We start from the raw sequence: 56,214 nt of genomic DNA on the forward strand, positions 1-56,214 counted from the left end.
CAGCGCCATCGGAGAGCACAAAGCCATCGCGATCTTTGTCCCATGGACGGCTGGCCCTGGCCGGCTCGTCATTGCGGGTCGACAGCGCACGAGCAGCACCGAAGCCGCCCATACCCAGACCGCAGGCCGCCATTTCGGCGCCGCCTGCAACCATTACATCGGCCTCGCCAAACATGATGTTGCGTGCCGCCATGCCAATGCAGTGCGTGCCTGTGGTGCAGGCCGTGGCGATGGCGTAGTTAGGCCCCTGCAACCCCAGATGGATCGACAGGAAGCCGGAAATCATATTGATGATCGAGCCTGGCACGAAGAACGGCGAAATGCGCCGCGGCCCTTGCTCGTGTAACGATCTGCAGTTGTTCTCGATATTGGTCAGGCCACCGATACCGGAGCCCATGGCCACGCCGATGCGCTCACGGTTGGCATCGGTGACTTCCAGGCCGGAGTTGCGCACTGCCTGAAAACTGGCAGCGAGGCCGTACTGGATAAACAGATCGAGCTTGCGCGCCTCTTTGGCGGACAAGTACTCCTCAACGTTGAAGCCCTTTACCGCACCACCAAAACGAGTGGAAAAAGCGGAAAGATCCATATGCTCAAGCAGGCCAATGCCACTGCGGCCAGCCAAAATGCCCTGCCAGCTACTCGGCACATCGTTACCCAATGGCGACAGCATGCCCATACCGGTAACCACGACGCGTCTACGCGACACAGCAATCTCCTTTTCTAGTTATCAACGCCTGGAAAGCGCTTAAAGAAAAGCCGCACACCTGATGAAGGGAGTGCGGCTTTTCCGAGTCGGGATCCGACGATTACGTTTTACGCGTGAGCGGTAACGTAGTCGATCGCTTCCTGAACGGTGGTGATCTTCTCGGCTTGTTCGTCCGGGATCTCGGTCTCGAACTCTTCTTCGAGAGCCATCACCAGCTCAACGGTGTCAAGCGAGTCGGCACCCAGGTCTTCAACGAAGGAAGCGCTGTTGGTTACTTCCTCTTCTTTGACGCCCAGTTGCTCGGCAACGATTTTCTTGACGCGCTCTTCGATGGTGCTCATACGTTGTTCTCACTCCTAATGGGACAAATCTTGGCCGCTATTCTGCGACCAAGTGTATAGAAAGGGTTTTTAGCATTTCAAGCTGAATGCCGGGGTGCCCCACAAACACTTCAACGACCTGCCTACAAACCTGTTGCAGCTTTATAACGGATTTTAGACAGCATCTATGACAGTTTTCTGAAGCCATCCGTCACATTCAGCTCATGTACATCCCGCCGTTCACAGGGATAGTAGCGCCTGTGACGTAAGCCGCGCCATCAGAAGCGAGGAAAGCGACCACTTTTGCGATCTCTTCGGCCTGCCCTAAACGGCCCAACGGAATTTGTGTCAGCAGCGCATCGCGCTGCGCTTCTGGCAATTCACGGGTCATATCAGTGTCGATAAAACCCGGTGCCACGGCGTTCACGGTAATCGCACGCGAACCTACTTCACGCGCCAACGCACGACCAAAACCTTCAAGACCGGCCTTGGCTGCTGCATAGTTGACCTGCCCACCGTTGCCCATGGCGCCCACCACCGAACCGATGTTGATGATGCGCCCGTAGCGTGCCTTGGTCATACCGCGCAGCACAGCCTTGGTCAGCCGGTACAGGCTGCTCAGGTTGGTGTTGATGACATCAAACCACTCGTCATCTTTCATGCGCAGCATCAGGTTATCGCGGGTGATGCCGGCGTTATTGACCAGAATCAACGGCTGACCAAGATGTTGCTGGATATGTTCGAGGGTGCTGGCGACCGATTCGCTGTCGCTGACATCGAGGACCAAACCGGCGCCTTCAATGCCATTGGCTTTCAGGATTTCAGCAATACGCTCGGCACCCGAAGCGGTGGTGGCGGTACCGATAACCACGGCACCCTGACGCCCTAACTCCAGGGCAATCGCCTGGCCAATACCGCGGCTTGCGCCGGTGACCAATGCAACCTTACCTTGCAGGCTCATAACGTTTCTCCTTAATCAGACCAGGGCCGCGTTCGCAGCAGCGAAGGCGTCCGGGGTGTCCAGGTTATGGGTATTGATGCCTTTGACGCAGCGTTTGTTCAAACCAGACAACACCCTGCCCGGACCGCACTCAACCAGATCCGTCACACCTTGCCCAGACAGGCAGACGATCGACTCGACCCAACGCACTGGACTGTAAAGCTGAGCCAGCAGGTCGCGCTTGAGCCCTTCCAGATCAGTCACTGCCGCAGCGCTGACGTTCTGTACCAAAGCGATTTGCGGAGCCTGCCAGTCAATTGCCGCTACTGCTTCGGCAAAGCGCTCAGCCGCAGGGCGCATCAACGCGCAGTGCGACGGCACGCTAACCGGCAACGGCATCGCGCGCTTGGCCCCACGCGCCTTGCACGCCTCAATAGCGCGCTCGACGGCAGCAGCGCCGCCGGCGATCACCACCTGACCCGGGGCATTGAAATTCACCGCGCTGACCACTTCACCCTGCGCAGCCTCGGCGCAAGCCGCCAATACATCAGCATCTTCCAGACCGAGAATCGCTGCCATGCCACCCTGCCCGGCTGGAACAGCCTGCTGCATCAGCTGGCCGCGATGTTCAACCAGCTTGACCGCCGCGGCCAAGGACAAGCTGCCAGCGGCAACCAGCGCCGAGTACTCACCCAGGCTGTGCCCGGCGACAAACGCCGGACGCGCGGCGCTCTCAGCAAACCAGGCACGCCACAGCGCAACAGAAGCGGTGAGGATCGCCGGCTGAGTCTTGTCGGTTTGATTGAGCTGTTCTTCAGGACCTTGCTGAGTCAACGCCCAGAGGTCATAACCAAGGGCTTCGGAAGCCTCGGCGAAGGTTTCGAGGATCAGCGGTCGTTGCGCACCATGCTCGGCGAGCATGCTCAGCGACTGGGAACCCTGACCTGGAAAGACGAATGCGAGAGATGCAGACATGGAAACCTGTTCCTAATGATCGTGATCGTCGGTAATACGCGCCCAGCCTAGCCAAGCGCAAGAAACTGACAGTTGGATGACAGGCTGCCCGCCGCGGTCACATTCTAAAGCAGGTGCTCGCCCAGGCGACCATGCAAACGCTGCGGCAAATCCTCTTCAATCTCCCGCAAAGCTCGACGAATAGCGCTTTTAAAGTCTTCAGGCCCGGCCGCACCATGGCTTTTCACCACAATACCCTGCAGCCCGACAAAACTTGCACCATTGTGCTGCGCTGGGGCCAACTCACCCTGCAAACGCCGCAACAGCGGCAACGCTAAAGCCCCCACCATGCGCGCAGCCAGGCTGGACTTGAACAGCGCCTCAATCCGCCCGGCAATCATTGCAGCCAGGCCTTCGCTGGACTTGAGCAGGATATTGCCGACAAAACCGTCGCACACCACGACATCGGCCTCACCGCGATACAACCCATCGCCCTCGACAAAACCGATGTAGTTCAGACCTTCCGCTTGCTGCAGCAGACTGGCTGCCAGCTTGACCTGCTGGTTACCCTTGATGTCTTCAGTGCCGACGTTCAGCAGCGCCACCCGCGGACGCACCGTACCCAACGCTTCAGCGGTAACCGAGCCCATCACGGCAAATTGGTAGAGGTGCTCGGCGCTGCAATCGACATTGGCGCCCAGGTCGAGCAGATGACAGAAGCCCGCCTGCGTAGGAATGGCGGTGACCATGGCCGGACGATCAATGCCGGGCAAGGTTTTAAGCACATAGCGCGACAACGCCATCAGCGCCCCGGTATTACCGGCACTGACGCAGGCCTGCGCCGCACCACTGCGCAGTAACTCAAGACTGATACGCATCGACGAATCCGGCTTGCCGCGCAGCGCCTGGGCCGGACGCTCGTCCATGGCGATAATCTCAGCAGCATGCTCAACGCGCAGACGTGCACGATCGACGCTGGGATAGCGGGCAATCAGGGATTCAAGAAGCGAAGATTGGCCAACGAGGACCAGGTGCAACGAAGAGTATTCAGCCAGGCAAGAGATGCAGGCTGGAACAATGCAGTGGGGACCGAAGTCCCCACCCATTGCATCAATCGCGATGATCGGAGCGGACAAGATTTACTCGTCAGCGCCCTTGTCGATCACTTTACGACCACGGTAAACGCCTTCTGGCGATACGTGGTGACGCAGGTGGATTTCACCGGTGCTTTTCTCGACCGACAGAGTGCTGGCCTCGAGAGCATCGTGCGAACGACGCATGTCACGGGCGGAACGGGATTTTTTGTTCTGCTGAACAGCCATAACTAATTAACTCCTAAACGTTTGGGTCACGCTTTAACTGCGCCAATACACTGAACGGGTTGGACCGCGTTACCTCGTCCTCGCTCGACTCGGGCTCTTCGAGGCCGGTCGGCTGCTGGCAATCTTTAGGGTCATGAGCCGGGACAATGGGCAAGGCAAGCAGAAGCTCCTCCTCAACCAGCGCCAGCAGATCCAATGGGTCTTCACCCAACTCAATCACGTCATAGCCTTGCGGCACTGACTGGGTATTCGCACCCTCTTTCACCACAGCGTAATCACATGCACTGTGGATCGGCAAAGTGACCAGCTCCAGACAACGCTGGCAAACCATCTTGACTTCAACCTCAAGCTCGCTGTGAAAAACTACAGCATTGCGCTCGTCGCGCTCGAAGAAGAACTTCGTACGCACCATGCCTTGGTTATCGGCAAGCGGGCCGCAGAGTCGCTGCAAATCTGACAGTTGCAGCTCACCTTCGAGGGTGGCGCTGCGATCGGCTAGTTTGCGCGGATCAACGTGAGGTGGAATCGGGCCATTTGACATAGGCGGCGCATTTTAGGGATGCAACCCGCCGCTGTCAAAGGAAATTCGGCCTGTCCAGCATATGGGCCGACAGCTAGAATCGCCCACCATCTGTAAACAACTATATAGAAGGAAATCGCCGTGCTGCCTCTGGTGCTCGCCTCCAGCTCACCCTACCGACGTGAACTGCTCACCCGCCTGCGCTTGCCCTTCACCTGGGGCGCTCCGCAAATCGACGAATCACGGCGACCTGATGAAGACGCAGAAGCCCTGGTGCGCCGTCTATCGCTGGAAAAAGCCCAAGCACTGAACGCTAGCCACCCGCAGCACCTGATCATCGGCTCAGATCAAGTCGCGGTACTCGGCTCACAAATCATCGGCAAACCGCACACCCTGGAGCGCGCTCGCGAACAACTAATGGCCGCCAGCGGCAATAGCGTGACCTTTCTGACTGGCCTCACCCTGCTTAACAGCGCCACCGGCCAGCAGCAAACCGACTGCGTACCCTTCACGGTGCATTTCCGCCGACTCAGCGAAGCGCAAATCATGCGCTACCTGACCGCCGAACAACCCTTCGACTGCGCGGGCAGCTTCAAGGCCGAAGGCCTGGGCATCAGCCTGTTTCGCAGCACCGAAGGCAGCGACAGCAACAGCCTGATCGGCCTCCCCCTGATCCGCCTGGTGGACATGCTGCAAGCCAGCGGTATCGATATCCCCTAAAAACAACAAGCCCGATCAATGACCGGGCTTGTTTGCAACACCTACAGACCTTAGCGCAACGCCGGCCCCTGGAACCCCATCCAAAGGGCAATGCGCTCAGCCATGCTGGCACCTAAAGTTTTGGCAAACTTATCGAAAGGTGATTCTTGCACCGTGAAGTCGACGATTTCCTTCTCGCCAATCACCTCCCGCGCCACGTAGCTGGTATTGCCCAAGGCATCGACCAACCCAAGCTTTAAAGCCTGCTCGCCAGACCAGACCAAGCCCGAGAACAGCTCTGGGTGCTCGGCATCCTTCAAGCGCTCACCACGCCCCTGCTTTACGCTGGCAATAAACTGACGATGGGTAGTTTCCAAAACACCCTGCCAGAACTTGGTTTCTTCGGCCTTTTGTGGCTGGAACGGGTCGAGAAACGCTTTGTGCTCACCGGAGGTATACACGCGGCGATCCACACCCAGCTTCTCCATCACCCCCACAAAACCAAAGGTTGCCGCAGTCACACCAATGGAGCCAACCAGGCTGGCTTTGTCGGCATAGATCTCATCAGCCGCACTGGCGATGTAATAGGCACCCGACGCACCCAAATCGGTGATCACTGCATACAGTTTGATCGCCGGGTACTCGGCGCGCAGGCGGCGAATCTCGTCATAGATGTAGCCCGACTGCACCGGACTGCCACCCGGGCTATTGATGCGCAGGATCACGCCCTTGGTGTTGGCATCCTCAAAGGCCGCACGCAGGCTGCTGACAATATTGTCGGCACTGGCCGATTCCTGATCGGCAATCATCCCTCGAACCTCGATCACCGCAGTATGACTGCCGGTAGTCGCGCCTTTTTTCATCGCCAGCATGGGCGAGAACAACGCCAGCGCACCGAAGATATAAATGAAGGTCAGCAGCTTGAAGAAAACCCCCCAGCGCCGCGCGCGGCGCTGTTCCTGCACACCGGCCAGCAGAGTCTTCTCCAGTAGCTGCCAGCTTTTACCGTCGCCATCAGCAGGAGCCGACGCCTTCCATTCATCTGCCATGCAAAACCACCTCAACTGACTGATTAGACGCACGCTGACCTAGCCAGACGCGCAACTCGGTGAAACATTCTATTGCCAGCGTTGGCTGACACTCACGCAACGCCTGCAACGGCTGTGCGCCATAACCCACCGCTACACAATCCATACCAGCGCGCTGCGCCATCAACAGATCGAAGGATGAGTCACCCACCATCAGCGCCTGACTAGCAGCAACACCGCTTTGCGCAAGAATCTCGTGCAACATCAGAGGGTCCGGCTTGCTCGCCGTTTCGTCGGCGCATCGGCTGTAGTCGAAATAATCCAGCCAGCCACGATCAGCCAGCACGCGCTGCAAGCCATGCCGCCCTTTGCCAGTCGCTACCGCCAGGCGATAACCGTCGGCACGAAACGCCTCTAAACCCTCAGCCACGCCATGGAACAGCGGCGAAGGCTCGAACTCAAGAGCCAGGTAGTTTTCGCTGTAGCTTTGCCGCAAGCGCTGCGCAAGAAGCGCATCATGCATATCCGGATAAAGACAACGAATCGCCTCAGGCAAACCCAAGCCGATAATGCCGCGCACCTGCTCATCCGTGCAACGCGGCAACTCACAGGCATCGGCAGCCATATGCATCGCAGTGACAATCCGACCAATGGAATCAACCAACGTGCCATCCCAATCGAAAATCAGCAGCTGGTAACCACGCTCCTGACAATCACTCACTGAGACGCACCATAGTCCGCGCCCACACTTCATCGACTGGAGCTTCAAGCTTGAGTTGACCACCCTCAGGCAGCGGCACAACCAACTCATAGGCATGCAGAAACAGGCGTTTACCGCCTAGATCGCGAATTTCCTTGGTGAAATCGTCATCGCCGTACTTGCTGTCACCGGCAATGCAGTGCCCGGCATACTGTGTATGCACACGAATCTGATGGGTACGTCCAGTGACCGGCTTGGCCTCAACCAAGGTGGCAAACTCGCCGAAGCGGCGCAGCACACGAAAAACGGTCAACGCTTCCTTACCTTCAGGATTGACCTCGACCATGCGCTCGCCGGAACGCAAATTACTCTTCAGCAGCGGCGCATTAACCTGTTTCTTGGCCGTTGCCCAGTGGCCGCGCACCAGCGCCATATAGCGTTTGTCCACACCATCGCCCCGCAGGGCTTCGTGCAGGTGACGCAACATGCTGCGCTTCTTGGCAATCATCAACAGACCGGACGTATCACGATCCAGACGATGCACCAGTTCCAGATCCTTGGCATCCGGACGTAACTGACGAAAGGCTTCGATAACTCCGTAATTCAGTCCACTGCCGCCATGCACAGCGATACCCGCCGGCTTATTCAGCACGATAAGCGCCTTGTCTTCATAGACAATCGCCGCCTCGAGGCGCTGCAAAAGCCCCTGCGCCAACGGCTCGGGCTCATCGCGTTCAGCCAAGCGCAGCGGCGGTACACGAATAATGTCGCCAGCCTGCAGCTTGTATTCAGGCTTGATCCGCCCCTTGTTCACACGCACTTCGCCTTTACGCAAAATCCGGTAAATCAAAGTCTTGGGCACGCCCTTAAGCTGGGTGCGAAGAAAGTTATCAATGCGTTGGCCGGCAAGTTCCGGCGCAACCTCGAGCAGCTGGACGCCGGAGGTTGGAGGGGAAGGATTTGTCATCGCGCAATCATAACAATTTTTTATGGAATTGAAGCACTTAATCATTGCTGCTATAGTCGGGAACGCCGCCAAAAGCGGCTTGGTTTGCGGATGATCGCCAAAACTGCCATCCCCCAACCAACGCAACCCATTTGGGACGTGAGGCCGTCCGACGGGTTATTCAACGAAAGAAAAGCCTCCAAGGCTGTGAATAACTCGGAAATAAAGCCTATAAGCCATGATGCGCAACCAGTCCCTTTGGACGGTTGCGGTAATAGTTAACCCGCTGCGGATGTTCGCGAGCGGCACCCGAGTTTCAGCGATACGTGTAGGGTGGAGATGTACAACTGTTGGTCCGCGTAGCAGCTCGCTTTACCAAGACGCTTCATCTCGTCCGCTACCAACAGCTGATTCCTCCTCCTGACTTAGTGCTTTCTGTTATCACAGCGAGCAGGAGACGTCCGTCGCGGCCCAGCACAATTGGCTGACCGCCGCTAGACACTGGAACGCTTTACGACCGTTCCTGACGCACCTGACACCGACCCCTGAAGTCGTGTGTGCCGAACGCCGCTTCCGCCAGCACCGGAAACCGACGGTACTACATGAAAAGAATGCTGATTAACGCAACTCAGCCCGAAGAGTTGCGTGTTGCCCTAGTAGATGGGCAGAAACTCTACGACCTGGACATCGAGTCCGGCGCCCGTGAGCAGAAAAAATCCAACATCTATAAGGGTAAAATCACCCGTGTAGAGCCCAGCCTCGAAGCTGCCTTCGTCGACTTCGGCTCTGAGCGCCACGGTTTTCTTCCGCTCAAAGAAATCTCCCGCGAATATTTCAGCAAGGCCCCAGAAGGTCGCGTCAACATTAAAGACGTGCTCCGGGAAGGCCAGGAAGTCATTGTTCAAGTCGAGAAAGAAGAGCGTGGCAACAAGGGCGCAGCCCTAACCACCTTTATCAGCCTCGCCGGTCGTTACCTGGTGCTGATGCCGAACAACCCACGTGCTGGTGGTATCTCGCGCCGCATCGAAGGCGAAGAGCGTAATGAACTGCGTGAAGCACTGAATGGCCTGGTCGCCCCAAGCGACATGGGCTTGATCGTGCGTACCGCAGGCCTCGGCCGCTCCAGCGAAGAAATGCAGTGGGACCTCGATTACCTGCTGCAACTCTGGACCGCCATCAAAGAAGCCTCACTGGACCGCGCTGCCCCCTTCCTGATCTATCAGGAAAGCAACGTGATCATCCGCGCCATCCGCGACTACCTGCGCCAGGACATCGGCGAAGTACTGGTCGACAGCATCGAAGCGCAGCAGGAAGCCCTGAGTTTCATCAACCAGGTGATGCCGCAGTACGCCAGCAAGATCAAGCTGTATGAAGACAGCGTGCCGCTGTTCAATCGCTTCCAGATCGAAAGCCAGATCGAAACCGCTTTCCAGCGCGAAGTGAAACTGCCGTCCGGTGGCTCCATCGTGATCGACCCGACCGAAGCCCTGGTGTCCATCGACATCAACTCGGCGCGCGCGACCAAAGGCAGCGACATCGAAGAAACGGCCCTGCAGACCAACTTGGAAGCGGCTGAAGAAATCGCCCGCCAACTGCGTCTGCGTGACATCGGCGGCCTGATCGTCATCGACTTTATCGACATGACCCCGGCGAAGAACCAACGCGCCGTGGAAGAAAAAGTCCGTGAAAGCCTGGAAGCCGACCGTGCCCGCGTACAAGTGGGCCGTATCTCGCGTTTTGGCCTGCTGGAAATGTCGCGCCAGCGCCTGCGTCCATCCCTGGGCGAAAGCAGCGGTATCGTCTGCCCACGCTGCAACGGTCAAGGCATCATCCGCGACGTAGAATCGCTGTCGCTGGCCATTCTGCGCCTGATCGAAGAAGAAGCCCTGAAAGACCGCACTGCTGAAGTCCGCGCACAAGTGCCAATTCCAGTTGCCGCCTTCCTGCTCAACGAAAAACGCAACTCGATCACCAAGACTGAGCTGCGCACGCGTGCACGCATCGTGATCATTCCGAATGACCACTTGGAAACACCGCACTTCGAAGTTACGCGCATCCGTGACGACAGCCCTGAAGCGCAATCCACTCAGTCCAGCTATGAAATGGCGACTATTGAAGTGGAAGAAGAGAAGCAGGCCGCCGCAACGCGCACCCTGGTTCGCCAGGAAGCAGCGATCAAAACCGCGCCGCAGCGCACTGCACCAACTCCGGTTGAAGCAGTAGCCGCACAGCCTGTTGCTGCCGCTGAGCCAAGCCTGTTCAAAGGCCTGGTCAAGTCGCTGGTAAGCCTGTTCGCTGGTAAGGAAGAAGAAAAGCCTGCCGTCGTCGAGAAGAAAACCAGCGAACGCCCTCAGCGCAGCGATGAGCGTCGTAACGGTCGCCAACAGAACCGCAACCGCGGTGGTCGCAGCAGCGAAGAGCGTAAACCACGTGAAGACCGCGGCCCTCGTGAAGAGCGCGCACCGCGCGAAGAACGTCAGCCACGCGTTGCTCGTGAAGAACGCGCACCGCGCGAGGAACGTGCGCCACGTGAAGAACGCAGCCCACGCGACGTTGTAGAAGTTCGTCAGCCGCAGGAAGTGCGCCAATCGCGCCCACCGCGCGAAGAGCGTCAGCCGCGCGACCGCAAGCCACGTGAAGAGCGCCAACCGCGCGAACTGCGTGAGCCACTGGATGCCGCACCGGGTGATAGCGCAACGGTCAGCGAAGAAGTCCGTGCCGAACGCCCACAACGCGAACCGCGCCAGCCGCGCGCAACGCGTGAAGAGCGCCAGCCGCGAGCTGAACAGGCCGCAGTAGCAGCTGATGAAGAAGTTCTGAACGCTGAAGAAGCGCTGCAGGACGATGAGCAGGAAGGCAACGAAGCTGGCGATCGCCCACGTCGCCGCTCCCGTGGCCAGCGTCGTCGCAGCAATCGTCGCGAGCGCCAGAACGATGCCAACGGCAACCCGATCGAAGGCAGCGAGGAAGGCGCAGAAGCACCAGCTGATGCCGACAACGCAGTAGTTGCAGCAGCAGTAACCGCCGCTGTTATCACTGGCGCGGACGAAGCAGCCCAGGCAACCGCCGAAGCAGCACCGGTAGTTGTCGAGCAGGAGCAGCCACGCGAAATCGCTGCCGCTGAAGCGCCACAAGCCGCTGTTGAGGCAGTAGCTGTAGAAGCAGTAAGCAGCCCGGTTGTCGAATCCAGCGGAGCACCTGTATATGCCACCGAAGTCAGCGAAGCTGCACCAGCACCTGCTGTTGTAGAGGCGCCAGCCCCGGTTGCAGAGGTTGTTGAAGCGCCTGCCGTGGTTACCGCACCCGAGCCGGTTGCCGAAGCCGTAGTAGCTGAAGTTGCAGCAGCCGAAGCTGCGCCAGTGGTTGCCGCCAGCAGCACCGGTCGCGCACCTAACGATCCGCGCGAAGTGCGTCGTCGTCAGCGTGAAGCCGAGCGTCTCGCCCGCGAAGCCGCCGAAGCACCAGCTGCTGCCGTACAGGTTGAAGCTGCTGCACCGGTAGCTGAAGAGCCGGCTGCAGAAGTGGTTGCCGAAGCCGTAGTTGAAACTGCAGCCGAAGCACCTGCAAGCATCGAAGCCGTCGAGCCCAAGGCCGAAACCGCCGCGCAAGTAGAAGCAGAAGTAAGCCAGGAGCCGCAAAGCTCACTGTTTACTGAAGTAGAAGCTTACGAGCAGGATAAAGAAGCGGTCAAACCGCAGGTCTGATCCGCTAGGCAATAAAAAAGGGGATGCTTCGGCATCCCCTTTTGCGTTCTGGCTTTTATTACAGCGCTATCAATACGCTGGTCGCAGCCTGCCGCCAAACGCCTTACAGCACGTTTGGCTCGATCTCCAACTCCACCGCAAAACGCTGGGCGATATCCGCCTGGATACGCTGCGCCAGTGCCAACAACTGCGCCCCGGTGGCTGCACCGTAATTCACCAGCACCAGCGTCTGCAAACGATGCACACCTGCATCACCGTCACGAAAGCCCTTCCAGCCCGCCCGCTCGATCAACCAGCCGGCGGCCAGCTTGACCTGTCCGTCTGCCTGAGCATAAGCCACCAGATCGGCATGCTCAGCGCGCAAGCGTTGCGCCAGCTCACCCGATACCAGCGGGTTCTTGAAGAAGCTGCCAGCATTGCCTAGCTCAGCCGGGTCAGGCAGTTTTTCGCTGCGAATGACGCAGATGGCCTGACTGACATCCAGCGCCGTCGGGACACCAATGCCCTGCTCCGCCAGACGCTGACGAACCGGACCGTAATCCAGATGCAGCGCAGCCGCGCGGCTCAAGGCAAAGCGCACCCGCAGGATGACCCAGCGCCCGCTTTCGCGCTTGAACAAGCTATCGCGGTAGGCAAAGGCGCAGTCCTGCAAAGAAAACTCACGCAGCTCGCCACTGTGCCTATCCAAAGCAGTCAAACCGGCAAACAGATCCTTCAGTTCAACGCCGTACGCACCGATATTCTGTACCGGCGCCGCACCCACGGTGCCAGGAATCAGGCTGAGGTTTTCCAAACCGGCAAAACCTTGCGCCAGCGTCCACTGCACAAATGGATGCCAGGACTCCCCCGCTTCCGCCTCAATCAGCACACGCTCGCCGTCATCGCTGAGTACGCGAATACCGCGACTGGCCATGCGCAAAACCAGCGCCTCAACGTCAGCGGTGAGCAGCAGATTGCTGCCGCCACCGAGCAACAACAGCGGCAACTGCTGCGTTTGCGCATAGCTCAGCGCTTCGCGCACCTGCTGATCATTCTCAGCCTCGGCAAAATGGCTGGCCTGGGCCTGGACGGCAAAGCTGTTATAGGGCTTCAGCGATACCTGGGTGCGCACCTGCAAGCTCATAAGCGCCCCTTGAGTTCGATAACCAGGGCATCACAGGCCTGCTCGATCAAATCCAGCACCTGGGCAAAACCGGCTTCACCACCGTAATAGGGGTCCGGCACTTCATCCAGCTCCAACTGATAACGACGCAGAAATAGGTCCAACTCGGCCGCATCATTGCCCGCACGCAGCTGCTGCAGGTCGTGCAGGTTGCTGTTATCCATCGCCAGAATCAGGTCAAAGGCATGAAAATCCGCCGCTTTGACCTGCCGACCGCGCAGCGCAGACAGGTCATAGCCACGCTGCTGCGCAGCCTGACGCGTGCGCAGATCAGCAGCCTTGCCCACGTGCCAGTCACCAGTGCCGGCCGAATCTACTTCGACGCGCCCTTCCAGCCCGGCTTCACGCAGCTTGTGGCGCAACACGCCTTCGGCCGTGGGTGAGCGGCATATATTGCCCAGGCAGACAAACAGAACGCGCATCAGGCCCCCAGCAGGCGACGAACCCGCTCCAGGTCTTCCGGTGTGTCGACACCCGCAGGCGGCGCTTCAAGGGCATCGGCGACATGGATACGCACGCCATGCCAGAGCGCGCGCAGCTGCTCCAGGCACTCGGTGTCTTCCAGCCAGCACGGGCCCCAGGCGACGAAGTCATGCAGAAACTGCGCACGGTAGGCGTAGATGCCGATGTGGCGACGGTATGGCACGCCTGCTGGAAGCTCGTCACGGCTCTTGGCGAAGGCATCGCGCGCCCAGGCCAGTGGCGCACGGCTAAAGGTCAGGGCCAGGCCAGTCTTGTCGCTGACCACCTTGACCACATTGGGGTTGAACAGCGCCTGCACATCCTCAATCGGCTCGGCCAGGGTGGCGATGGCCGCCTGTGGATTGGCCGCCAGATTGGCCGCCACCTGATCGATGATTGATGGCGGAATCAGCGGCTCATCGCCCTGTACGTTGACCACGATGGCGTCAGCCGCTAGGCCCAAAGCCGTGGCCACTTCAGCCAGGCGGTCGGTGCCTGAATTGTGATCGACGCGGGTCAACACCACCTTCGCACCAAAGCCCTGACACGCCTCAACGATGCGCGCATCGTCAGTGGCAACCACCACCTGCTGCGCGCTGCTTTTGCACGCCTGTTCCCAGACATGCTGAATCATCGGTTTGCCGGCAATATCCTGCAGCGGCTTGCCCGGCAGGCGGCTGGAAGCGAAGCGCGCCGGAATCACAACGGTAAAGGCAGTACTCATTTACTTGTCCAGACGCTCGTCGACGTTGAGGGTGCGGGCTTCGGTTTCCAGCATCACCGGGATGCCATCGCGAACCGGGAAGGCCAATGCGTCGGCCTTGCAGATCAGCTCGCTCTTGTCAGCGGCGAGCTTCAGCGGGCCCTTGCACAGTGGGCAGGCGAGAATGTCGAGTAGTTTCGGGTCCATGGGAGATCCTTGATAGGAAGCAGCTGCTGGGGCGGTGGAGACCGCCGAATGATCAGAACAGTCAAGCGCGCGGCACAAGACGCTGCAATTGCTGATCAAACCAAGCGACAAACGCGGCCGAAGGCTCGGCATCCACCGCCAGGTACCACCAATCGTCAGCCGCAAAGGCACGGCACTTGACCGCATCCTTTTCCGTCATCAGCACCGGCAGCTCCGGGCTGAAATTCAGCAGCTCGGCGCTGTACGGCGCATGGTCGGCAAAGGCATGCGCGACAGGCCGCCAGTGTAGCCCTTCGAGGGTATTGAAGAAACGCTGCGGGTTGCCAATACCGGCGACCGCATGCAGGGCCTGACCGGCCGGGAAGTGACTGAGCGGATGCTGCTCGCCACTGCGCAGGTTGACCAAGGTGCGTGGCTGCAGGGTAAAACCGTAGCCATCCTGCGGATCGCTAGACGCGCCGTTATACAGCAGCGCATCCACACTCTGCAGGCGCTCAACCGGTTCCCGCAGCGGGCCGGCAGGCAGGCAAAGGCGATTGCCCAAGCCGCGCGCAGCATCGATCAGTACCAGCTCGAGATCGCGGGCCAGGCGGTAGTGCTGCAAGCCGTCATCACTGAGGATCAGGTCCAGCGGCTCGGCCGCCAGCAAGGCCGCTACCGCGCTACTGCGATCAGGATCAATCATCAGCGGCACGCCGCTACGCTGCACAATCAGCAGCGGCTCATCGCCGGCCACGCTGGCCGCCTGATCGGCCTGCACACGCCAGGGCAGCTGTGGCGGCTGCGCGCCATAGCCGCGACTGACCACACCGACGCGCAACCCTTGGCGGCGACAATGCTCGATCAGCCAGAGAATCATCGGGGTCTTGCCGGTGCCGCCGACGGTTATATTGCCGACCACCACTACCGGCACGGGAGCACGGTAGATTTCGCCCTCACCGGCCAGAAAACGCGCGCGCTTGCGCTGCACCACCGCGCGATACAGCCACTCCAGCGGCCGCAGCAAGCCCAGCGCCGGATGACCGGCGTACCAGGCAGCAGTGAGGCGTGCGGACAGGCTCATCAGTGGATAACTCTCAAGGCGCGGCTTGCGCCTCGATGGTGGTCATGCGCAGATGGGCAAAACCCAGCTTGCCGGCCGCATCCATAGCGGTAATCACCGCCTGATGCTGCGCCTTGGCATCGGCACTGATGATCAGCGGCAGGCTGTTATCACCTTCCGATTCCTTCTGCAGCGCTGCCATCAGGCTTTCCAGATCGCTTTTCAGCAACTGTTTGGCATTCAGCGAGTAGCTGCCATCGGCGGCAATCAGGATTTCCAGCTGCTTCAGTTCGGTCTGTTCCGGCGGCGTGCCGGTGGCGGCCTCCGGCAGATCGACCTTGAGCTGGGTCTCACGGGTAAAGGTGGTGGTGACCACGAAGAACAGCAGCAGGATAAACACCACGTCGATCAACGAGGCCAGGTTGATCTCTACGTTCTCCCGCGGTTTGCGCCGGAATTTCACGCCTTGTCCTCGCCCATGTCGACGTCACGGTCGCCCTGCACCACTTCCACCAGGCGAATAGCCTCCTGCTCCATGCCGACCACCAGCTCATCGACGCGGCGTTGCAGGTAACGATGGAAGAACAGTGCCGGAATGGCCACCATCAGACCCGCCGCCGTCGTGATCAGCGCCTTGGAAATACCGCCGGCGAGCAAGGACGCATTGGCCATGCCCGAGCCCATAAAGGAGCTGAAGATTTCGATCATGCCCAGCACCGTACCGAGCAAACCGAGCAGCGGCGCGATACCGGCAATAGTGCCGAGGGCATTCAGGTAGCGCTCCAGATCATGAATGACCCGCCCTGCAGCTTCTTGGATGCACTCTTTCATGATCTCGCGACCATGTTTGGAGTTGGCCAGCCCGGCGGCAAGAATCTGCCCCAACGGCGAGTTGGCGCGCAGCTCCTTGAGCTTCTGGTTATTGAGTTTCTTGTCCTTGATCCACTTCCACACCTGACCGAGCAGGTTGGGTGGGGTGATGCGGCTCGGCCGCAGCGTCCACAGGCGCTCGGCAATGATGCCGGCTGCAGCGATAGAACACAGAATGATCGGCAGCATCATCCAGCCGCCAGCTTTAACCAGTTCCCACACGGTGGCAGATCCCCTTCACAAAAGTGGCGCCACTCTAGCATAGGGTCGCGGCCTCGCCGACCGCCGCTGTTCTCATTTTTCCCGCCAAAAACGTGCTCGATAGCGCAAACCCTGCCCAGGCTCGAATGCGCCTAAACGAATCCTTACCGCGCCCTGCTCGACGGTGTCGTACAGCCGCGCCTCCAACATCCGGTAACGCTCAATAACTTCGGCATGCGGATGCCCAAAGGCATTGTGCGCACCACGGGAAACCAGCGCAGCTGTGGGTCTGACCTTTTCCAGAAAAGCCGCCGAAGATGAACTGCGACTGCCATGGTGCGGCGCCAGCAACCACTCTGCCGGCATGACCAGACCGCTGTTGAGCAATGCACGCTCGGCTTGACTATCGATGTCACCGGTCAGCCACAGGCGCTCGCCATTGGCCTCAATGCGCAGCACGCAGGACGCTTGATTGCCATCGCTCGCACCATCCCAGCGCCAGGTACTGAATTGCACGCCATCCCACTGCCAGTGCTGATCACTGGCGCAAGCTTGGGCCTGTAGTGAAGGCGCGAGCTTATCCGCTTCGCCACTGAGCACCTGCCTGACCGGCAGACCGCGCTGGATCGCTGCGGCGCCACCGGCATGATCGCTATCAGCATGGCTGATCAGCAGCAGAGCCAGGGCTCGGACATCCAGCGCCCGCAGAGAAGGCAGTACGACGCGCTCACCGGTATCGAACTCGCCAAAGCGCGGGCCGGCGTCATACAGCAGGTCATGCGACTGGGTGCGCACCAGCACCGCCAGACCCTGACCGACATCCAGCATCCACACCTCGGCTCGCCCGTATTCCGTGCGCTGCTGCGGGCTGAACAACAAGGGCAGCAGCAATAAGGCACCCAAGCTGCGCATTGGAAAAGCGGCTGGCAGCAGCAAAATCAAGGCGCCCAACGCCACCAGCAGCCAGGCCCAGAACGGCAAGGCGCTGGGCAACCAGGCCGGCAGCCACAGGGCCAATTGCGTCAATAACTCGAACAGCAGGTCCAGCACCCAACCGGCTACCCAGAGCAGCGCAGCCCCCACTCCAGGCACGGGCAGCAATAAGGTGCCGAGCAATGCCAGCGGCACCACCAGTAATCCCACCACGGGAACAGCCACCAGATTGGCCAAGGGGCCACTGGCACTCACCGGCAAACCGAGGGCAAGCAGCAGCGGCAACAAGCCGATGGTCATCGCCCATTGCGCGCGCAGGAGGGTGCTCCACCAAGGCCAGGCACCGAGCCGACCGCTGAAGATCAGGATCAGCAGCATGACTGCGCCAAAGGACAACCAGAACCCTGGTTGCATACTGGCCAACGGCTCACCCAGCAACACTGCAAGTAATGCCACCAACACGGGCAACCACACACCCAGATGGCGAAAGCGCCAGCGCCAGAGCAGCACCAGGCCGATCATCACGCAAGCGCGCTGTACTGGCACTTCAAACCCTGCCAATAGGCCGTACGCCAACGCACCAAAAAAAGCCAACAGACAAGCACTAGGCAGCCAGGGCCAACTGCGCGGCCAGAGCCCCAGACGCGCCAAGCTGGCAACCAGGCCATATAACAGCGCCGCCAACAAACCAATATGCTGACCGGAGATCACCATCAGGTGCACCGTGCCGGTGTTCTGCAGTACCTGCCAATCTGCAGTCGACAGCCCCGAGTCATCGCCTAACACCAGAGCCGCCAACGCGCCTTCGCGGCCATGTGCGGGTGTTGCCAAGAGCTGCTGACGCAAGCGGTCGCGCCAGGCCCCTGTTCCACTGGCAGGGGCAATCAGCTCACCACTTTTAACTGTACCGGTGGCGCCGATGCGTTGTGCCAGCAGCCAGGCTTCGTAATCGAATGCCTGAGGGTTGACCAGACCATGAGGGCGCTTGAGGCGTACGGCTAAACGCCAGGTTTCACCGGCGCGCACTGCCGGCCCGCCATACCAGGCCAGACGCAAACGTGCGGGCAATCTGTCACGTCGGGAAACTACCTGCTCCAGCTGGAAGCGCACCACGCCCTCGCCCACTTCGGGCAGACCGACCACCTGCCCTTGAAGCCACAAGGTACGCGAATCCAACTGCTGCGCCAGGCGATCATCCAACGCCCACTGCGCCGATACGCACGCCCAAGTGAAGCCAAATAGAAACAAGGCAATGGGATAGCTGCGAAATGGCAACAGCATCAAACCGGCGACCGGCAGAACAGCCAGCAGCCATAAGGGCGGCAAAGCCGGAAGGAAGCGCAGCACCAGCAGTCCGACCACCAGCGCGAAAATCCCTGTGCGCATAGACTCGCTCCGTGAGTCGAATACAGCATTTAACCTATCGATCAGCTTTTGCTTATTTGCTGTCACAAAGTGTGAAAACAGACTGCCATCAAAGAGTGCATAATGTCTGCGCTTTTACCCGCCAGAGAGCCTTCATGCCGCGTCGTTTATTCAAGCGCTACATGCCCCACCCAGACCGTATCAAGGGCAATAAATCCCTGCGCTTTCTGGGCAGCCTGATCCACGATCCCAACCTCTGGCACCTCAATCGCCATTCTGTTTCACGCGCCATGGCCATCGGTCTATTCTGGGCAATGATCCCCATGCCCATGCAAATGGCCGCCGCCGCCGCCGTGGCGATTCCAGCCCGGGGTAACCTGCCGATTTCGATTGGCCTGGTCTGGCTGACCAACCCGATCACCATGCCGCCGGTTTTCTACTGCAGCTACAAGTTCGGCGCATGGCTGATGAACACGCCTACCCTGCAAATGCCTGATCACATCACCCTCAGCTGGGTCGGTCATGTTCTGCAAACCCACTGGCAGCCGCTCTATCTGGGCTCGTTAGTACTCGGCCTGCTGTTCGCCCTGATCGGCTACTTCGCCACCAACGCTTACTGGCGCTGGTGGGTGCGGCACAACTGGCGCAAACGCCAGGAAAAACGTCGGCAGCAAGACGTACAGCACTGATGCAAAAAAGCCGTTACTGAGTAACGGCTTTTTTGTTTCTGCCAGCGTAGCTTATTCGTAACGCAACGCCTCAGCAGGTTGAATGCGCGATGCTCGCCAAGATGGGTAAACGGTAGCCAGAAAGCTCAGGCTGAACGCTGCACCGCAGATCAACAGCACATCAGACAGCAGCAGCTCCGACGGCAGGTTACTGATGAAATACACATCCGAACTCATCACCTGCTGACCGCTCAAGCGCTCGATCCAGCCCACCAGTTGGCTGACATTCAGCGTCGCGAGAATCCCCAGCACCGCGCCAATCACCGTACCGATCACGCCGATCACCGTACCTTGCACCATAAAGATGCCCATGATCTGAGCCGGTGTCGCGCCCAAGGTGCGCAGAATGGCGATATCCGCGCCCTTGTCCGCCACCACCATGATCAGCGTGGCAATGATATTGAAGGCCGCCACTGCAACGATCAGCAGCAGCAACAGGCCGATCATGGTCTTTTCCATTTTCATCGCACTGAACAGGCTGCCCTGGGTCAGGGTCCAGTCTGCGGAGCTGTAACCCGCGCCCAACTCACCGACAATCTGCGCGGCGACTTGTGGCGCCTGGTACAGGTCTTTCAGCTTCAGGCGCACGCTCTGCACCTGACCCGGCTGCATGCGCTGGATATGCGCTGCATCGGCAACGTGAATCAGCGCCAGCGAGCTGTCCAGCTCAGCACCCACTTTAAAGATGCCGACCACGTTAAGGCGCTGCATACGCGGGCTGATACCGCCCGGCACAGTGCTTAGCTCCGGCACGATCAGCGCCAGCTTGTCGCCCACCCGCAGCTGAAAGCGCCGAGCGGTGATCTCGCCGAGCACCACGCCAAACTCACCCTCACGCAGGTCGCTCAGGCGGCCTTGCTGCATATGCTTGTCGATGATCGACACTTGCGGTTCCAGCGCCGGATCAATGCCATGTAACTGCACCGGCTGCATCGCTCCGCGTACCGAAAGCATGCCTTCGAGCTCGGCAAACGGCACTGCCGCGACTACTTGCGGATTGTTCTTCGCGGCTGCAGCGACCTGCTGCCAGTTATCCAGCGGCTGCGTCCCGGCGATGCTGGCGTGCGGCACCATACCGAGGATGCGTGTGCTCATTTCCTTCTGGAAACCGTTCATCACCGACAGCACCACGATCATGGCCAACACACCCAAGGCCAGGCCAATCATCGAAGTCATCGAGATAAAGGAAATAAAGTGATTGCGCCGCTTGGCCCCGGTATAGCGGATACCGATAAAGATACTCAGCGGACGAAACATCAGGCGGCCACCAGCTTGCCGTCTTCCAGGCGCAGTATGCGGTCCATCTGCTGAGCCAGCGCCATGTCGTGGGTCACCACCAGAAAGGCGGTCTGCGACGAGCTGCTCAGCTCCTTCATCAGGTCCTGAATGCCTTGTGCAGTGTGATGATCGAGGTTGCCGGTGGGCTCATCGAGCAGCACCAGGCCAGGCTGATTGACCAGGGCGCGAGCGATGGCCACACGCTGACGCTCACCGCCGGACAGTTCAGACGGTTTGTGCGCCAGGCGATGGCCGAGGCCAACCCGCTCCAACAGCGCCGTGGCGCGCTGACGCGCTTCACTGATCGGCGTGCGGCCAATCAGCAGCGGCATGCAGACGTTCTCCAGCGCGGTGAATTCCGGCAGCAGGTGGTGAAACTGGTAAACGAAACCCAGGGCACGGTTACGCAGCAGACCGCGCTGTTTTTCATTCAGCGCCGACAATTCCTCGCCCGCCAGCCAGACGCTGCCGGTGCTCGGCGTATCCAGGCCGCCGAGCATATTCAGCAAGGTGCTCTTGCCCGAGCCGGAGCTGCCAACAATCGCCACGCGCTCGCCGGGATGCAATTCCAGCTGCAGGTCCTGCAGCACCACCACCGATTGCGGGCCTTCGTCGTAGCTTTTACCGAGGTTGCGACAACTCAACACTGCACGATCTTGCATAACCGAATCACTCATAACCTGATCATTCATAACGCAGAGCCTCCGCAGGCTGGGTGCGCGCTGCGCGCCAGGCCGGATACAGGGTGGCGAAGAAACTTAGAATCAACGCCGCGCCACAGACCAGCAGCACATCCGCCAGCATCAGCTGCGAGGGCAGGTAGTCGATGAAATACACATCGGCATTGAGGAATTTGATCCCCAACAGCCCTTCCAGCGCGGCAATCGCACTGCTGATATTCAAAGCCGCTAGGCAGCCCAGCACCGCGCCAATCGCCGTGCCGAATACGCCGATCACCGTGCCCTGAACCATAAAGATCGCCATGATCTGCCGTGGCGTCGCGCCCAGGGTACGCAGAATGGCGATATCACCCTTCTTGTCGGTGACCACCATGACCAAGGTGGAAATGATGTTGAACGCGGCGACCGCAACGATCAGCAGTAAAAGCAGGCCAATCATCGCCTTCTCCATGCGGATCGCCTGGTACAGGTTACCGTGGGTACGGGTCCAGTCGCGGGCGTAGTAGTCGCCCTCACCCAAGGTTTGCGCCAATGCCCAAGCGGTGCGGGGCGCTTCAAACAGATCAGCGAACTTCAGACGAATACCCTGCACTTGATCGGCCTGCCAGCGCTGCAAGCGCGCCAGATCCTGCACATGGGTCAGGGCCAGGTGACCGTCGATCTCGCCGGCGCCGACATGGAAAATACCGACCACGGTAAACCGCTTAAGCCGTGGAAACATACCGGCTGGGGTAACGGTCACTTCAGGCGCAACAAAGGTAACCTTGTCGCCCAGACCAACACCGAGCTTGGCCGCGGCCTTGTCGCCCAGCACCATGCCGAATTCACCGGGCTGCAACGCCTCCAGTCGACCCTGCTGAAAGAAGTTGCCGATGATCGAGACCTTGGCCTCTTCCTGCGGATCGACCGCATTGATCAGCACTTTCTGCACCTTGCCGTCGTTGGTCAGCAGGCCCTGCATCTGGCTAAAAGGCGCAACCGCCAGCACTTGCGGGTTGCGCTGCGCCTGATCGGCCAGGCTGCGCCAGTCCTTGATAGGTGTGGCACTCTCGACCGTGGCGTGCGGCACCATGCCCAGCACGCGGGTGCGCATTTCATGGTCGAAGCCGTTCATCACCGACAGCACCAGAATCATCACCAGCACACCAAGTGCCAGCCCGATCATCGAGGTCAGGGAAATAAAGGATACGAAGTGGTTGCGACGCTTGGCCCGCGTGTAGCGCGTGCCGATAAATACGAACAGAGGTCTGAACATGTCGGGGCTGATTCGAGGGAAAAAGAAACGTCCTTGTGGCGGGGCTTGGCGAGCAGCCTTACACTCTGACCACTACTGCTGCCATGGGTTCGCCATGCCGACTCAAGATGAAGATGATCGCCGCGAATACTATCGTATCGACGATACGATCGCACTGGAATTCACCCTGCTCTCGGGCGCCGAAGCCCTGGCCAGTGACGAGCTTCACGACAACTCGCCATTGTTCAACCTGCTCAGCGACCTGCACCTGATGGACTTCGAGTCGCAACACCTGCTGCGGCACATCACCGAGCGCGATCGCACCCTGGCCAACTACCTCAAGGTGATGAACAAGCGCATCGACTTGCTCGGTCAGGCCGTGGCGCAGAGCCTGCTGCGCGACATTGGTTCGCCGCGCAGGGTCAGTCTGTCCGAGGGCGGGGTCAGCTTCAATAATCCTCAACCGGTGGCTGCCGGCGCGCACCTGGCGCTGAAAATGGTGCTGATGCCGCAAGCCTTAGGGCTGCTGTTGCGGGCCAAGGTGGTGCATTGCCAAGCATTGCCCTCACAGCAATTTGAGATCGGTGCAGAATTCGAGGCATTGACCGATGCCCAGCGCCAGCTGCTGGCCCGGCATATTCTGCAGCGCCAGGCCCTGGAGCGTCGCCAGGCCCGCGAGCAACCTTTGCAACCCTGATAGCGAGCCACCATGCACCGTCTGTTTCTGCTTCTCGCCCTGCTCCTGCCTCTCGGCGCTTACGCCGATACCCTGCAAATTCCTATCGGCCTGCAAGGTGGCGGCACACTACAGCTGCCGCAGTTCGGCGAATCACAACGCGCGGTGCTCGAGCGTTTCGGTCTGGCCGATGAAGAGCATCCTAGCGTTGGTAACCCACCGATCACCCGCTGGGATTACCGCGAATTCAGCGTCTACTTCGAGCACAAACACGTGATCAACAGCGTGCGTCATCATCAGCCCGGCGCAACCCTGCCCGACAAGGAGCAACAGTGACAGTCATCTATGGACATCGCGGCGCCAAAGGCGAGGTGCCGGAAAATACCCTGGCCAGCTTCCAGCAATGCCTCAAACACGGCGTGCGCCGCTGCGAGCTGGACCTGCACCTGTCGCGCGATGGCGAGCTGATGGTGATTCACGACCCAACCCTCAAACGCACCACCGGCCACCGCGGCAAGGTCGTTGAGCATGACGTGGCCGAGCTGGTGACTTACGACGCACGCAGAGGCGGCCCTGGCGCCGTTACGCCCTGCCCGATCCCGCGACTGGAAGAGCTGTTCCAGCACTGTGATTTCGAGCACTGGCAACTGGAAGTTAAAAGCGCCTCGAAGGTTCGCTCCGCGCGTATGGTCAAGGCGATTGCCGAATTGGCCGAGCGCTACCAGCTGACGGACAAAGTCACCGTAACCTCCAGCTCCCGCGAAGTGCTCGGCGCCCTGCAACGCCTGACGCCGCACCTGCAACGCGGGCTAGTTGCCGAATACGCCTGGCTCGACCCATTGAAAGTGGCCAAGCACTACGGCTGTCACCTGCTCGCGCTGAACTGGACGCTGTGCACCCCGGAACGCCTGCTCAAAGCGCAGAAAGCCGGCTTGCATGTCTCGGTGTGGACGGTCAACGAACCGGCCCTGATGCGCCGCCTGGCAGACTTCGGCGTGGACAGCATCATCACCGACTTTCCCGGCCTGGCCGTGGCAACCCTGGAATAACCTCCCGGATAGCCCCTGCTACAGAAACGAAAAACCGGCCGCAAGGGCCGGTTTTTCGTTAAGCCTGATCAGAAACTTTCGCGATTAGGCCAACGCCAGTCGCTGGAGTCGCTGAACGGGTTCTCCCCGGCCGGCTCAGGCCACCGGCCGGAGCCGCTCAAAAAAGCCGGTTGAGGCCGTCGAACGCCGCCACCCGGTAGGCTTCCGCCATGGTCGGGTAGTTGAAGGTGGTGTTGACGAAATACTTGATGGTATTGGCCTCACCCTTCTGGTTCATGATCGCCTGGCCGATATGCACGATCTCCGAGGCTTGGTAACCGAAGCAGTGCACACCGAGCACCTCCAGGGTTTCACGGTGGAACAGCAGCTTGAGCATGCCCACCGGCTCATGGGAAATCTGCGCACGGGCCATACCTTTGAAGAACGCCTTACCGACCTCATAAGGGATCTTGGCCTGAGTCAGCTCGCGCTCGTTCTTACCAATCGAACTGATTTCCGGAATGGTGTAGATGCCGGTTGGCACGTCATCAACGAAGCGCCAGCTGCCATTGTCGACGATGCTGCCCGCAGCCGAACGGCCCTGGTCGGCGGCCGCACTGGCCAAACTCGGCCAGCCAATCACGTCGCCCGCCGCGTAGACGTTCGACACCTGAGTGCGGTAATTCTGATCAACCTCGATCTGGCCACGGCTATTGACCTTGATGCCAATATTTTCCAGACCTAGTTGATCGGTGTTGCCGGTACGGCCGTTGCACCAGAGGAAGGCGTCGGCTTTGATCTTCTTACCGGACTTGAGGTGCAGGATGACTCCGTTATCCAGCCCTTCAACACTTTCGTACTCTTCGTTGTGGCGAATCAGCACATTGTTAGTACGTAGGTGATAACTCAGCGCATCGGAGATTTCCGCGTCAAGGAAACTCAGCAGTTGATCGCGGTTGTCGATCAAGTCGACCAACACGCCCAAGCCACTGAAAATCGAGGCGTACTCAGAGCCGATTACACCCGCCCCGTAAATGATGATGCGCCGCGGGGTATGACCCAGGCTGAGAATGGTGTCGCTGTCGTAGATGCGCGAATGATTAAAGTCCACGTCCAGTGGGCGGTATGGACGAGAGCCGGTGGCAATGACGATCTGCTTGGCCACCAGTTTTTCCACCACGCCATTGGCGCACACCACTTCAATGGTGTGCTCATCCGCAAAGCTGCCGGTACCGAAGAACACATCAATACGGTTACGGGCATAGTAACCTGTGCGCGAACTGACCTGTTTGGCGATAACCCGCTCGGCACTTTTCAGCACATCCGGAAAGGAGAACCAGCGCGGTTCACCGATCTGACGGAACATCGGGTTGGTGTTGAACTGCATGATCTGCCGCACCGAATGACGCAGTGCCTTGGACGGGATAGTGCCCAAGTGGGTGCAGTTACCGCCAACTTCGCGACGGCTGTCGACCACGGCGACCTTACGTCCAGCCTTGGCTGCGTTCATTGCCGCGCCTTCACCCGCAGGGCCGGAACCCAGCACCACTACGTCGTAGTTGTAGACCGCCATGTTTACTCCTTCAGATCACACCGGAGCACTTATACCGTGCTCTCGGCAGGGCCAGCACTGCACGCGCAGCCTGACAATCAATACGTTCACTGCAGCCTAGCTTGTTCGCGGGGCACAGGACGTTTAGCGTTTGGTCGCGTCGTAAGCCAGGGCTTCGGTTTTGCCTTGTGGCTCGCTGTTGACCTCTTCGCACTTCTCACGGCTGCCACCACAGATTGAGCACTCTTTCTCAATACCCAAGTTGGCAATACCGCCGCATGAGCCGGCGATGGGCTTACGCCCCATGATCACACCCACTGCCATCATGCCCACTACCAGCACCATGACCAGAAACACCACTAAAAACGTCATTGCTCGTCTCCTGCAGCGAATAGCTGCTCGAAAGCCTGAGTTGTCTGTGTGACGAAAGCGTCACCATCACGGGTCACGAAAAACGCTGCTATCCCCATACGCTCAGCAAATGCCAGGCCACGCTCAGTGCCCATCACCATTAGCACTGTAGACAAGCCATCGGCGCGCAAGGTCGATTTGTCCACCACGGTTACCGCTGCCAGCTTGTGGGTGATCGGCGCACCGGTCAACGGATCGAGTGTGTGCGAGTAGCGCTGCCCCTCTTCCTCGAAGTAATTGCGGTAATCACCTGAGGTGGAAATGCCGTAGCCATCCACCGCTAGCACCCGCTGTGCGACACGCTGGCCGTCCTGCGGGGCCTCCAGGCCAATGCGCCAAGGCTGACCGTCGGGCTTTTTACCCGCGGCCTTAAGCTCACCGGTTACCTCAACCATATAACTGGTCACGCCCAGTTCAGTGAAGCGCTGCACAAGCTTGTCCACCGCATAACCGGCAGCAATGCTGTTGAAGTCGACCTGGACATCAACCTCTTTGCACAGCTGCTGCCCGTCACGACGCAGATGCTGCATGCCCACCCGCGCACGCGCGGCGACCAATTGCTCAGCGGTCGGCACCTTTTCGGCGCGCGCCTTGGGACCGAAACCCCACAGATTGAGCAGCGGCTCCAGGGTCAGGTCGAGTGCACCCTGACTTTGCTCATGCAGCAGGCGCCCAGCGTCGACCAGCTCCAGCACCCCGTCCGGCATGGACTGACAGGTACCCGCTGGGGCCTGGTTGAATTGCTCGATTGCGGAATCATCGCGATAGGTCGACATCTGCACGTCAACCTCAGCCAGGATGGCATCGGTCTCGCGCTTGAGTGACTCAACGCTCGGGGAATCCTTGCTGCGCACGTATTTGACCGTGTAGGTGCTGCCCATGGTCGGGCCGCCAAACTCTTCTACACGCTCTGAAAACCAACAGCCCGTTAGGGCTGTCAGCAAGCTGACAGCGATAACGGGCCGCAGTAGCACATGGCTCATCATTAACCGCCGAAGTCGTCGAGCAGGATGTTCTCCTCCTCCACACCCAGATCGATCAGCATTTTGATCACGGCGGCGTTCATCATGGGCGGGCCGCACATGTAGAACTCGCACTCTTCCGGAGCCGGGTGGTCCTTGAGGTAGTTCTCGTACAGCACGTTGTGGATAAAGCCCTTGAGCCCCGTCCAGTTGTCTTCCGGCAGCGGATCAGACAGCGCCAGATGCCACTTGAAGTTGGGGTTCTCGGCCTGCAGTTGATCGTATTCTTCAACGTAGAAGGCTTCACGCATGGAGCGCGCGCCGTACCAAAAGCTGATCTTGCGGGTCGATTTCAAGCGCTTGAGCTGATCGAAGATGTGCGAACGCATCGGTGCCATACCGGCACCACCACCGATGAAGACCATCTCGGCGTCGGTGTCTTTGGCGAAGAACTCACCAAACGGGCCGTACACATCAATCTTGTCGCCCGGCTTGAGGCTGAATACGTAGGAACTCATCTTGCCCGGTGGCAGATCGTCTTTACCCGGTGGCGGCGACGCAATACGGATATTGAACTTCACCAGACCCACTTCTTCCGGGTAGTTGGCCATGGAGTAGGCACGGATCACGGTCTCTTCGACCTTGGACACATACTTCCACTGGTTAAACTTGTCCCAGTCGCCGCGGTACTCTTCCTGAATATCGAAGTCCTTGTAATGCACTTCGTGCGGCGGACATTCCAGCTGCACATAGCCACCGGCGCGGAAATCGACGCTTTCACCTTCCGGCAATTTCAGCGTCAGCTCCTTGATGAAGGTGGCCACGTTGGGGTTGGACTCAACGGTGCACTCCCACTTCTTCACGCCAAACACTTCTTCCGGCACTTCGATTTTCATGTCCTGCTTGACCGGAGTCTGGCAGGACAAACGCCAGCCAGCCTTGGCTTCGCGACGAGTGAAAGCGGCCTCTTCGGTTGGCAACATTTCACCGCCGCCGTGCTCGACCACACACTTGCACTGGGCGCAGGTACCGCCGCCGCCGCATGCCGAAGACAGGAAAATATTGTTGGCCGCCAGGGTCTGCAGCAACTTGCCACCCGCAGGAACCACAATGGTTTTTTCGCCGTTGATCTCGATGCTCACGTCACCGCTGGAAACCAGCTTGGCGCGCGCCGCGAGAATAACCAGCACCAGCGCCAGCACGATGCCGGTGAACATGCCGATGGCGATAAGGATCTCTAAATTGATCATCTATGCATCCCTTCCTTACAACTGCACGCCGGAGAAGGACATAAAGCCCAGAGACATCAGACCGATGGTAATAAAGGTGATACCCAGGCCCTGCAGGCCGTCTGGCACATCGCTGTATTTGAGCTTTTCGCGAATACCTGCCAGCGCAGCAATCGCCAGCGCCCACGACAGGCCGGAACCAAAGCCATACACGGTACTTTCAGCCAGGTTGTAGTCACGTTCAACCATGAACAGGGTGCCGCCCATGATGGCGCAGTTCACCGTGATCAGCGGCAGGAAAACCCCCAGGGCGTTGTAGAGGCTGGGTACATACTTATCCAGCAACATCTCGAGGATCTGCACGATGGCCGCGATCACCCCGATATAGCTGAGCAGCCCGAGGAAGCTCAGGTCCACTTCTGGCAAACCGGCCCAGGCCAGGGCGCCATCTTTCAGCAGGTAGGTGTAGATCAGGTTGTTCGCTGGCACGGTGATGACCTGCACCACGATGACCGCGATGCCCAGGCCAATCGCGGTCTCGACTTTCTTCGAGATCGCAATAAAGGTGCACATGCCGAGGAAGAAGGCCAATGCCATGTTCTCAACGAACACCGCCTTGGCCAGCAAGCTGAGGTAATGCTCCATTAGTAAGCCTCCTTATTCGAGACCTGCGGAGCCATCTTGAAGCTTGGCTTCTCCAGCTGATCTTTTTTCCAGCTACGCAGCGCCCAGATGAACAAGCCGATCAGGAAGAACGCCGAAGGCGGCAGCAGCAGCATACCGTTAGGCTGGTACCAGCCACCGTCGTTGATCACCGGAATGATCTCGTAGCCCATCAGTTTGCCCGCGCCGAACAGCTCACGAACAATGCCCAGCACGATCAGCATGGCGCTGTAGCCGAGGCCGTTACCGATGCCGTCGAAGAACGACAACACCGGCGGGTTCTGCATGGCAAAGGCTTCAGCACGGCCCATCACGATGCAGTTGGTGATGATCAGACCGACGAATACCGACAGCTGTTTGGAGAGGCTGAAGGCAAAGGCCTTGAGCACCTGATCGACCACGATCACCAGGGAAGCAATGATCACCATCTGCACGATCATACGGATGGAACTGGGAATCTGGCTGCGAATCATCGAGATAAACAGGTTGGAGAACCCAGTTACCAGGGTCAGAGCAATCGACATTACCAGTGCGGTTTTCAGGTTCGAGGTCACCGCCAGAGCGGAACAAATACCCAGAATCTGCAAACCAATCGGGTTGTTGTTGAAAATCGGGTTTAGCAGAACTTCTTTAATAGTCGGCTGCGACATGATCAAGCCTCCCCTTTTTGCAGATTGGCGAGGAACTGGGCGAAGCCGTTCTCTCCCAGCCAGAAGTGCAGCAAGTTATTCACACCATTGCTGGTCAGGGTTGCACCCGCCAGGCCATCAACCTGGTGAGTCGCCTGCGCGCTCTGCGCATCGACGTTACCCTTGATGATCTGAATGGCCAGCTCGCCCTTGTCATCAAACAAGGTTTTGCCCAGCCACAGGCTTTTCCACTTCGGGTTATCCACTTCGCCGCCCAGACCAGGGGTCTCAGCATGCTGGTAGAAACCGAAGCCAGCCACCGTATTCAGATCGCCCTGCAGTGCCATAAAACCGTGAAGCGTTGACCACAGGCCATAGCCGCGCACAGGCAGAATGACCGTTTCCAGCTTGCCATCCTGCTCCACCAGGTAAACCGTGGTGAAACGCTCACGGCGTTTGATCGAAGCGATATCGTCCGAGCCAGACAGCGCGGCTGACAGCTTAGGATCTTTGGACGCTTTCAGAGGGTCGAACGTAGCCGGGTTCTGCGCATCGCTAAAGGTGCCAGTGTCAAGATCGACAATGCGCGCACTGATGCGTTCGGCGAACAACGCCTTGACCTGCGCACTGCTCATGCTGGCATCGCCTAGACCAGCAATCGCCAGAATGCTGCGCTGCTTGTCCAGCTGACGGTTTTCCACTTGCGTCGGTTTCAGCGCAATGGCGGCACCGGCAACAAACACCGAACACACCAGGCAGACCAACAGGGCCACCACCAACGTGCGGACGGTGGATTCTTTTTGACTAGACATTGCGTGCCAGCCTCCGCTTGATATTGGCTTGAACGACAAAGTGGTCGATCAGCGGTGCAAACAGGTTGGCGAACAGGATCGCCAGCATCATGCCTTCCGGGAACGCTGGGTTGACCACACGGATCATCACCACCATCACCCCGATCAGGGCACCGAAGATCCACTTACCGGTATTGGTCATGGAAGCCGACACCGGATCGGTGGCCATAAAGAACATACCGAAAGCAAAACCACCGACTACCAGGTGCCAGTACCACGGCATGGCAAACATCGGGTTGGTGTTCGAACCGAGCACATTGAGCAGCAGGCTGAAGCCGATCATGCCCAGCATTACGCCGGTCACAATGCGCCAGGAGGCAATCTTGGTAATCAGCAGAATGCCGCCACCAATCAGAATCGCCAGGGTGCTGGTCTCACCCATGGAACCGTGAATGGTCCCTAAGAACGCATCCATCCAGGAGATGCCGTTGCTCACCACATTCTCAATGCCGCCAGCAGCCGCAAGGCTCAGCGAGGTTGCGCCAGCGAAACCGTCAACCGCGGTCCAGACTGCATCACCGGACATCTGCGCCGGGTAGGCGAAGAACAGGAAGGCACGGCCAGTCAGCGCCGGGTTCAGGAAGTTCTTGCCGGTACCGCCAAACACTTCCTTGCCGATCACCACACCGAAGCTGATACCCAGAGCGACCTGCCACAGCGGAATGCTCGGCGGCAGAATCAGGGCGAATAGCACGGAGGTGACGAAGAAACCTTCGTTGACTTCATGCTTGCGGATCGACGCGAATAGCACTTCCCAGAAGCCGCCGACGATAAACGCCGTGGCATACACAGGCAGGAAATACGCTGCGCCCTGGATAAAGTTATCCCATAGGCTGTTGGGATCAAACCCAGCCAGTGAACCGATCAGCGCAAAGCGCCAACCTTCCTGGGCTGCCAGCAGTTCAGGGCTGTTCGCGAAAATCAGGTTGGCTTGATAACCGGTGTTCCACATCCCGAAAAACATCATCGGGAAGGTACACAACCACACAGTGATCATCATGCGTTTGAGGTCAATACCGTCACGCACATGGGCAGTGGTTTTTGTCACGCTACCGGGGCGATAAAAGAACGTGTCGATGGCCTCGTAAAGGGCATACCAGTTCTCGTACTTGCCGCCTTTTTCGAAGTTGTGCTCGATTTTATCGAGGAATGCACGGATACCCATGACTTAACCCTCCTTCTCAATACGGGCGAGGTTATCGCGCAGGATCGGGCCGTACTCGTACTTGCCGGCACACACGTAGGTGCACAGCGCCAAGTCTTCTTCGTCGAGTTCCAAGCAACCCAGTTTCTGGGCCATCTCGGTGTCACCGACAATCAGGTAGCGCAGCAGTTGAGTTGGCAGGATATCCAGCGGCATTACGGCTTCGTAATTGCCCACCGGCACCATGGCGCGTGGGCTGCCATTGGTGGTGGTGGAGAACGCGAACTTCTTCGCAGCACTCAGCTTGGAGACAAAGATGTTCAACACCGAATGCTTGTTCACCCCGGCACGCAGGTAATGCATCAGCTCACGCTCATGCCCTTCGGCCAGGCAGGACACTTGCAGGTGATAACGACCAAGGAAGGCAAAAGCACCCTGCGCAGTACGGCCACCCAGCACTGAGCCGGAAATAACCCGGTTGAACCCAGGCTGCAGCTGACCGGCAGTCAGCTCGCTGAGGCTCGCGCCCAGACGGGTACGCAGCAGGCGTGGCTGCTCGACCACGGGACCGGCCAGCGCAACAACGCGCTCGGTCCACAGCTGTCCTGTGGTGAACAGTTTGCCGATGGCAATCACGTCCTGGTAATTGATCGACCAGACACTCTTGGTGGCGTTGACCGGATCGAGGAAGTGAATGTGCGTACCCGGCAAGCCTGCAGGGTGTGGGCCGGCAAAGGCTTCAGTGTGCACATTGCCCAACTGCTCGCCAGGCAGGCTCGCACCCTCGGCCTTGCACAGAAACACCTTGGCCAGGTTACTCAGCACCTGCAAACCATGGGTAAAGTCGGCGGCGTACTCGGCAATCACTACAGCCGGGTCAGCGGCCAGCGGATGAGTATCAATGGCCGTGACGAAAATCGAACTGGGTTTCGCATCAGCAGCCGGCACCTTGCTGAAGGGACGTGCACGCAGCGCAGTCCACAAACCCGATTGCAGCAGCACTTCGCGCACTTTGGCATCGCCAACAGTCGCCAGCTGATCCACTGCTACCTGATCAAAGGTGATGTGCTCATCGCCCTCGACATCAATCACCACGGACTGCAGCACCCGCTTCTCACCGCGATGAATGGCGCTGATCACGCCTGCAGCTGGAGCGGTGTATTGCACGCCTGGCGACTTTTTGTCCGAGAACAGCACCTGGCCAAGCTTGACCCGATCACCGACCTGAACCTCCATCGAAGGCTTCATACCGTGATAATCGAAGCCTATGACGGCGACGCTGCGCACCGGCCTTGCAGCCTCAATGCGCTGCGCCGGCACGCCTGTTATGGGCAAATCAAGCCCATGTTTTATTTTGATCATAGGTTTGCCTAACCACTGATTTATAAGCTTTTTTAGAATACGGACGACACCAACGCAGAAAAATGCGGCGCAACGCCAAATAACGCATTAGGCGCTGGACAGGATGTCGGTCGCGGGAAAAAATCTGGCCGATTATAAGTCGCACCTTCGGCCACTGGCCACCCAAGCGCTTGCTTTTATCCGGTTTAACGTAACAGAAGGCAACAGATGGCAACTTGACGGCCAAGCCGCAGCGCGCGACATAAGACTAATAGACCAACCCGGAGCCTTACCATGCGCCTGCTAATTGCGCTTACCACCCTACTGCTGCTCAGCGGCGATGTATTCGCCAACAACCGCGAACGCCTGCAAGAAGCCAACTTCGCCACCACTCACGAACTCGCGCAAAATTATCTGGAACGCAAAAACCAAAGCGTACTGACCTACCTGTGGGCGGATGTCTACGCTGCAGCCTTCTACGCCCCGACCGAAGCCAGCGCCCGCCAGGCGGTCAGCACGCCGCTCACGCAACGTCTTGAGCTCTATTACTTCCGCAACATCGACAGCCCAGACGTGGTCAAAGCGGCGTGGGTCACCCTTGAGCGCCAACATGACGCCGCCACCTTGCAACGCCTGCGCCCCGAACTGGATGCCTTGCACGCTACATTCAAGGATATTCAGCCCGGTGATCGCTATGCCCTGAACTTCACTGCTGGCAGCGGCCTCACCTTGGAAATTAATGGCAAAGTCGCCTACACCAGCCCAAACCCGGCCCTGGCAAGAGCCTATCTGGGCATATGGCTCTCGCCCGACGGTCTGTCGGATGAGTTGCGCACCAGCTTGCTGGCTGATTAAAGCGCCACACGGCGCGCAATAAAAAACGGGAGCCGAAGCTCCCGTTTTTTTATTCACCCTGCACTTAGCGCGGGAAGGCTGGCGGGTTAACCCCGGCCATATCTTCCATCACGCGGACCACCTGGCAGCTGTAACCGAACTCGTTGTCGTACCACACGTACAACACAACGCGATTGTCATTGCAGATGGTTGCTTCAGCATCGACTACACCAGCGTGGCGCGAGCCAACGAAGTCAGTGGAGACCACTTCCTGCGACTGGACGAAGTCGATCTGCTTTTGCAGGTCGGAGTGCATGGCCATCTGGCGCAGGTACTCATTGACTTCTTCACGGGTGGTGGCCTTCTCAAGGTTGAGATTGAGAATGGCCATCGACACGTTCGGCGTAGGAACGCGAATGGCGTTGCCGGTCAGCTTGCCTTTCAGCACGGGCAGTGCCTTGGCAGCAGCAGTGGCAGCACCGGTTTCGGTGATTACCATGTTCAGCGGTGCGCTGCGGCCACGGCGATCGCCCTTGTGGAAGTTATCGATCAGGTTCTGGTCGTTGGTGTACGAGTGAACGGTTTCGACGTGGCCATTAACGATGCCGTACTGGTCATTGATCGCTTTGAGCACCGGCACGATGGCGTTGGTGGTACAGGAAGCGGCTGAGATGATCTTATCTTCAGGGGTGATTTCACCGTGGTTGATGCCGTGCACGATGTTCTTCAGCGCGCCTTTGCCAGGCGCGGTCAGAACAACGCGATCAACACCCGGGCAGGCCAGGTGCTGACCCAGGCCATCGGCGTCACGCCATACACCAGTGTTGTCCACCAGCAGCGCGTTCTTGATGCCGTATTGGGTGTAATCCACCTCGGCTGGCGATTTGGCGTAGATCACCTGAATCAGGTTGCCGTTGGCCGTGAGGGTGTTGTTCTCTTCGTCGATGGTGATGGTGCCATCGAACTTGCCGTGTACCGAGTCGCGGCGGAGCAGACTGGCGCGCTTGACCAGGTCATTGGTCGCGCCTTTACGCACAACAATGGCGCGCAGACGCAGGCCGTCGCCGCCACCGGTTTTCTCGATCAGGATGCGCGCCAGGAGACGGCCGATACGACCGAAGCCATACAGCACCACGTCAGTGCCTTCACGGGCTTCGCTATTCTGCTTGCCGGCTACTTCCACCAGTTCATCTTTGGCGAACTGCTCGATGCTACGGCCTTGGCCTTCAACCTTGAACTTGCTGACCATCTTGCCCAGGTCAACAGAGGCAGCACCCAGCTTGAGCTCGCTCATGGCCTTGAGCACCTGGAAGGTGTCGTGCACCGACAGCTCACTGTCACCGGTCAGGCGGTGACGGGCGAAGCGATGGGCCTTGAGAATGTCGATCACCGAACGGTTGATCAGACCACGGCCGTAGATCGAGGTGACCACGTTGTTGTTACGGTAGAGTTGGCCAATCATCGGAATCATCGCTTCCGCAAGGGCTTCTCGATCGATCCACTCACCGAGACACTGGTCGGGCTTCTGAGTCACGGGCAGTACCTTCCACATGTAGGGGCTGAAAAAAGGGGCTACATTATGACGGCGCACGCGTGCTTGAGCAATGCACGGCTGTCGTAACTGACACCACACATAAACGCCCGCTACAATCGGCGACCTTGTGTCCTGACCGTGAGCCGCCCGTGCCTGTACTGCGTCTACCGTCCCTGCCGGCCACTGCCGGCAAACAACACTGGGGCAACCTGCCCGGTGCCGCGCTGAGCCTGGCAATTGCCGAAGCCGCCAGCAATGCTAAACGCTTCACCCTGCTGCTGACTGCCGACAGCCAGAGTGCCGAGCGCCTGCAAGAGGAGCTGAGTTTTTTCGCTCCGGAGTTGCCGGTGCTGCATTTCCCCGATTGGGAAACCCTACCCTACGACCTGTTCTCACCGCACCAGGACATCATTTCCCAGCGGATTGCAGCGCTCTATCGCCTGCCGGAGCTCAAGCACGGCGTATTGGTAGTGCCGATCACGACCGCCCTACACCGCCTAGCGCCGAAACGCTTTCTGCTTGGCAGCAGCCTGGTCATGCAAGTCGGCCAGCAGCTCGACGTCAACCAGATGCGTGGCAACCTCGAAGCAGCCGGCTACCGCTGCGTTGACACGGTTTATGAACACGGCGAGTTTGCTGTGCGCGGCGCACTGATTGACCTGTTCCCAATGGGCAGCAGCCAGCCGTACCGCATCGATCTGTTCGATGATGAAATTGAAACCCTGCGCACCTTCGACCCGGAAACCCAGCGCTCCATCGACAAGGTCGAGTCGATCAAGCTGCTGCCTGCGCGCGAGTTTCCGCTGGAAAAGAAAGCCGTCACCGATTTCCGCGGACGATTTCGCGAGCGCTTCGATGTAGATTTCCGCCGCTGCCCCATCTACCAGGACCTCAGTACAGGCATCACACCGGCCGGTATCGAGTACTACCTGCCGCTGTTCTTTGAAGAGACCGCCACCCTTTTCGACTACCTGCCGGCCGATACTCAGGTGTTTTCCCTGCCCGGCATCGAAAAAGCCGCCGAACAGTTTTGGGTGGATGCACGCAGCCGCTATGAGGATCGCCGCGTCGATCCGGAACGCCCACTGCTGCCGCCCGCGGATATCTTCCTCCCGGTGGAAGACTGCTTCGCCCGCCTGAAAAACTGGCCGCGCGTGGTGGTCAGCCAGGATGACATCGAAGAAGGCGTCGGCCGCACCCGCTTCGACGCCAACCCACTTCCCGACCTGGCAATCCAGGCCAAGGCCGGTGAGCCGCTGGCAGCATTGCGGCGCTTTATCGAGGAATACCCCGGCCGCGTGCTGTTCTGTGCCGAGTCTGCCGGACGACGCGAAGTACTGCTGGAACTCCTTGCACGCCTCAAGCTCAAGCCGAACGAATTCGAGAGCTGGCCGGCGTTCACGGCCAGTAAGCAGCGCCTGGGTATCTGTATCGCCCCGCTGGATGACGGTCTGCTGCTTGAAAACCTGGCCCTGGTAGCCGAAAGCCCTCTGTTCGGTCAGCGTGTGATGCAACGCCGGCGCCGCGAAAAATCGCGTGATGGCGGCGACAACGTCATTAAAAACCTCACCGAACTACGCGAAGGCGCACCCGTGGTGCACATCGACCATGGCGTCGGCCGTTACCTGGGCCTGGTGACCATGGAATTCGACGGCCAGGCCGCCGAATTCCTCGCCCTGATGTACGCCGAGGAAGCCAAACTCTACGTCCCGGTCGCCAGCCTGCACCTGATTGCCCGCTACACCGGCAGCGATGATGCCCTTGCCCCACTGCACCGCCTCGGCTCGGAAACCTGGCAGAAAGCCAAACGCAAGGCCGCCGAACAGGTGCGCGATGTCGCCGCTGAACTGCTCGACATCTATGCCCGACGCGCTGCCCGTGAAGGCTATGCCTTTGCCGACCCGAAGGCCGATTACGCCACCTTCAGCGCCGGCTTTCCCTTCGAGGAAACACCTGACCAGCAAGCCGCCATTGAAGCCGTCTACAGCGATATGCTCACTGCAAAACCGATGGACCGCTTGGTGTGCGGCGATGTCGGCTTCGGTAAGACTGAAGTGGCCATGCGCGCCGCATTCATTGCCGTACATGGTGGCAAACAGGTAGCCGTGCTGGTTCCCACCACCCTGCTCGCCCAGCAGCATTACAACAGCTTCCGTGACCGCTTCGCCGATTGGCCGGTCAAAGTCGAGGTGATGAGCCGCTTCAAGAGCTCCAAAGATGTCAGTGACGCGATGCAGCAACTGGCAGAAGGCAAAGTGGATATCGTCATCGGCACGCACAAGCTGCTGCAGGACGACGTCAAGTTCAGCAACCTGGGGCTGGTGATCATCGACGAAGAGCACCGCTTCGGTGTCCGCCAAAAAGAACAGCTGAAAACCCTACGCAGCGAGGTGGATATCCTCACCCTCACTGCCACGCCCATTCCGCGCACCCTGAACATGGCCGTGGCGGGCATGCGTGATCTGTCGATCATCGCCACGCCGCCGGCGCGGCGCTTATCAGTGCGCACCTTCGTCATGGAGCAGAACAACCCGACGATTAAAGAAGCCCTGCTGCGCGAACTGTTGCGCGGCGGTCAGGTGTACTACCTGCACAACGATGTGAAAACCATCGAGAAGTGCGCCGCCGACCTGGCTGAACTGGTGCCCGAGGCGCGTATCGGCATTGGCCACGGGCAAATGCGCGAGCGCGAGCTGGAACAGGTGATGGGTGACTTCTATCACAAGCGCTTCAACGTGCTGATCGCCTCGACCATCATCGAAACCGGGATCGACGTGCCGAGCGCCAACACCATCATCATTGAGCGCGCTGACAAGTTCGGCCTGGCCCAGCTGCACCAGTTGCGCGGTCGTGTTGGCCGCAGCCACCACCAGGCCTATGCCTACCTGCTGACTCCACCACGCAAACAGATGACCGACGACGCGCAGAAGCGCCTGGAGGCCATCAGTAACGCCCAAGACCTTGGCGCCGGCTTCGTCCTGGCCACCCATGATTTGGAAATTCGTGGCGCCGGTGAGTTGCTCGGTGATGGCCAAAGCGGTCAGATCCAAGCAGTCGGTTTCACCCTGTACATGGAAATGCTCGAACGCGCTGTGAAGTCCATCCGCAAAGGTGAGCAACCCAACCTCGACCAACCGCTTGGCGGCGGCCCTGAGATCAACCTGCGCGTGCCGGCATTGATCCCCGACGACTACCTGCCTGACGTACACGCACGACTGATCATGTACAAACGCATTGCCAACGCCGCTGACGAGGATGGCTTGAAAGAGCTGCAGGTGGAGATGATCGACCGCTTCGGCCTGCTGCCGGAGCCGACCAAGAACTTGGTACGCATCACCCTGCTGAAATTACAGGCAGAAAAGCTTGGCATCAAAAAAGTCGACGCGGGCCCGCAAGGTGGCCGCATCGAATTCACTGCCGACACCTGCGTCGACCCACTGACGCTGATCAAGCTGATTCAGGGTGCACCGAACCGCTACAAGTTCGAAGGTGCGACGCTGTTTAAATTCCAGGTGCCGATGGAGCGCTCGGAAGAACGATTCAACACACTCGAAGCGCTGTTCGAGCGCCTGACTCCCTCTACATAAAGGATTACCCCATGCGCGCACTCCGCAACCTGGCCCTGCTGCCGCTCATTCTACTGAGCCTGCTCAATAGCACTGCCGCCCTGGCTGAAAGCCTCTACCAGGTTGAAGTCATCGTATTCCGCCAGGCCGCCACGCCGATTTCCGCCGGCCAATTGCCACCCGATAACTGGGCACAGAATGCGCTGCCAGTAGACGGTAGCAACAGTCGCACACCGGCATTGAATGCCGAAGCCGGCAAACTCAACCCGTCGAACGGCTATGAGGTTCTGCTGCACAAAGCTTGGGCCCAAAGCCTGGGTGAATCGATCAGCCGCGTCGCTATCAGCGCCGGCGACGAGCAGTTCGGTCACTTCCCGATCGAAGGCACCATCGGCCTAAAAGGTGGCCGCGTGATCGAACTAGAGAGCGACATCTGGGTTAATCAGATCGACACCAGTGGCACCATCGCGGACAGCGAACGCATCAAACAAAGCAGTCGCCTGACCAGCGGCGAATTAACCTTTGTGGATAATGGCAGCCTGGGCATGCTGATTCGCGTCAGCCCGCTCTGAACAGTCAGGCATAAAAAAGGGCCGCATTATGCGGCCCTTTTTTGTGAATGCAGGGTGACCAGCTAACTGGTCAGCACCCGTGCTAGCACGGCCTTGACCGTCCCCATCCCCTCTTCCAGGGCGCGCTCGATTTCCGCCATGGTGATCAGCGCACGGGACTTGCCAGCGGCCGGGTTTACCACTAGCGCCAGGCAGGCGTAGGGCAAAGCCAGCTCACGGGCCAGTACCGCTTCCGGCATTCCCGTCATGCCGACTATGTCGCAACCATCGCGCTCCATTCGTGCGATTTCCGCAGCGGTTTCCAGGCGCGGGCCCTGGGTACAGCCGTACAGCCCATGATTGCTGAACGCACAGTGTTCGGCAGTCAGTGCATTGGCCAGCTTGGTGCGCAGCCCAGCGTCATAGGGATGGCTGAAATCTACATGGGTGACATGTTCCAGCTCACCCTCAAAATAGGTGTGCTCACGCCCGTAGGTGTAATCGATGATCTGGTGCGGCAGGCAGAAGTGCCCGGTGCCCATGGCCGAGTGAATACCGCCCACCGCGTTCACCGCGATGATGGCCTTGGCCCCTGCCTCACGCAGCGCCCAGAGGTTAGCGCGGTAGTTAACCTGATGCGGCGGGATGCGGTGCGGATGCCCGTGACGTGCGAGGAACAACACCTCGCGGCCGGCATAGTCGCCCTTGAGCACCGCCGCAGAGGGCGCGCCATAGGGCGTATCGATATGCAGCGCAGCCTTGATGGTCAGACCATCCAGCTTGGTCAGTCCCGTACCGCCGATAATCGCGTAAACCGTCATCCCTAACTCCTCAGTCGATTAATTGCGCATCACGCAGACTGCCCAGCGCAGCCAACCAACGCGGGCTCTGCCGGTACTCAACCCCAGGAAACGCTTGCCGGCGCATGCGCGCCAAGCCTTTCGGCGGTTCCACCTTGAGACGCTGTAGGGCACTCAAGGCCAGCTCTGCCGCTGCCCGGTCGTTACATACAAGGCCCATGTCACAACCAGCAGTCAGCGCCGCCTCAATACGGCAAGCCGCATCACCCACCACATGGGCACCGGCCATCGACAGGTCGTCGCTGAAAATCACCCCATCAAAGGCCAGCTCCCCACGCAAAATTTCTTGCAACCAACGCCGCGAAAAACCGGCAGGCTGGCTGTCCACTTGAGGGTAGATCACGTGGGCGGGCATCACTGCAGCCAACTTCTGACTCAACAGGGCAAAAGGCTGTAAATCGACTGCACGAATCTGCTCTAAGCTGCGCTCATCCAAAGGGATGGCCACATGGGAATCTGCCTCAGCCCAGCCGTGCCCGGGGAAATGCTTGCCGGTGGCGGCCATACCCGCGGCGTTCATCCCGCGAATAAAAGCGCCGGCCAGCAAGGTCGCGCGCTGCGCATCGCCCTCAAAGGAACGGCTACCGACCACCGCACTGCGCTGATGATCGAGATCCAGCACCGGGGCAAAACTCAGGTCCAGCCCTGCGGCCAGCACTTCGGTCGCCATAACCCAACCGCACTGTTCGGCCAGATGCTCGGCATTGGGGTTATCGGCCAACGCACGCATCGCCGGTAAGCGCACAAAACCCTGACGCAGTCGCTGCACACGACCACCTTCCTGATCCACCGCCAGCAACAGGTCCGGACGAACCGCGCGAATCGCAGCGGACAGCTCACGCACCTGGCGCGGGTCTTCAATATTGCGGGCAAACAGAATCAATCCCGCCACCTGCGGCTGACGCAGGATCTGGCGATCTTCCGCGGTCAGCCAGGTGCCGGCGATATCCAGCATCAATGAACCTTGCATGGGTGAACTCACAACTCTTCCTTAAATAAGAGGCGCCGCTGCCCACTCGGGGCAGGCGGCCTCGTCAATCTGTACCGCACATTGAACAGGGACACGCGCAAAGAGTTCCAGCAGATCGCTGTTGCGCAGGCGCACACAGCCATGCGACAGCGCAACGCCCATAGGCTCGCTGTCCGGCGTACCGTGTATGTAGATATAGCGGCGAAAGGTATCGACAGCGCCCAGACGATTGCGTCCAGGCTCACAGCCGCTCAGCCAGAGAATGCGTGTGAGAATCCAGTCGCGACCAGGAAATTGCGCATGCAACTCCGACGACCAGACCTCACCGGTCCAACGCCGCCCACGCAATACAGCTGCTACTGGCAAACCCTCACCAATCTTCGCCCTGACCGTGTGCAAACCACGCGGCGTACAGCCAGACCCGTTACGTTCGCCAGCGCCATTCAGCGCAGTGGATACACTCAAACGCAGCTGCAGCTGCCCGTTGGCAAAGCCATACAGGCACTGATCAGCGAGGGAGATATGAAGAAGATCGAGATTCGCCATGGGCGGCTAGCTTAGCGGATCGCCTCCACCAAGCCCACCCATAGCGATCACGCTTTGCTGGGAACAGCAGGCGCTTTAGTACGTGGTTTGAGTTGAGCGCTGGCCAAAGCCTCATCAGCGAGGCCCGTTTCCGAACGCATGCCAGCGGCCAAAAATGGCACCATCAGGCGCATGACCTGCTCAATCGAGGTATTAACCCCAAAATCAGTTTCCGACATGGCCCGCAGGGCTTTGATCCCGGACATGCTGAACGCCGCCGCACCGAGCATAAAATGCACGCGCCAGAACAGTTCAAGCGGTGGGATGCGTGGAGCAGCCTCATGGACCAGCTGCATGTAGCGACGGAAGACCTTGCCGTACACCTCTTCGAGGTACTTGCGCAGGTGTCCTTGGCTCTGGCTAAAGGCCAATCCCAACAGACGCATAAAAATTGAAAGGTCATTACCACTGCGCGGTTTTACAGCCAGCGCCTGCTCAACGATTAGCTCAAGCAGCTCTTCGAGACTGACCTTGCTATCCGGCTTCGCCTGACGGCGGTCCAGCTCGCGCTCAAGGCTTACACAGAACGGTCCGAGAAAACGCGAGAACACCGCCTGAATCAGGGCTTTCTTTGAGCCAAAGTGGTAGTTCACCGCCGCCAGGTTGACCCCTGCCTTGCTGGTGATCAGGCGCAGCGACGTTTCGGCGAAGCCTTTCTCTGCAAAAAGCTGCTCTGCCGCATCAAGAATGCGTTCAACGGTTTCCGACTGGGCCATGACTCTTTTCATCTGAACAAACACTTGTTTGAAACATACGTTTCAGTCGCCCGCCTTGTCAAGCCGGGCAAACCATCTTGTGGCCGGGTGGTCACAGACATCCGTCAAGGATAAGCGCTAACCCTAGCTAGACGTCCCATAAGAAGCCTGAGTAACAGGGCACTGCAACACAAGGCATGAAGGTCAATTGAGTAGAGATCAGAACACAAGGATTGCCAATCGCCGATCACTGTATATAATCCCAGTCACTGTACAAAAAAACAGAGCCGACCATGCTAAAACTGACGCCGCGCCAAGCTGAAATTCTCGCTTTCATCAAGCAGTGCCTTGAAGACAACGGCTACCCGCCTACCCGAGCGGAAATCGCCTTGAAACTGGGCTTCAAATCCCCCAACGCAGCGGAAGAGCATCTCAAGGCCCTGGCTCGCAAGGGTGCAATCGAGATGACGCCTGGCGCTTCACGCGGCATCCGCATTCCAGGCTTCGAGCCTAATGCTGAAGAGGACGAAGGCCTACCGGTGATTGGCCGCGTCGCAGCAGGTGCGCCGATCCTGGCGCAGCAACATGTAGAAGAGTCCTGCAAGATCAATCCGGACTTCTTCCACCCCAAGGCTGATTACCTGCTGCGTGTACGCGGCATGAGCATGAAAGACATCGGCATATTCGACGGCGATCTGCTGGCTGTGCACACCACCCGTGAAGCCCGTAACGGGCAAGTAGTAGTGGCACGCCTCGACGATGAAGTAACGGTCAAACGATTCAAGCGTGAAGGCAACAAGGTCTGGCTGATTGCGGAAAATCCGGAGTTCGCGCCGATCGAAGTAAACCTGGAAGAACAGGACCTGATTATTGAAGGCTTGAGCGTCGGCGTTATCCGCCGCTAGTGGAGGATTTATGCAGTTCCCGCAATCACTGAACCGTACACAACTGCCTTTGTTCGATGCATTCCTGGCATCGACAGTGACACCATTATTTGCCGATAGCACTGAGCTAACCTGGCCGGATGATGAAACAGAGGCTTTCAGTGAGCTATCGCTGCGCGGGGCAGCTGGGCACTGCCTGAACCTTCTAGCGCCGATTTTGCGTGAACTTAGTGACAACCACGATGAACGCTGGCTGACCCTCATCGCGCCACCATCAAGCCTGACCCAAGCTTGGCTACGCGACGCGGGCCTGAACCGTGAACGCATCCTGCTGCTGCATCCCCGGGGTACACAAAGCCCGCTCGAACTGGCCCAGCAGGCCCTCATGCTAGGACGCAGCCACACCGTTGTCAGCTGGCTGCATCCACTTGAGCGTCAGGCGCGGCAACAGCTTGAGCAGGCTGCCCGACAGGGAAAGGCGCAAAGCCTAAATATCAGTTTGGGATAATTGGCCTCAGGTCGCACAAGGAGCGTGCGGCTTAGCCGAAAAGAGGTCTAGGCAACAAAACGCTGGCAGATCGTTGTAATTTCAGCCACCAAGAGAACTGCAATCAATGCAGAACCCGTGGCCCTTCTTCATGCTGAAAGTTATTTTCAGCTAATCGCCCCGCCATCTGCACACCTACATTGAGCATGGCTTTGGCCACCTCAACATGCTGCCCCTGCAGAAAGGCCTTGGCATCGGCAGAGAAATCCAGCACCACCAGTGATTCTTCATCCTCTGCACGACGCAGGGCGATACGCCCGTCGGGCAATTCTACAATTTCCAGGAATGATGTAGGCATTGGCTTAGCTCTCCACAATAGGCCGACAGTGTAACAGCCGACTCGGGCTCGCCCTAGTCCGCCGGTCCAATCAGCGCCTTACCACTCGCTCAGGGTTTCTCGAAACCGCTGCGCCAGAGCCTTCAGCTGCTGACGCCACGTCTCCAGCGTCTCCTGCGTCAACGGCATAACTTCTTCATCTAGGCTGACCGCGGTGATCAACGGTGTAGCGGGATCGACCTTAGCCTTCTTGCCAGCCTGCGGCGGCTGAAACAGCTCGGCATAAGCCTTGAGCAGCTGAGCAACCCAGCTGTCGGCGGACTGTGCCAGCTCGACCAGCTCACCCAGCTCCTGGCTAGGCGCCGCCTGCAACACGTCCTCAGTGAGAAAGCGTTCGGCCCGTGGCGCAGCGCTGTCCGGCAAGCGGTAGTAACCGGCAATCTCATGGCACAAGCCCAACAGAGCACCGTAGAGATGAAACAAAGCGGCCTCACGCTCAGCCTGGATCAAAGCCAAGGCATTCATGCTCTGGCTTTGTTCAGCCTTACGCCAGGACTCCAGCGCCAGGCCGACGTAGAAGATTTTTTGATTGGTGCGGGTATAGAGTTCATTGGCCATTGCGGCGCCCTCCATAACGGATTAGATAAGCATACGCGCGCCGGCCAGCGGCAAGCGCGCGTCGTGCTAAATCAGCTGTTGATCAGCTCTTGTCTTCGACTTTCCACTTGCCGCCATCATAGAACGCACGCCAGCCCGTCGGTTTACCGTCGACTTCGGTCTGCACGTACTGCTCTTTGGTCTTGCGGCTGTAACGGATCACCGCTGCGCGACCTTGCGGGTCTTTCTTCGGTGCATCACAAAGGAAGTGGTACTTGGGGTCGATCTCATCGCGGTGCGGAATCAGCTCGATCACTAACGGTGCACGGGTTTCGCGGTTTTTCGGGAACTGGCTGGCAGCCAGGAACAGACCCGAAGCGCCATCGCGCAGGATGTAGGTGTCGTTGACCTTCTCGCACTTGAGCTCCGGCATCTTCACCGGGTCCATTTTAGGTGGCGCCGCTTCACCGCTTTTCAGCAGTTTGCGGGTGTTCTTGCACTCGCTGTTGGTGCAACCGAAGAACTTGCCGAAACGACCGGTTTTCAGCTGCATCTGACTACCGCACTTGTCGCAGTCCAGGCTCGGTCCTTCGTAGCCCTTGATGCGGTACTGGCCCTGCTCTACTTCATAACCGCTGCAATCAGGGTTATTGCCGCAAATATGCAGCTTGCGGGTTTCATCGAGCAGGTAGGCGTCCATCGCGGTCGAGCAGATCGGGCAGCGGTGCTTGCCTAGCAGCACGCGCGACTCCGACTCGCCCTCATCGTCCGCAGCAATTTCGTCGCCCGGCACCAGGTTGACGGTAGCCTTGCAGCGCTCTTTCGGCGGTAATGCATAGCCGGAGCAACCAAGGAATACGCCAGTGGAGGCAGTACGAATAGTCATCGGCCGGCCGCAGTCACGGCAAGCGATATCGGTCAGCGTCGGCTGGTTGGCACGCATGCCGCCCTCGCCTGCTTCAGCCACTTCAAGTTTCTTCTTGAAGTCACCGTAGAACTCGTCGAGCACGTGCTTCCACTCACGCTCACCCTGGGCCACATCGTCCAGGTGCTCTTCCATGCCGGCGGTAAAGCCATAGTCCATCAGGTTGGAGAAGCTTTCAGCCAAACGCTCGGTGACGATGTCGCCCATCTTCTCCGAGTAGAAACGACGGTTGTGCAGCGCCACGTAGCCACGGTCCTGGATGGTGCCAATAATCGCTGCATAGGTCGACGGGCGACCGATACCGCGCTTTTCCATTTCCTTAACCAGGCTGGCTTCCGAGTAACGCGCTGGCGGCTTGGTGAAGTGCTGACTGGGGTCGAGCTTGACCAGTTTGAGCACTTCGCCCTGATTCATTTCCGGCAATACATCGTCATCGCCCGGCTTGCTCAGCTGCGGCAATGCGCGGGTGTAACCGTCAAACTTGAGAATACGGCCCTTGGCACGCAGTTCGAACTGCGCTGCCGTCACGGTAACCGTGGTCGACAGGTATTCAGCCGGCGGCATCTGGCAGGCCACGAATTGACGCCAGATCAACTCATACAGGCGCTCGGCGTCACGCTCCATGCCCGACAGCTGAGTCGGCTTGAGATTGACGTCGGAAGGACGGATCGCTTCGTGCGCTTCCTGCGCGCCTTCCTTGCTGCTGTAGGCAATCGGGTTGGCCGGCAGGTACTTCTTGCCGAACTCGCCTTCGATAAAGCCGCGCACCATGCTCACGGCGTCAGCCGAGAGGTTGGTCGAGTCGGTACGCATGTAGGTGATGTAACCAGCCTCATACAGACGCTGAGCCATCATCATGGTCTTCTTCACCCCAAAGCCCAGGCGGTTACTCGCGGCCTGCTGCAGGGTGGAGGTGATAAACGGCGCCGAAGGCTTGCTGCTGGTCGGCTTATCTTCACGCTTGCTGATGCTGTAACTGGAGGCTTTCAGCGTTGCCAGGGCCGCCATGGCCTGGGCCTCGTTCAGCGGCTTGAACGCAGCGCCGTTCTCACGGGCCACTTCAAAGCGCACATTGGCGCCTTTGGCGGTGCCCAGGTCGGCGTGCACTTCCCAGTATTCTTCCGGAACAAACGCGCGGATCTCTTTCTCACGCTCGACCACCAACTTCACGGCTACCGACTGCACACGGCCGGCCGACAAACCACGAGCGATTTTGGCCCACAGCAGTGGCGAAACCATATAGCCCACTACGCGGTCGAGGAAGCGCCGTGCTTGCTGGGCATTGACCCGGTTGATATCCAGCTCGCCAGGCTTGGAAAACGCTTCCTGGATGGCCTTCTTGGTAATTTCGTTGAACACCACGCGTTTGTAGCGGCTGTCGTCACCACCAATGGATTCGCGCAGGTGCCAGGCAATGGCTTCCCCCTCGCGATCCAAGTCGGTTGCGAGATAGATGGTGTCAGCATCCTTGGCCAAACGGCGCAGCTCTTCGACCACCTTCTCTTTGCCGGGAAGGATCTCGTACTTGGCTTTCCAGCCATGTTCGGGATCAACCCCCATGCGCGCGAACAATTGGCGCTTGGCTTTCTCCTTGGGCGACAGCGCCGGCACTTCACCTGCAGCGGCCTTGCCACGCTTGACCGGCTCTTTGGCGGTACTCGCCGAACCACTGGTGGGTAGGTCACGGATGTGGCCGATGCTCGACTTCACCACGTACTCGTTGCCCAAGTACTTGTTGATGGTCTTGGCCTTGGCCGGGGATTCCACGATGACCAGCGATTTGCCCATGGATTGGAAAATTCCTGAAATTCGGTAAATAAATGCGGGAGGCGCTGTACTGCCTGCTAGCGCGGCACCGCTATATATAGTGGTGGTCCGGCCGAGGTCAAGCGCAGCAGTGGCCCGATGTCAGCTCAAGGCCGAGTGAACAGTGCGGTTTCAGCCTGAATCAAAGCAAAGCGTGGAACCGTCTCGCCGTCCACCTCAACGCTTTCGCAGAACATCTCCAACGGCCTCACCCATAGGCCAAACTCGCCGTACAGCGCCTGATAGACCACCATCGCCTGTTCCGTTTCGGAATGCTGGGCTACGCCAAACACACGGTATTCAGGGCCTTTGTAGTGGCGGTAGAGGCCGGGCTGTAGCTGCATGGGTGAATTCCTTGAAGATTTTCTGCTGATAAACAAAAACCGGGGCACTGGGCCCCGGTTTTTTCCATCTCTTACACCGGTGAAGCTTAGAGGCGTTCGAAGACGGTGGTGATGCCTTGGCCGAGACCTACGCACATGGTCGACACACCGAAGGTGCCGCCATTCTGCTTCATTACGTTCAGCAGGGTACCGGAGATACGCGCGCCGGAACAACCGAACGGGTGACCCAGGGCGATCGCGCCGCCGTGCAGGTTGACCTTCTCTTCCATCTTATCGAGCACTTTCAGGTCTTTCAGCACAGGCAGGGCCTGGGCAGCGAAGGCTTCGTTGAGCTCGAAGAAGTCGATGTCATTGATGGTCAGGCCAGCACGCTTGAGGGCTTTCTGAGTCGACGGTACTGGACCGTAACCCATGATCGCTGGATCAACACCGGCCACTGCCATGGCACGAACCACTGCCATTGGCTGAATGCCAAGGTCTTGGGCGCGCTGGGCGCTCATGACGATCATGCAGGAAGCGCCGTCAGTGATCTGCGAGGACGTACCTGCAGTCACGGTGCCGCCTTTCGGGTTGAACGCAGGCTTCAGTGCAGCCAGGCTTGCCAAGGTAGTTTCCGGACGAATGGTTTCGTCGTAGTCAAAAACCTTCAGGAAGCCATTCTCGTCGTAGCCTTGCATCGGGATGATTTCATCCTTGAACTTGCCTTCAACGGTAGCTTTGTGGGCCAGACGGTGCGAACGCTCACCGAATGCGTCCTGCTGCTCACGGCTGATGCCATGCATCTTGCCGAGCATTTCAGCGGTCAGACCCATCATGCCCGAGGCCTTGGCTGCGTACAGCGACAGGTGCGGGTTTGGATCGACGCCGTGCATCATGCCAACGTGGCCCATGTGCTCCACACCGCCGATGACGAACACGTCACCGTTACCGGTCTGGATAGCCTGCACAGCAGTGTGCAGAGCGCTCATGGACGAACCGCACAGGCGGCTTACAGTCTGGCCAGCAGCGGTATGCGGGATCTGGGTCATCAGCGACGCCATGCGCGCGATGTTCCAGCCCTGCTCCAGGGTCTGGTTAACGCAGCCCCAGATCACGTCTTCCACTTCAGCTGGATCCAGCTTGGTGTTACGTGCCAGCACGCCGCTGATCAGGTTGGCCGACATGGTTTCGGCACGGGTGTTGCGATGCATGCCGCCCTTGGAACGACCCATCGGGGTACGACCGAAGTCGACGATGACTGCATCTCTAGGATTCAGGCTCATAAATTCACTCTCGCTCTAGTCTGTCCGCGATTAACCGAAAAACTTCTGGCCGTTAGCGGCCATTTCGCGAAGCTTGGCAGTCGGGGTGTACAGCGCGCCCAGCTCGGCGTATTTGTCGGCCAGGGCAACGAACTCGGCTACACCGACGGTATCGATGTAACGCAGTGCACCACCGCGGAACGGAGGGAAGCCGATGCCGTAGATCAGACCCATATCGGCCTCAGCTGCGGTATCAACGATGCCGTCTTCCAGGCAACGCACGGTTTCCATGCACAGAGGAATCATCATGAAGTTGATGATGTCTTCATCAGTCACTTCACGCTGCTCGGTCACGATGGACTTCAGCAGGTCGTAGGCAACCGGATCAGAAACCTTCTTCGGCTTGCCGCGCTTATCCATTTCGTAGGCGTAGAAACCTTTGCCGTTCTTCTGGCCCAGGCGATCTGCTTCATACATCACGTCAACCGCAGTACGACCTTCAACAGCCATGCGATCCGGGAAGCCTTCAGCCATTACGTCACGGCCGTGGTGACCGGTGTCGATACCGACTACGTCGGACAGGTACGCAGGGCCCATTGGCCAGCCGAACTTCTCCATGACCTTGTCGATACGCACGAAGTCCACGCCAAAACCTAGCAGCTTGGAGAAACCACCGAAGTACGGGAACAGCACGCGGTTAACCAGGAAGCCTGGGCAGTCGTTGACCACAACCGGGGTCTTGCCCATTTTCTTGGCGTAAGCAACGGTGGTCGCCACTGCTACGTCGCTGGACTTCTCGCCACGAATCACTTCAACCAGCGGCATCATGTGCACAGGGTTGAAGAAGTGCATGCCGACGAAATTTTCCGGACGCTTGAGGGCCTTGGCCAGCAAGTTGATGGAAATGGTCGAGGTGTTCGACGCGAGGATGGCGTCTTCTTTAACCACGCCTTCCACTTCAGCCAGCACGATCTGCTTGACCTTCGGGTTCTCAACCACGGCTTCGACAACGATGTCGACAGCGCCGAAGTCGCCGTAGGACATGGTCGGGCGAATAGCGGTGAGGGCTTCAGCCATCTTCGCCGGGGTCATACGACCTTTGGCAACACGACCGCCGAGCAGCTTGGAAGCCTCGGCCAGACCCATCTGGATACCCTCTTCACGGATATCCTTCATCAGGATCGGGGTGCCCTTGGAAGCGGACTGGTAGGCGATACCGCCACCCATGATACCGGCGCCGAGTACGGCAGCCAGTTTCACGTCTTTGGCGATTTCGTCGTACTGCTTGGCTTTCTTCTTCAGGTCCTGATCGTTCAGGAACAGGCCGATCAGGCTGGCAGCAACCGGGGTTTTAGCCAGTTTGACGAAGCCAGCAGCTTCCACTTCCAGCGCTTTGTCGCGACCGAAGTTGGCGGCTTTCTGAATAGTTTTGATCGCTTCAACCGGCGCTGGGTAGTTCGGGCCAGCCTGACCTGCAACGAAACCTTTGGCGGTTTCAAAGCACATCATCTGCTCAATCGCGTTGAGCTTGAGCTTTTCCAGCTTCGGCTGACGCTTGGCCTTGTAGTCCAGCTCGCCAGAGATGGCGCGCTTGATCAGGTCCAGGGCAGCGGCTTGCAGCTTGTCAGCGGCAACCACAGCATCCACTGCACCCATTTTCAGGGCGTCAGCAGCTTTGTTTTCTTTACCACCGGCAATCCACTCAACGGCGTTATCGGTACCGATAACGCGTGGCAGACGCACGGTGCCGCCGAAGCCTGGGTAAATGCCCAGTTTGACTTCTGGCAGGCCAACTTTGGCGCTTTCGGCCATGACGCGGTAATCCGCCGCCAGGCACATCTCAAAACCACCGCCCAGGGCGATGCCATTGATCGCTACCACGGTTGGAACATTGAGGTCTTCAAAATCACTGAAGATCTTGTTGGCTTCGAGGTTGCCAGCCACCAGCTCTTCATCCGGCAACTTGAAGTTGTCGACGAACTCGGTGATGTCGGCGCCGACGATAAATACGTCTTTGCCACTGGTGACAATCACGCCCTTGATCGAACCATCGGCCTTGATCGCATCAACAGATTGACGCAGTTCATTGAGGGTAAGACGGTTGAATTTGTTGACGGATTCACCCTTGAGGTCGAAATTCAATTCGACGATGCCACTCTCAAGAGCCTTAACCGTGATGGCTTTACCTTCGTAAATCATCAACTGATCTCCACGGTATGGAAGCTGAACAGTACACATCGGAGCCAACCAGCAAGCTACTCCACGGCATAGCCGTCTCAGAGTAGCCCCAATCAGCCTGGCACACCCACCGACGCGATAATCGGGCTGTAAAGGCGGTGCCTTTGAAGGCAAACGCTCAATTCATACGCCCGTTTGATTTGGGTGTGCACACCTTCAAGGAAAAGCCCCTACTTGTCAATTGGCCTGTAGTGACTGCACGGGCGTACAAAAAATTACGTTCCAGCATCTGCCGACGCACAGATTACTCTGCAGCGAAAACGCCGCTATCCGCAGCGATATGCCGGCAGTTCTCCAACTATGCGAACAGAAGTGTGATCCAGCGCATACCTAGCAAAATGATTTAGCTGCAGGTACAGTCGTCTCAATACGGCCGTTTTAGACCGCCCGTAGCCAAAACAAAAACAATTAGAGCCCAATCAAGGGCGCACGGAGTTTCCCCATGTCGAGCCGCATGCTTGCCATTGCTTTGAGCACCCTGCTCGCAATCACCCTCCCCCTTTTCAGCGCCGCAACCCAGGCTGCAGATGCCGCCACCAGCTTGCTGAAATTGCACCAGATACGCCTGGCTGCGCAAAAATCGCTTGGTGACTTTTACATGTTTAACGGCATGGAAGGCGATCAACGCTACGCACGCATGATCAACGACTCGCTGAGCGAAGTGAACAACCATATGACGGCGCTGGCCGACATGCCAGGTGAAGGCTCAAAAGCACTGCGCTCGCAGCTCGACCAGCAGTGGAAGGGTTACCAAATTGATCTCGACAACCTGATCAACGCACTGAAAAGCCAAGGCTATACCGACCTGCAGCCGGTGGCTGACCTGGCGGGTCGCAACCAGCAATTGATGGCTCTCAGCCAAGAGCTGTACACCAAGATCCAGCAGGAAGGCAGCTACAGCGTGCCGACACTGACCCAACGCAGCCGCGAGCAAAGCATTCTGATGCAGGGCATTGCAGTGGATTACGCCTCACGCAGCGCCTCTGTGGGCGCTACCTTTATGGGCGGCGGCGATGCACGACCGATTGAGGAGCTGGTCAGTGAGTTCGCCAGCAAGATGGCGGCACTGGAGAAGGACCCAAAGAACACACCGCAGCTCAAGCAATCCTGGGAAAGTGTGGCCACCAAATGGCGCTATATTGAAAAGTCGCTGATCAACTACAACGAGAACAGCGTGCCATTTCTGGTTAACAAGTACTCCAACACCATCATTCAAGGCATTGAGCAGATTTCCGGCCAGTACGCGGCCGCCAACCTCTAATTACGACCGCCGCCATACGCATTCGTTTTACCGGCCTGCCTGGCCGTACTCCGCCCCAGTGTTCGCACTGGGCCTTCTTTTATTCAGGCTTTGGCCTGGAGAAACGCGACAATTGCCTCCAGCGCCTCGCCAGCACCCCGCTCTCCCCAGCAGACCGACAGCATCTGATCGGTCGCCTCAACCTTGAACGCATCCGCCGGCAAGGTCTGCAATTGCGCCAGCAGGGCTTGATCGGCACAAGGTTCGCGCCATTTATTCACCCACCGCCCCGGCTCCATCTGCCAGTAGCACCAACTATCAACTTGGCCGCGCTTGCGCGCCCGGTGGTATTGCGGGCAGGCGTGCGGCGGCTGACGCAAAAGCCAATGCGGCCATTCCTGGCGCGACAACTGCATTGCCACGCCCATACGCCGCGCCTGCAGACGCACATCCATCTGCCCACGCTGATGGCGCGAGGGCACCAGCCAGGCCAGCGGGCTGAGCAAAAAAGCCAGGAGCAAAAGCAAAAACCAGGGACTCATATCGTTATCTCACCGGCAAAAGCCTGTCATCAGCGCTCAGGACGGCCATACTAAAAGCATTGATCCACTTGCAAGGAGAGTTACCCCATGCCCTACCAGCACATTCTGGTCGCCGTCGACCTGACCGAGGAATGCGACCCGGTGATGCACCGCGCGCTGAAACTGGCCGCCAGCAGCGGGGCCGCATTGTCTGTGGTGCATATCGTCGAGCCCATGGCCATGGCCTTTGGTGGCGATGTACCAATGGACCTATCGATGCTGCAACAGCAACAGTTCGACCAGGCCCGCGAGCGCCTGGACAAATTTTCCGGCAAGTATCCCGACTTGAGCGCCGAGCATCGCCATCTGGCCTACGGCCAACCGCGCCAGGAAATTCATCGCCTGGCGGAAGAACAGCAATGCGACCTGATCGTCGTCGGCAGCCACGGCCGTCATGGTCTGGCGTTGCTACTGGGCTCGACGGCCAATGACGTACTGCACGGCGCACCTTGCGATGTACTGGCCGTACGCCTGAAAAAAGCCGAATAAAGCGAGCGATGGGTGAATAACGCGGCTGCGTTATTCACCGCTATCGGGTGAGCTCATGACCAATGGGCGAATCTTCTGCAGCTGGGTTTCCAGCGAATAGGTCATGCTCGAGGCCATGGAGAAGAAGGTGAGGAACGCCTTGAGGTTGGAATCACCCTCGCAGGTGGCATGAATACGCTGCCAGAACGCCTGATTCACCAGCTGCAACTGCTGGAACATCCGCACCAGCCCTTTCAACTCCCAATCCGCAGCACGTCCTTCACGCAGGTTGAAATACTGCTGCGTCAGGTACAACGACACCGTGCGCAAAATGAACTCTTGGCTATTGGCAAACGGCAGATGGTGTTGCGCCATGGGCTTGAGCTTACCCAGCACTGGACAGGCACTGGTGGCCATGATCACCCCGAGCAGTGCACGCAAGCCCTCTTCCAACCCCACCTGCTTGTTGTACTCGCGTTCGGGCGTGCGTACCCACACCGCTACTTTCTTGAACGCCGGCAGCCCTTGGAAATCCTCGATAACCCGATGCAGGTCAACAGCAGCAGGACAGTGACTGAAGTTATCCTTACTCAAGGGGCAGTTACTGCACTGCTGATACTCCAGGCGTGTCCAGGCTGGTGCGCTTTGCGCAACCTCTACTTCATAGACTCGGTTCAGCTCGATCCTATAGCTGAACTGATGATTGTCGTCGAGAGTGATGCGGTACTCGATGGCCATGACTGTCTCCGCCAGAAGTCTCAAAATCCTGTTTGAGCACGTTTCCTAATACGGTGGGTTAGCCTTCCAGCTCAGCCCAACGCTCGACCAATTGCTCCAGTTCCAGCTGCACGGCCTGCAGCTTCGCCAACACTTCGGCGGTTTTTTCTGCCGGCTGCTGATAGAAGCTCGGCGAGCCGATCTGCTCCTGCAAGCTGGCAACCTGGCCTTCCAGCAGATCAATCTGCCCTGGGATGGCTTCGAGCTCGCGCTGCAGCTTATAGCTGAGTTTTTTCTTGCTCACCTCGGCCACAACAGGCTCCGCCGCAACGGGTGCCGGGACCACTGCTGAGGCTAGTTCAGGCTTACCGGCTTTACTCTCTCCGACGCCAAGCAAGCGCGGCGAACCGCCCTGCCGCAGCCAGTCCTGATAGCCACCCACGTATTCGCGCACCAGCCCTTCACCCTCAAACACCAGGGTGCTGGTTACCACGTTGTCGAGAAAGGCCCGATCGTGACTGACCATCAGCACGGTGCCTGGGAAGGTCAGCAACACTTCCTCAAGCAACTCCAGGGTTTCCACATCGAGGTCGTTGGTCGGTTCGTCCAGCACCAGCAAGTTGGCCGGTTTGCTGAACAGCTTGGCGAGCAAGAGACGTGCCCGCTCACCACCGGACAACGCTTTGACCGGCGTGCGCGCACGCTGCGGGCTGAACAAGAAGTCGCCCAGGTAGCTCAGTACATGGCGGTTCTGCCCGTCGATCTCGATAAAGTCGCGGCCTTCGGCGACGTTGTCGATCACGGTCTTTTCCAGGTCAAGCTGGTGACGCAATTGGTCAAAATAAGCCACATCAATGCGCGTGCCTTCGGCCACTTCACCGCTGGTGGGCTGCAAGCCGCCGAGCATCAGCTTGAGCAAAGTGGTTTTACCGGTGCCGTTGGCGCCGAGCAGACCGATGCGGTCGCCGCGCTGCAGCACCATGGAAAAGTCCTTGATCAGGAACGGACCACCTGGATGCGCAAAACTGACGTTTTCCAGCACCATCACCTGCTTGCCGGATTTCTCGGCGGTTTCCAGCTGGATATTGGCCTTGCCGGTGCGCTCACGGCGCTCGCTGCGCTCTACGCGCAGTGCTTTGAGGGCGCGTACACGGCCTTCGTTACGGGTGCGGCGGGCCTTGATGCCTTGGCGAATCCACACCTCTTCCTGGGCCAGGCGCTTGTCGAACAGCGCGTTGGCCGTCTCTTCAGCGGCCAATGCGGCTTCCTTGTGCACCAGAAAGCTCGCGTAGTCGCCGTTCCAATCGATCAGGCCGCCACGGTCCAATTCAAGGATGCGTGTAGCCAGGTTCTGTAGGAAAGAACGGTCGTGGGTGATAAACAGGACTGCGCCCTGGAAATCTGCCAAGGCTTCTTCCAGCCAGGCAATCGCGCCGATATCCAGGTGGTTGGTTGGCTCATCGAGCAGCAGCAGATCGGGCTCGGAGACCAACGCTTGAGCCAGCAGGACGCGGCGACGCCAGCCGCCAGAGAGCTCGGCCAGCGTCTTGTCAGCCGGCAG

The 56,214-nt window shown here is 58.8% G+C and carries 57 protein-coding genes (2 of these 57 only partly in view); 13 read left to right on the plus strand and 44 right to left on the minus strand.

The genetic code is table 11. From position 1 onward, the window contains the following. From fabF to HBN63_RS07805, 7 genes are all read right to left on the minus strand, one after another. Positions 1-709, minus strand: the 5' portion of a protein-coding gene (gene fabF / locus HBN63_RS07775; protein ID WP_170049013.1) for a beta-ketoacyl-ACP synthase II. Its footprint begins 536 nt before the window's first position; only the first 709 of its 1,245 coding nucleotides appear in the window; it begins with the start codon at positions 707-709; the stop codon falls past the left edge of the window. Positions 710-816: 107 nt separating this feature from the next. After that, the gene (gene acpP, locus HBN63_RS07780) at positions 817-1,050 is read right to left on the minus strand and encodes an acyl carrier protein (protein WP_058066290.1); all 234 of its coding nucleotides are present in this window, start codon (positions 1,048-1,050) and stop codon (positions 817-819) included. Positions 1,051-1,246: 196 nt separating this feature from the next. Then, positions 1,247-1,990, minus strand: coding sequence for a 3-oxoacyl-ACP reductase FabG (gene fabG / locus HBN63_RS07785; RefSeq protein ID WP_170049014.1), 744 nt, complete (start codon positions 1,988-1,990; stop codon positions 1,247-1,249). Between the two features lie 15 nt (positions 1,991-2,005). Next, a complete protein-coding gene (gene fabD / locus HBN63_RS07790) occupies positions 2,006-2,944 on the minus strand; it encodes an ACP S-malonyltransferase (protein ID WP_170049015.1) in 939 nt (312 codons plus the stop codon). A gap of 104 nt (positions 2,945-3,048) precedes the next feature. Continuing rightward, entirely contained in the window at positions 3,049-4,059 is a 1,011-nt protein-coding gene (gene plsX, locus HBN63_RS07795) for a phosphate acyltransferase PlsX (RefSeq protein WP_170049016.1), read from the minus strand. 3 nt (positions 4,060-4,062) lie between these two features. Next, positions 4,063-4,245 carry a 50S ribosomal protein L32 gene (rpmF, locus tag HBN63_RS07800; protein WP_090247995.1) on the minus strand — a complete coding sequence of 61 codons (183 nt, stop codon included), beginning with the start codon at positions 4,243-4,245 and terminating at the stop codon, positions 4,063-4,065. Between the two features lie 13 nt (positions 4,246-4,258). Continuing rightward, positions 4,259-4,786 carry a YceD family protein gene (locus HBN63_RS07805; RefSeq protein ID WP_170049017.1) on the minus strand — a complete coding sequence of 176 codons (528 nt, stop codon included), beginning with the start codon at positions 4,784-4,786 and terminating at the stop codon, positions 4,259-4,261. 120 nt (positions 4,787-4,906) lie between these two features. Here HBN63_RS07805 and HBN63_RS07810 point away from each other — a divergent pair, with 120 nt between their 5' ends. Then, entirely contained in the window at positions 4,907-5,485 is a 579-nt protein-coding gene (locus tag HBN63_RS07810) for a Maf family nucleotide pyrophosphatase (RefSeq protein ID WP_170049018.1), read from the plus strand. A gap of 50 nt (positions 5,486-5,535) precedes the next feature. On the opposite strand, the gene sppA is transcribed toward HBN63_RS07810, so the two are convergent. From sppA to rluC, 3 genes are read right to left on the minus strand one after another with little or no spacing between them, the layout of a single operon-like run. Then, positions 5,536-6,513 carry a signal peptide peptidase SppA gene (gene sppA / locus HBN63_RS07815; RefSeq protein WP_170049019.1) on the minus strand — a complete coding sequence of 326 codons (978 nt, stop codon included), beginning with the start codon at positions 6,511-6,513 and terminating at the stop codon, positions 5,536-5,538. Then, on the minus strand, positions 6,503-7,213 hold the full coding sequence (locus HBN63_RS07820; RefSeq protein ID WP_345940476.1) for an HAD-IA family hydrolase: 711 nt from the start codon (positions 7,211-7,213) through the stop codon (positions 6,503-6,505). The genes sppA and HBN63_RS07820 overlap by 11 nt, the downstream gene beginning before the upstream one ends. Next, on the minus strand, positions 7,206-8,159 hold the full coding sequence (rluC, locus tag HBN63_RS07825) for a 23S rRNA pseudouridine(955/2504/2580) synthase RluC (protein WP_160084911.1): 954 nt from the start codon (positions 8,157-8,159) through the stop codon (positions 7,206-7,208). Before rluC ends, HBN63_RS07820 begins: the two co-directional genes overlap by 8 nt. Positions 8,160-8,740: 581 nt before the next feature. Between rluC and rne the strand changes: the two genes are divergently transcribed. Continuing rightward, entirely contained in the window at positions 8,741-11,842 is a 3,102-nt protein-coding gene (gene rne, locus HBN63_RS07830) for a ribonuclease E (protein ID WP_170049021.1), read from the plus strand. A gap of 103 nt (positions 11,843-11,945) precedes the next feature. Here the strand turns inward: rne and murB are convergent, their stop codons facing one another. The 8 genes from murB to HBN63_RS07870 all read right to left on the minus strand — a co-directional run bounded on the left by murB (position 11,946) and on the right by HBN63_RS07870 (position 18,808). Next, positions 11,946-12,965 carry a UDP-N-acetylmuramate dehydrogenase gene (murB, locus tag HBN63_RS07835; protein ID WP_170049022.1) on the minus strand — a complete coding sequence of 340 codons (1,020 nt, stop codon included), beginning with the start codon at positions 12,963-12,965 and terminating at the stop codon, positions 11,946-11,948. Beyond that, positions 12,962-13,426: a low molecular weight protein-tyrosine-phosphatase gene (locus tag HBN63_RS07840; RefSeq protein WP_160084914.1), complete on the minus strand. Its 465-nt coding sequence runs from the start codon at positions 13,424-13,426 to the stop codon at positions 12,962-12,964. The genes murB and HBN63_RS07840 overlap by 4 nt, the downstream gene beginning before the upstream one ends. Continuing rightward, on the minus strand, positions 13,426-14,190 hold the full coding sequence (gene kdsB, locus HBN63_RS07845) for a 3-deoxy-manno-octulosonate cytidylyltransferase (protein WP_170049023.1): 765 nt from the start codon (positions 14,188-14,190) through the stop codon (positions 13,426-13,428). The genes HBN63_RS07840 and kdsB overlap by 1 nt, the downstream gene beginning before the upstream one ends. After that, on the minus strand, positions 14,191-14,376 hold the full coding sequence (locus tag HBN63_RS07850) for a Trm112 family protein (protein ID WP_090387286.1): 186 nt from the start codon (positions 14,374-14,376) through the stop codon (positions 14,191-14,193). Between the two features lie 61 nt (positions 14,377-14,437). Then, a complete protein-coding gene (gene lpxK, locus HBN63_RS07855; protein WP_170049024.1) occupies positions 14,438-15,439 on the minus strand; it encodes a tetraacyldisaccharide 4'-kinase in 1,002 nt (333 codons plus the stop codon). 13 nt (positions 15,440-15,452) lie between these two features. Then, the gene (locus tag HBN63_RS07860; RefSeq protein ID WP_090248015.1) at positions 15,453-15,881 is read right to left on the minus strand and encodes a biopolymer transporter ExbD; all 429 of its coding nucleotides are present in this window, start codon (positions 15,879-15,881) and stop codon (positions 15,453-15,455) included. Beyond that, positions 15,878-16,510, minus strand: a complete 633-nt coding sequence (locus HBN63_RS07865) for a MotA/TolQ/ExbB proton channel family protein (protein WP_090248017.1) — start codon at positions 16,508-16,510, stop codon at positions 15,878-15,880. Before HBN63_RS07865 ends, HBN63_RS07860 begins: the two co-directional genes overlap by 4 nt. 72 nt (positions 16,511-16,582) lie before the next feature. Beyond that, on the minus strand, positions 16,583-18,808 hold the full coding sequence (locus HBN63_RS07870; RefSeq protein WP_170049025.1) for a DNA internalization-related competence protein ComEC/Rec2: 2,226 nt from the start codon (positions 18,806-18,808) through the stop codon (positions 16,583-16,585). 134 nt (positions 18,809-18,942) lie between these two features. Between HBN63_RS07870 and HBN63_RS07875 the strand changes: the two genes are divergently transcribed. Further along, positions 18,943-19,476: a DUF2062 domain-containing protein gene (locus tag HBN63_RS07875; protein WP_090248020.1), complete on the plus strand. Its 534-nt coding sequence runs from the start codon at positions 18,943-18,945 to the stop codon at positions 19,474-19,476. 51 nt (positions 19,477-19,527) lie between these two features. On the opposite strand, the gene HBN63_RS07880 is transcribed toward HBN63_RS07875, so the two are convergent. The 3 genes from HBN63_RS07880 to HBN63_RS07890 are packed head-to-tail and all read right to left on the minus strand — an operon-like array spanning position 19,528 to position 22,728. Beyond that, positions 19,528-20,772, minus strand: coding sequence for a lipoprotein-releasing ABC transporter permease subunit (locus HBN63_RS07880; protein WP_170049026.1), 1,245 nt, complete (start codon positions 20,770-20,772; stop codon positions 19,528-19,530). Next, a complete protein-coding gene (gene lolD, locus HBN63_RS07885; RefSeq protein WP_170049072.1) occupies positions 20,772-21,455 on the minus strand; it encodes a lipoprotein-releasing ABC transporter ATP-binding protein LolD in 684 nt (227 codons plus the stop codon). The genes HBN63_RS07880 and lolD overlap by 1 nt, the downstream gene beginning before the upstream one ends. Positions 21,456-21,477: 22 nt before the next feature. Then, on the minus strand, positions 21,478-22,728 hold the full coding sequence (locus HBN63_RS07890) for a lipoprotein-releasing ABC transporter permease subunit (protein ID WP_090248023.1): 1,251 nt from the start codon (positions 22,726-22,728) through the stop codon (positions 21,478-21,480). Positions 22,729-22,822: 94 nt separating this feature from the next. Here HBN63_RS07890 and HBN63_RS07895 point away from each other — a divergent pair, with 94 nt between their 5' ends. The 3 genes from HBN63_RS07895 to HBN63_RS07905 are packed head-to-tail and all read left to right on the plus strand — an operon-like array spanning position 22,823 to position 24,432. Then, a complete protein-coding gene (locus HBN63_RS07895) occupies positions 22,823-23,404 on the plus strand; it encodes a PilZ domain-containing protein (protein WP_170049027.1) in 582 nt (193 codons plus the stop codon). A gap of 12 nt (positions 23,405-23,416) precedes the next feature. Continuing rightward, entirely contained in the window at positions 23,417-23,719 is a 303-nt protein-coding gene (locus HBN63_RS07900; protein ID WP_170049028.1) for a phosphodiesterase, read from the plus strand. Then, positions 23,716-24,432 carry a glycerophosphodiester phosphodiesterase family protein gene (locus HBN63_RS07905; protein ID WP_170049029.1) on the plus strand — a complete coding sequence of 239 codons (717 nt, stop codon included), beginning with the start codon at positions 23,716-23,718 and terminating at the stop codon, positions 24,430-24,432. Before HBN63_RS07900 ends, HBN63_RS07905 begins: the two co-directional genes overlap by 4 nt. Positions 24,433-24,589: 157 nt before the next feature. Here the strand turns inward: HBN63_RS07905 and sthA are convergent, their stop codons facing one another. The 9 genes from sthA to HBN63_RS07950 form a co-directional block, all read right to left on the minus strand. Continuing rightward, positions 24,590-25,984, minus strand: a complete 1,395-nt coding sequence (sthA, locus tag HBN63_RS07910) for a Si-specific NAD(P)(+) transhydrogenase (protein WP_090248029.1) — start codon at positions 25,982-25,984, stop codon at positions 24,590-24,592. A 123-nt stretch (positions 25,985-26,107) separates the two neighbouring features. Beyond that, positions 26,108-26,335, minus strand: a complete 228-nt coding sequence (gene nqrM / locus HBN63_RS07915) for a (Na+)-NQR maturation NqrM (protein ID WP_090248031.1) — start codon at positions 26,333-26,335, stop codon at positions 26,108-26,110. Further along, the gene (locus tag HBN63_RS07920) at positions 26,332-27,255 is read right to left on the minus strand and encodes an FAD:protein FMN transferase (RefSeq protein WP_262498913.1); all 924 of its coding nucleotides are present in this window, start codon (positions 27,253-27,255) and stop codon (positions 26,332-26,334) included. Before HBN63_RS07920 ends, nqrM begins: the two co-directional genes overlap by 4 nt. A gap of 104 nt (positions 27,256-27,359) precedes the next feature. Continuing rightward, positions 27,360-28,586, minus strand: a complete 1,227-nt coding sequence (gene nqrF, locus HBN63_RS07925; RefSeq protein ID WP_160084924.1) for an NADH:ubiquinone reductase (Na(+)-transporting) subunit F — start codon at positions 28,584-28,586, stop codon at positions 27,360-27,362. Between the two features lie 15 nt (positions 28,587-28,601). Beyond that, positions 28,602-29,210, minus strand: coding sequence for an NADH:ubiquinone reductase (Na(+)-transporting) subunit E (gene nqrE, locus HBN63_RS07930; RefSeq protein ID WP_090248035.1), 609 nt, complete (start codon positions 29,208-29,210; stop codon positions 28,602-28,604). Continuing rightward, complete coding sequence (locus HBN63_RS07935) at positions 29,210-29,884, minus strand: NADH:ubiquinone reductase (Na(+)-transporting) subunit D (RefSeq protein ID WP_170049031.1); 675 nt, start codon at positions 29,882-29,884, stop codon at positions 29,210-29,212. Before HBN63_RS07935 ends, nqrE begins: the two co-directional genes overlap by 1 nt. Further along, positions 29,881-30,669: a Na(+)-translocating NADH-quinone reductase subunit C gene (locus HBN63_RS07940; protein WP_160084926.1), complete on the minus strand. Its 789-nt coding sequence runs from the start codon at positions 30,667-30,669 to the stop codon at positions 29,881-29,883. Before HBN63_RS07940 ends, HBN63_RS07935 begins: the two co-directional genes overlap by 4 nt. Then, positions 30,662-31,873 carry an NADH:ubiquinone reductase (Na(+)-transporting) subunit B gene (locus HBN63_RS07945; protein WP_170049032.1) on the minus strand — a complete coding sequence of 404 codons (1,212 nt, stop codon included), beginning with the start codon at positions 31,871-31,873 and terminating at the stop codon, positions 30,662-30,664. Before HBN63_RS07945 ends, HBN63_RS07940 begins: the two co-directional genes overlap by 8 nt. A gap of 3 nt (positions 31,874-31,876) precedes the next feature. Beyond that, a complete protein-coding gene (locus HBN63_RS07950) occupies positions 31,877-33,214 on the minus strand; it encodes a Na(+)-translocating NADH-quinone reductase subunit A (protein WP_160084928.1) in 1,338 nt (445 codons plus the stop codon). Between the two features lie 273 nt (positions 33,215-33,487). On the opposite strand from HBN63_RS07950, the gene HBN63_RS07955 reads away from it, so the two are divergent. Next, complete coding sequence (locus HBN63_RS07955; protein WP_170049033.1) at positions 33,488-34,048, plus strand: chalcone isomerase family protein; 561 nt, start codon at positions 33,488-33,490, stop codon at positions 34,046-34,048. A 64-nt stretch (positions 34,049-34,112) separates the two neighbouring features. Here HBN63_RS07955 and HBN63_RS07960 read toward each other — a convergent pair whose 3' ends face one another. Beyond that, on the minus strand, positions 34,113-35,579 hold the full coding sequence (locus tag HBN63_RS07960; protein ID WP_170049034.1) for a glyceraldehyde-3-phosphate dehydrogenase: 1,467 nt from the start codon (positions 35,577-35,579) through the stop codon (positions 34,113-34,115). A gap of 131 nt (positions 35,580-35,710) precedes the next feature. On the opposite strand from HBN63_RS07960, the gene mfd reads away from it, so the two are divergent. Further along, positions 35,711-39,148 (plus strand): transcription-repair coupling factor, encoded by a 3,438-nt coding sequence (mfd, locus tag HBN63_RS07965; protein ID WP_170049035.1) that lies wholly within the window; start codon positions 35,711-35,713, stop codon positions 39,146-39,148. An 11-nt stretch (positions 39,149-39,159) separates the two neighbouring features. After that, positions 39,160-39,699, plus strand: a complete 540-nt coding sequence (locus HBN63_RS07970) for a CsiV family protein (RefSeq protein ID WP_160084932.1) — start codon at positions 39,160-39,162, stop codon at positions 39,697-39,699. A gap of 62 nt (positions 39,700-39,761) precedes the next feature. Here HBN63_RS07970 and HBN63_RS07975 read toward each other — a convergent pair whose 3' ends face one another. Genes HBN63_RS07975 through HBN63_RS07990 form a run of 4 tightly spaced genes read right to left on the minus strand, consistent with a single transcriptional unit; the run spans position 39,762 to position 42,809 of the window. Further along, positions 39,762-40,499 (minus strand): S-methyl-5'-thioinosine phosphorylase, encoded by a 738-nt coding sequence (locus HBN63_RS07975; protein ID WP_160084933.1) that lies wholly within the window; start codon positions 40,497-40,499, stop codon positions 39,762-39,764. 10 nt (positions 40,500-40,509) lie between these two features. Then, positions 40,510-41,508, minus strand: coding sequence for a beta-N-acetylhexosaminidase (gene nagZ / locus HBN63_RS07980; RefSeq protein WP_170049036.1), 999 nt, complete (start codon positions 41,506-41,508; stop codon positions 40,510-40,512). A gap of 21 nt (positions 41,509-41,529) precedes the next feature. Continuing rightward, a complete protein-coding gene (locus HBN63_RS07985; protein WP_170049037.1) occupies positions 41,530-42,054 on the minus strand; it encodes a L,D-transpeptidase in 525 nt (174 codons plus the stop codon). Between the two features lie 47 nt (positions 42,055-42,101). Further along, positions 42,102-42,809 carry a TetR/AcrR family transcriptional regulator gene (locus tag HBN63_RS07990; RefSeq protein WP_170049038.1) on the minus strand — a complete coding sequence of 236 codons (708 nt, stop codon included), beginning with the start codon at positions 42,807-42,809 and terminating at the stop codon, positions 42,102-42,104. Positions 42,810-43,081: 272 nt separating this feature from the next. On the opposite strand from HBN63_RS07990, the gene lexA reads away from it, so the two are divergent. Then, the gene (gene lexA, locus HBN63_RS07995) at positions 43,082-43,693 is read left to right on the plus strand and encodes a transcriptional repressor LexA (protein WP_160084936.1); all 612 of its coding nucleotides are present in this window, start codon (positions 43,082-43,084) and stop codon (positions 43,691-43,693) included. Positions 43,694-43,703: 10 nt separating this feature from the next. Continuing rightward, positions 43,704-44,180: an SOS-induced cell division inhibitor SulA gene (gene sulA / locus HBN63_RS08000; RefSeq protein WP_160084937.1), complete on the plus strand. Its 477-nt coding sequence runs from the start codon at positions 43,704-43,706 to the stop codon at positions 44,178-44,180. A 103-nt stretch (positions 44,181-44,283) separates the two neighbouring features. Here the strand turns inward: sulA and HBN63_RS08005 are convergent, their stop codons facing one another. The 6 genes from HBN63_RS08005 to fadB form a co-directional block, all read right to left on the minus strand. After that, positions 44,284-44,517: a hypothetical protein gene (locus HBN63_RS08005; protein WP_090238248.1), complete on the minus strand. Its 234-nt coding sequence runs from the start codon at positions 44,515-44,517 to the stop codon at positions 44,284-44,286. Positions 44,518-44,595: 78 nt separating this feature from the next. Next, positions 44,596-45,114, minus strand: coding sequence for a DUF6586 family protein (locus HBN63_RS08010; protein ID WP_170049039.1), 519 nt, complete (start codon positions 45,112-45,114; stop codon positions 44,596-44,598). An 82-nt stretch (positions 45,115-45,196) separates the two neighbouring features. Continuing rightward, entirely contained in the window at positions 45,197-47,806 is a 2,610-nt protein-coding gene (gene topA, locus HBN63_RS08015) for a type I DNA topoisomerase (RefSeq protein ID WP_170049040.1), read from the minus strand. Positions 47,807-47,931: 125 nt separating this feature from the next. After that, positions 47,932-48,168, minus strand: coding sequence for a DUF1653 domain-containing protein (locus HBN63_RS08020; RefSeq protein ID WP_090387350.1), 237 nt, complete (start codon positions 48,166-48,168; stop codon positions 47,932-47,934). 86 nt (positions 48,169-48,254) lie between these two features. Continuing rightward, a complete protein-coding gene (gene fadA / locus HBN63_RS08025) occupies positions 48,255-49,430 on the minus strand; it encodes an acetyl-CoA C-acyltransferase FadA (RefSeq protein ID WP_090248066.1) in 1,176 nt (391 codons plus the stop codon). Between the two features lie 30 nt (positions 49,431-49,460). Then, complete coding sequence (gene fadB, locus HBN63_RS08030) at positions 49,461-51,608, minus strand: fatty acid oxidation complex subunit alpha FadB (RefSeq protein ID WP_090248067.1); 2,148 nt, start codon at positions 51,606-51,608, stop codon at positions 49,461-49,463. A 481-nt stretch (positions 51,609-52,089) separates the two neighbouring features. On the opposite strand from fadB, the gene HBN63_RS08035 reads away from it, so the two are divergent. Then, positions 52,090-52,908, plus strand: coding sequence for a hypothetical protein (locus HBN63_RS08035; protein WP_170049041.1), 819 nt, complete (start codon positions 52,090-52,092; stop codon positions 52,906-52,908). A gap of 83 nt (positions 52,909-52,991) precedes the next feature. Here the strand turns inward: HBN63_RS08035 and HBN63_RS08040 are convergent, their stop codons facing one another. Next, entirely contained in the window at positions 52,992-53,429 is a 438-nt protein-coding gene (locus HBN63_RS08040) for a hypothetical protein (RefSeq protein WP_170049042.1), read from the minus strand. A gap of 87 nt (positions 53,430-53,516) precedes the next feature. On the opposite strand from HBN63_RS08040, the gene HBN63_RS08045 reads away from it, so the two are divergent. Continuing rightward, on the plus strand, positions 53,517-53,957 hold the full coding sequence (locus HBN63_RS08045) for a universal stress protein (RefSeq protein ID WP_090248071.1): 441 nt from the start codon (positions 53,517-53,519) through the stop codon (positions 53,955-53,957). Positions 53,958-53,987: 30 nt separating this feature from the next. On the opposite strand, the gene HBN63_RS08050 is transcribed toward HBN63_RS08045, so the two are convergent. Both HBN63_RS08050 and HBN63_RS08055 read right to left on the minus strand, forming a co-directional pair. Beyond that, the gene (locus tag HBN63_RS08050) at positions 53,988-54,674 is read right to left on the minus strand and encodes a hypothetical protein (RefSeq protein ID WP_170049043.1); all 687 of its coding nucleotides are present in this window, start codon (positions 54,672-54,674) and stop codon (positions 53,988-53,990) included. 58 nt (positions 54,675-54,732) lie between these two features. Further along, positions 54,733-56,214: the 3' portion of an ATP-binding cassette domain-containing protein gene (locus HBN63_RS08055; RefSeq protein WP_160084945.1), read on the minus strand. It continues 432 nt past the right edge of the window; the window shows 1,482 of its 1,914 coding nt (coding positions 433-1,914); its start codon lies off the right edge, out of view; its stop codon occupies positions 54,733-54,735.

The organism is Pseudomonas sp. WS 5011 (assembly GCF_012985775.1).
Taxonomy (GTDB): domain Bacteria; phylum Pseudomonadota; class Gammaproteobacteria; order Pseudomonadales; family Pseudomonadaceae; genus Aquipseudomonas; species Aquipseudomonas peli.

What these genes read in the sequence shown, in the direction of transcription:
- HBN63_RS07950 (WP_160084928.1), bottom strand. Translation starts at nt 33,214, where the DNA reads ATGATCAAAATAAAACATGGGCTTGATTTGCCCATAACAGGCGTGCCG.
- rpmF (WP_090247995.1), bottom strand. Translation starts at nt 4,245, where the DNA reads ATGGCTGTTCAGCAGAACAAAAAATCCCGTTCCGCCCGTGACATGCGT.
- HBN63_RS07805 (WP_170049017.1), bottom strand. Translation starts at nt 4,786, where the DNA reads ATGTCAAATGGCCCGATTCCACCTCACGTTGATCCGCGCAAACTAGCC.
- rne (WP_170049021.1), top strand. Translation starts at nt 8,741, where the DNA reads ATGAAAAGAATGCTGATTAACGCAACTCAGCCCGAAGAGTTGCGTGTT.
- HBN63_RS07945 (WP_170049032.1), bottom strand. Translation starts at nt 31,873, where the DNA reads ATGGGTATCCGTGCATTCCTCGATAAAATCGAGCACAACTTCGAAAAA.
- HBN63_RS07975 (WP_160084933.1), bottom strand. Translation starts at nt 40,499, where the DNA reads ATGACGGTTTACGCGATTATCGGCGGTACGGGACTGACCAAGCTGGAT.
- fadB (WP_090248067.1), bottom strand. Translation starts at nt 51,608, where the DNA reads ATGATTTACGAAGGTAAAGCCATCACGGTTAAGGCTCTTGAGAGTGGC.
- HBN63_RS07870 (WP_170049025.1), bottom strand. Translation starts at nt 18,808, where the DNA reads ATGCGCACAGGGATTTTCGCGCTGGTGGTCGGACTGCTGGTGCTGCGC.
- lolD (WP_170049072.1), bottom strand. Translation starts at nt 21,455, where the DNA reads ATGCAAGATCGTGCAGTGTTGAGTTGTCGCAACCTCGGTAAAAGCTAC.
- HBN63_RS07900 (WP_170049028.1), top strand. Translation starts at nt 23,417, where the DNA reads ATGCACCGTCTGTTTCTGCTTCTCGCCCTGCTCCTGCCTCTCGGCGCT.
- HBN63_RS08045 (WP_090248071.1), top strand. Translation starts at nt 53,517, where the DNA reads ATGCCCTACCAGCACATTCTGGTCGCCGTCGACCTGACCGAGGAATGC.
- kdsB (WP_170049023.1), bottom strand. Translation starts at nt 14,190, where the DNA reads ATGAGTACTGCCTTTACCGTTGTGATTCCGGCGCGCTTCGCTTCCAGC.
- fabG (WP_170049014.1), bottom strand. Translation starts at nt 1,990, where the DNA reads ATGAGCCTGCAAGGTAAGGTTGCATTGGTCACCGGCGCAAGCCGCGGT.
- HBN63_RS07920 (WP_262498913.1), bottom strand. Translation starts at nt 27,255, where the DNA reads ATGGGCAGCACCTACACGGTCAAATACGTGCGCAGCAAGGATTCCCCG.
- topA (WP_170049040.1), bottom strand. Translation starts at nt 47,806, where the DNA reads ATGGGCAAATCGCTGGTCATCGTGGAATCCCCGGCCAAGGCCAAGACC.
- HBN63_RS07890 (WP_090248023.1), bottom strand. Translation starts at nt 22,728, where the DNA reads ATGTTCAGACCTCTGTTCGTATTTATCGGCACGCGCTACACGCGGGCC.
- HBN63_RS07970 (WP_160084932.1), top strand. Translation starts at nt 39,160, where the DNA reads ATGCGCGCACTCCGCAACCTGGCCCTGCTGCCGCTCATTCTACTGAGC.
- nqrM (WP_090248031.1), bottom strand. Translation starts at nt 26,335, where the DNA reads ATGACGTTTTTAGTGGTGTTTCTGGTCATGGTGCTGGTAGTGGGCATG.
- HBN63_RS07850 (WP_090387286.1), bottom strand. Translation starts at nt 14,376, where the DNA reads ATGGACCCGAAACTACTCGACATTCTCGCCTGCCCACTGTGCAAGGGC.
- nagZ (WP_170049036.1), bottom strand. Translation starts at nt 41,508, where the DNA reads ATGCAAGGTTCATTGATGCTGGATATCGCCGGCACCTGGCTGACCGCG.
- fadA (WP_090248066.1), bottom strand. Translation starts at nt 49,430, where the DNA reads ATGAGCCTGAATCCTAGAGATGCAGTCATCGTCGACTTCGGTCGTACC.
- HBN63_RS07990 (WP_170049038.1), bottom strand. Translation starts at nt 42,809, where the DNA reads ATGGCCCAGTCGGAAACCGTTGAACGCATTCTTGATGCGGCAGAGCAG.
- HBN63_RS07880 (WP_170049026.1), bottom strand. Translation starts at nt 20,772, where the DNA reads ATGTTTCGTCCGCTGAGTATCTTTATCGGTATCCGCTATACCGGGGCC.
- HBN63_RS08050 (WP_170049043.1), bottom strand. Translation starts at nt 54,674, where the DNA reads ATGGCCATCGAGTACCGCATCACTCTCGACGACAATCATCAGTTCAGC.
- HBN63_RS08005 (WP_090238248.1), bottom strand. Translation starts at nt 44,517, where the DNA reads ATGCCTACATCATTCCTGGAAATTGTAGAATTGCCCGACGGGCGTATC.
- HBN63_RS07875 (WP_090248020.1), top strand. Translation starts at nt 18,943, where the DNA reads ATGCCGCGTCGTTTATTCAAGCGCTACATGCCCCACCCAGACCGTATC.
- sppA (WP_170049019.1), bottom strand. Translation starts at nt 6,513, where the DNA reads ATGGCAGATGAATGGAAGGCGTCGGCTCCTGCTGATGGCGACGGTAAA.
- HBN63_RS08035 (WP_170049041.1), top strand. Translation starts at nt 52,090, where the DNA reads ATGTCGAGCCGCATGCTTGCCATTGCTTTGAGCACCCTGCTCGCAATC.
- rluC (WP_160084911.1), bottom strand. Translation starts at nt 8,159, where the DNA reads ATGACAAATCCTTCCCCTCCAACCTCCGGCGTCCAGCTGCTCGAGGTT.
- HBN63_RS07985 (WP_170049037.1), bottom strand. Translation starts at nt 42,054, where the DNA reads ATGGCGAATCTCGATCTTCTTCATATCTCCCTCGCTGATCAGTGCCTG.
- HBN63_RS07840 (WP_160084914.1), bottom strand. Translation starts at nt 13,426, where the DNA reads ATGCGCGTTCTGTTTGTCTGCCTGGGCAATATATGCCGCTCACCCACG.
- sthA (WP_090248029.1), bottom strand. Translation starts at nt 25,984, where the DNA reads ATGGCGGTCTACAACTACGACGTAGTGGTGCTGGGTTCCGGCCCTGCG.
- nqrF (WP_160084924.1), bottom strand. Translation starts at nt 28,586, where the DNA reads ATGATCAATTTAGAGATCCTTATCGCCATCGGCATGTTCACCGGCATC.
- lpxK (WP_170049024.1), bottom strand. Translation starts at nt 15,439, where the DNA reads ATGAGCCTGTCCGCACGCCTCACTGCTGCCTGGTACGCCGGTCATCCG.
- murB (WP_170049022.1), bottom strand. Translation starts at nt 12,965, where the DNA reads ATGAGCTTGCAGGTGCGCACCCAGGTATCGCTGAAGCCCTATAACAGC.
- acpP (WP_058066290.1), bottom strand. Translation starts at nt 1,050, where the DNA reads ATGAGCACCATCGAAGAGCGCGTCAAGAAAATCGTTGCCGAGCAACTG.
- HBN63_RS08040 (WP_170049042.1), bottom strand. Translation starts at nt 53,429, where the DNA reads ATGAGTCCCTGGTTTTTGCTTTTGCTCCTGGCTTTTTTGCTCAGCCCG.
- nqrE (WP_090248035.1), bottom strand. Translation starts at nt 29,210, where the DNA reads ATGGAGCATTACCTCAGCTTGCTGGCCAAGGCGGTGTTCGTTGAGAAC.
- HBN63_RS07960 (WP_170049034.1), bottom strand. Translation starts at nt 35,579, where the DNA reads ATGTGGAAGGTACTGCCCGTGACTCAGAAGCCCGACCAGTGTCTCGGT.
- HBN63_RS07940 (WP_160084926.1), bottom strand. Translation starts at nt 30,669, where the DNA reads ATGTCTAGTCAAAAAGAATCCACCGTCCGCACGTTGGTGGTGGCCCTG.
- HBN63_RS07895 (WP_170049027.1), top strand. Translation starts at nt 22,823, where the DNA reads ATGCCGACTCAAGATGAAGATGATCGCCGCGAATACTATCGTATCGAC.
- lexA (WP_160084936.1), top strand. Translation starts at nt 43,082, where the DNA reads ATGCTAAAACTGACGCCGCGCCAAGCTGAAATTCTCGCTTTCATCAAG.
- HBN63_RS08020 (WP_090387350.1), bottom strand. Translation starts at nt 48,168, where the DNA reads ATGCAGCTACAGCCCGGCCTCTACCGCCACTACAAAGGCCCTGAATAC.
- HBN63_RS08010 (WP_170049039.1), bottom strand. Translation starts at nt 45,114, where the DNA reads ATGGCCAATGAACTCTATACCCGCACCAATCAAAAAATCTTCTACGTC.
- sulA (WP_160084937.1), top strand. Translation starts at nt 43,704, where the DNA reads ATGCAGTTCCCGCAATCACTGAACCGTACACAACTGCCTTTGTTCGAT.
- fabD (WP_170049015.1), bottom strand. Translation starts at nt 2,944, where the DNA reads ATGTCTGCATCTCTCGCATTCGTCTTTCCAGGTCAGGGTTCCCAGTCG.
- HBN63_RS07955 (WP_170049033.1), top strand. Translation starts at nt 33,488, where the DNA reads ATGCGCCTGCTAATTGCGCTTACCACCCTACTGCTGCTCAGCGGCGAT.